This window comes from Lentibacillus sp., assembly GCF_035301675.1.
In the GTDB taxonomy this organism is placed as follows: domain Bacteria; phylum Bacillota; class Bacilli; order Bacillales; family Amphibacillaceae; genus Lentibacillus.
The window spans coordinates 1-57,671 of sequence record NZ_DATGTT010000031.1 but is presented as its reverse complement, the minus strand read 5'-3'; the positions used below and the strand labels follow the sequence as shown (position 1 = coordinate 57,671).

The 57,671-nt window shown below is 43.2% G+C and carries 65 protein-coding genes and 1 other annotated feature (1 of these 66 running past the window's edge); of the genes, 23 read left to right on the top strand and 42 right to left on the bottom strand.

What is annotated here, in order from left to right; translation table 11 throughout:
- Both VK097_RS04785 and mgtE read right to left on the bottom strand, forming a co-directional pair.
- Positions 1-439, bottom strand: partial view of a CotO family spore coat protein gene (locus VK097_RS04785; RefSeq protein ID WP_324210664.1) — the 5' portion only. It extends 44 nt beyond the left edge of the window; the window shows 439 of its 483 coding nt (coding positions 1-439); the start codon lies at positions 437-439; the stop codon falls past the left edge of the window.
- A 393-nt stretch (positions 440-832) separates the two neighbouring features.
- On the bottom strand, positions 833-2,191 hold the full coding sequence (gene mgtE, locus VK097_RS04780) for a magnesium transporter (RefSeq protein ID WP_324210688.1): 1,359 nt from the start codon (positions 2,189-2,191) through the stop codon (positions 833-835).
- A gap of 523 nt (positions 2,192-2,714) precedes the next feature.
- On the opposite strand from mgtE, the gene VK097_RS04775 reads away from it, so the two are divergent.
- Positions 2,715-3,893, top strand: coding sequence for an FtsW/RodA/SpoVE family cell cycle protein (locus tag VK097_RS04775; RefSeq protein ID WP_324210663.1), 1,179 nt, complete (start codon positions 2,715-2,717; stop codon positions 3,891-3,893).
- Between the two features lie 242 nt (positions 3,894-4,135).
- Here VK097_RS04775 and VK097_RS04770 read toward each other — a convergent pair whose 3' ends face one another.
- Genes VK097_RS04770 through yjbM form a run of 3 tightly spaced genes read right to left on the bottom strand, consistent with a single transcriptional unit; the run spans position 4,136 to position 6,500 of the window.
- Entirely contained in the window at positions 4,136-5,035 is a 900-nt protein-coding gene (locus VK097_RS04770; protein ID WP_324210662.1) for an RluA family pseudouridine synthase, read from the bottom strand.
- A 39-nt stretch (positions 5,036-5,074) separates the two neighbouring features.
- Positions 5,075-5,881 (bottom strand): NAD kinase, encoded by an 807-nt coding sequence (locus tag VK097_RS04765; protein ID WP_324210661.1) that lies wholly within the window; start codon positions 5,879-5,881, stop codon positions 5,075-5,077.
- Between the two features lie 13 nt (positions 5,882-5,894).
- Positions 5,895-6,500: a GTP diphosphokinase gene (gene yjbM, locus VK097_RS04760; RefSeq protein ID WP_324210660.1), complete on the bottom strand. Its 606-nt coding sequence runs from the start codon at positions 6,498-6,500 to the stop codon at positions 5,895-5,897.
- Between the two features lie 306 nt (positions 6,501-6,806).
- On the opposite strand from yjbM, the gene VK097_RS04755 reads away from it, so the two are divergent.
- From VK097_RS04755 to VK097_RS04740, 4 genes are all read left to right on the top strand, one after another.
- A complete protein-coding gene (locus tag VK097_RS04755) occupies positions 6,807-7,403 on the top strand; it encodes a CYTH domain-containing protein (RefSeq protein ID WP_324210659.1) in 597 nt (198 codons plus the stop codon).
- A gap of 58 nt (positions 7,404-7,461) precedes the next feature.
- Positions 7,462-7,845, top strand: a complete 384-nt coding sequence (locus VK097_RS04750) for a globin domain-containing protein (RefSeq protein ID WP_324210658.1) — start codon at positions 7,462-7,464, stop codon at positions 7,843-7,845.
- Between the two features lie 112 nt (positions 7,846-7,957).
- Positions 7,958-8,854: a ClpXP adapter SpxH family protein gene (locus VK097_RS04745; protein ID WP_324210657.1), complete on the top strand. Its 897-nt coding sequence runs from the start codon at positions 7,958-7,960 to the stop codon at positions 8,852-8,854.
- Between the two features lie 551 nt (positions 8,855-9,405).
- Positions 9,406-9,588 carry a hypothetical protein gene (locus VK097_RS04740; RefSeq protein ID WP_324210656.1) on the top strand — a complete coding sequence of 61 codons (183 nt, stop codon included), beginning with the start codon at positions 9,406-9,408 and terminating at the stop codon, positions 9,586-9,588.
- Positions 9,589-9,884: 296 nt separating this feature from the next.
- On the opposite strand, the gene VK097_RS04735 is transcribed toward VK097_RS04740, so the two are convergent.
- The 9 genes from VK097_RS04735 to VK097_RS04695 all read right to left on the bottom strand — a co-directional run bounded on the left by VK097_RS04735 (position 9,885) and on the right by VK097_RS04695 (position 19,179).
- On the bottom strand, positions 9,885-11,069 hold the full coding sequence (locus VK097_RS04735; protein ID WP_324210655.1) for an MFS transporter: 1,185 nt from the start codon (positions 11,067-11,069) through the stop codon (positions 9,885-9,887).
- 251 nt (positions 11,070-11,320) lie between these two features.
- Entirely contained in the window at positions 11,321-13,132 is a 1,812-nt protein-coding gene (pepF, locus tag VK097_RS04730; protein ID WP_324210654.1) for an oligoendopeptidase F, read from the bottom strand.
- A gap of 83 nt (positions 13,133-13,215) precedes the next feature.
- Positions 13,216-14,406 (bottom strand): competence protein CoiA, encoded by a 1,191-nt coding sequence (locus VK097_RS04725; RefSeq protein WP_324210653.1) that lies wholly within the window; start codon positions 14,404-14,406, stop codon positions 13,216-13,218.
- 181 nt (positions 14,407-14,587) lie between these two features.
- Positions 14,588-15,283, bottom strand: a complete 696-nt coding sequence (gene mecA / locus VK097_RS04720; protein ID WP_324210652.1) for an adaptor protein MecA — start codon at positions 15,281-15,283, stop codon at positions 14,588-14,590.
- A 464-nt stretch (positions 15,284-15,747) separates the two neighbouring features.
- A complete protein-coding gene (gene spxA / locus VK097_RS04715; RefSeq protein ID WP_324210651.1) occupies positions 15,748-16,143 on the bottom strand; it encodes a transcriptional regulator SpxA in 396 nt (131 codons plus the stop codon).
- A 273-nt stretch (positions 16,144-16,416) separates the two neighbouring features.
- Positions 16,417-17,004 (bottom strand): GNAT family N-acetyltransferase, encoded by a 588-nt coding sequence (locus VK097_RS04710; RefSeq protein ID WP_324210650.1) that lies wholly within the window; start codon positions 17,002-17,004, stop codon positions 16,417-16,419.
- Positions 17,005-17,187: 183 nt separating this feature from the next.
- The gene (locus VK097_RS04705) at positions 17,188-18,408 is read right to left on the bottom strand and encodes a putative glycoside hydrolase (protein ID WP_324210649.1); all 1,221 of its coding nucleotides are present in this window, start codon (positions 18,406-18,408) and stop codon (positions 17,188-17,190) included.
- Positions 18,409-18,674: 266 nt separating this feature from the next.
- A complete protein-coding gene (locus VK097_RS04700) occupies positions 18,675-19,037 on the bottom strand; it encodes a Uma2 family endonuclease (protein ID WP_324210648.1) in 363 nt (120 codons plus the stop codon).
- Entirely contained in the window at positions 19,009-19,179 is a 171-nt protein-coding gene (locus VK097_RS04695; RefSeq protein ID WP_324210647.1) for a hypothetical protein, read from the bottom strand. The genes VK097_RS04700 and VK097_RS04695 overlap by 29 nt, the downstream gene beginning before the upstream one ends.
- Before the next feature lie 206 nt (positions 19,180-19,385).
- Positions 19,386-19,563, top strand: a binding site (T-box leader).
- Between the two features lie 54 nt (positions 19,564-19,617).
- On the opposite strand from VK097_RS04695, the gene trpS reads away from it, so the two are divergent.
- A complete protein-coding gene (gene trpS / locus VK097_RS04690; protein ID WP_324210646.1) occupies positions 19,618-20,616 on the top strand; it encodes a tryptophan--tRNA ligase in 999 nt (332 codons plus the stop codon).
- Positions 20,617-20,728: 112 nt separating this feature from the next.
- On the opposite strand, the gene VK097_RS04685 is transcribed toward trpS, so the two are convergent.
- The 6 genes from VK097_RS04685 to VK097_RS04660 form a co-directional block, all read right to left on the bottom strand.
- On the bottom strand, positions 20,729-21,490 hold the full coding sequence (locus VK097_RS04685) for a YjbA family protein (RefSeq protein ID WP_324210645.1): 762 nt from the start codon (positions 21,488-21,490) through the stop codon (positions 20,729-20,731).
- 337 nt (positions 21,491-21,827) lie between these two features.
- Positions 21,828-22,034, bottom strand: coding sequence for a YuzI family membrane protein (locus VK097_RS04680; protein ID WP_324210644.1), 207 nt, complete (start codon positions 22,032-22,034; stop codon positions 21,828-21,830).
- A 105-nt stretch (positions 22,035-22,139) separates the two neighbouring features.
- A complete protein-coding gene (fabF, locus tag VK097_RS04675) occupies positions 22,140-23,378 on the bottom strand; it encodes a beta-ketoacyl-ACP synthase II (protein WP_324210643.1) in 1,239 nt (412 codons plus the stop codon).
- Positions 23,379-23,409: 31 nt separating this feature from the next.
- Positions 23,410-24,354 carry a beta-ketoacyl-ACP synthase III gene (locus tag VK097_RS04670; protein ID WP_324210642.1) on the bottom strand — a complete coding sequence of 315 codons (945 nt, stop codon included), beginning with the start codon at positions 24,352-24,354 and terminating at the stop codon, positions 23,410-23,412.
- 322 nt (positions 24,355-24,676) lie between these two features.
- Positions 24,677-25,642 carry a BMP family ABC transporter substrate-binding protein gene (locus VK097_RS04665; protein ID WP_324210641.1) on the bottom strand — a complete coding sequence of 322 codons (966 nt, stop codon included), beginning with the start codon at positions 25,640-25,642 and terminating at the stop codon, positions 24,677-24,679.
- Positions 25,643-25,899: 257 nt separating this feature from the next.
- Positions 25,900-26,481 (bottom strand): protein kinase family protein, encoded by a 582-nt coding sequence (locus VK097_RS04660; RefSeq protein WP_324210640.1) that lies wholly within the window; start codon positions 26,479-26,481, stop codon positions 25,900-25,902.
- A gap of 101 nt (positions 26,482-26,582) precedes the next feature.
- On the opposite strand from VK097_RS04660, the gene VK097_RS04655 reads away from it, so the two are divergent.
- On the top strand, positions 26,583-26,762 hold the full coding sequence (locus VK097_RS04655; protein WP_324210639.1) for a DUF2929 family protein: 180 nt from the start codon (positions 26,583-26,585) through the stop codon (positions 26,760-26,762).
- Between the two features lie 147 nt (positions 26,763-26,909).
- On the opposite strand, the gene VK097_RS04650 is transcribed toward VK097_RS04655, so the two are convergent.
- Entirely contained in the window at positions 26,910-27,281 is a 372-nt protein-coding gene (locus VK097_RS04650; RefSeq protein ID WP_324210638.1) for a hypothetical protein, read from the bottom strand.
- Between the two features lie 102 nt (positions 27,282-27,383).
- Here VK097_RS04650 and VK097_RS04645 point away from each other — a divergent pair, with 102 nt between their 5' ends.
- Positions 27,384-28,199, top strand: coding sequence for an undecaprenyl-diphosphate phosphatase (locus VK097_RS04645; protein WP_324210687.1), 816 nt, complete (start codon positions 27,384-27,386; stop codon positions 28,197-28,199).
- A gap of 151 nt (positions 28,200-28,350) precedes the next feature.
- Here VK097_RS04645 and VK097_RS04640 read toward each other — a convergent pair whose 3' ends face one another.
- Together VK097_RS04640 and VK097_RS04635 are read right to left on the bottom strand one after the other, a co-directional pair.
- Entirely contained in the window at positions 28,351-29,493 is a 1,143-nt protein-coding gene (locus VK097_RS04640) for a TIGR04053 family radical SAM/SPASM domain-containing protein (RefSeq protein WP_324210637.1), read from the bottom strand.
- A 144-nt stretch (positions 29,494-29,637) separates the two neighbouring features.
- The gene (locus tag VK097_RS04635; RefSeq protein ID WP_414672156.1) at positions 29,638-29,868 is read right to left on the bottom strand and encodes a DUF2249 domain-containing protein; all 231 of its coding nucleotides are present in this window, start codon (positions 29,866-29,868) and stop codon (positions 29,638-29,640) included.
- Positions 29,869-30,094: 226 nt separating this feature from the next.
- On the opposite strand from VK097_RS04635, the gene VK097_RS04630 reads away from it, so the two are divergent.
- From VK097_RS04630 to VK097_RS04610, 5 genes are all read left to right on the top strand, one after another.
- Positions 30,095-30,784 (top strand): Crp/Fnr family transcriptional regulator, encoded by a 690-nt coding sequence (locus tag VK097_RS04630; protein ID WP_324210635.1) that lies wholly within the window; start codon positions 30,095-30,097, stop codon positions 30,782-30,784.
- Positions 30,785-31,367: 583 nt separating this feature from the next.
- On the top strand, positions 31,368-31,619 hold the full coding sequence (locus VK097_RS04625) for a DUF2249 domain-containing protein (protein WP_324210634.1): 252 nt from the start codon (positions 31,368-31,370) through the stop codon (positions 31,617-31,619).
- On the top strand, positions 31,616-31,831 hold the full coding sequence (locus tag VK097_RS04620) for a DUF2249 domain-containing protein (RefSeq protein WP_324210633.1): 216 nt from the start codon (positions 31,616-31,618) through the stop codon (positions 31,829-31,831). Before VK097_RS04625 ends, VK097_RS04620 begins: the two co-directional genes overlap by 4 nt.
- Before the next feature lie 19 nt (positions 31,832-31,850).
- On the top strand, positions 31,851-33,080 hold the full coding sequence (locus VK097_RS04615; protein WP_324210632.1) for a hypothetical protein: 1,230 nt from the start codon (positions 31,851-31,853) through the stop codon (positions 33,078-33,080).
- Positions 33,081-33,101: 21 nt separating this feature from the next.
- A complete protein-coding gene (locus VK097_RS04610; protein ID WP_324210631.1) occupies positions 33,102-33,404 on the top strand; it encodes a metal-sulfur cluster assembly factor in 303 nt (100 codons plus the stop codon).
- Positions 33,405-33,511: 107 nt separating this feature from the next.
- Here VK097_RS04610 and moaD read toward each other — a convergent pair whose 3' ends face one another.
- From moaD to VK097_RS04585, 5 genes are all read right to left on the bottom strand, one after another.
- Positions 33,512-33,745, bottom strand: a complete 234-nt coding sequence (gene moaD, locus VK097_RS04605; protein ID WP_324210630.1) for a molybdopterin converting factor subunit 1 — start codon at positions 33,743-33,745, stop codon at positions 33,512-33,514.
- Complete coding sequence (locus tag VK097_RS04600; RefSeq protein WP_414672155.1) at positions 33,738-34,211, bottom strand: molybdenum cofactor biosynthesis protein MoaE; 474 nt, start codon at positions 34,209-34,211, stop codon at positions 33,738-33,740. Before VK097_RS04600 ends, moaD begins: the two co-directional genes overlap by 8 nt.
- Positions 34,204-34,710: a molybdopterin-guanine dinucleotide biosynthesis protein B gene (mobB, locus tag VK097_RS04595; RefSeq protein ID WP_324210628.1), complete on the bottom strand. Its 507-nt coding sequence runs from the start codon at positions 34,708-34,710 to the stop codon at positions 34,204-34,206. Before mobB ends, VK097_RS04600 begins: the two co-directional genes overlap by 8 nt.
- Before the next feature lie 191 nt (positions 34,711-34,901).
- Positions 34,902-35,213, bottom strand: a complete 312-nt coding sequence (locus VK097_RS04590; protein WP_324210627.1) for a metal-sulfur cluster assembly factor — start codon at positions 35,211-35,213, stop codon at positions 34,902-34,904.
- Between the two features lie 138 nt (positions 35,214-35,351).
- On the bottom strand, positions 35,352-36,113 hold the full coding sequence (locus tag VK097_RS04585; RefSeq protein ID WP_324210626.1) for an alpha/beta fold hydrolase: 762 nt from the start codon (positions 36,111-36,113) through the stop codon (positions 35,352-35,354).
- Positions 36,114-36,419: 306 nt separating this feature from the next.
- On the opposite strand from VK097_RS04585, the gene VK097_RS04580 reads away from it, so the two are divergent.
- The 4 genes from VK097_RS04580 to VK097_RS04565 all read left to right on the top strand — a co-directional run bounded on the left by VK097_RS04580 (position 36,420) and on the right by VK097_RS04565 (position 38,235).
- Complete coding sequence (locus VK097_RS04580) at positions 36,420-37,250, top strand: HAD family hydrolase (RefSeq protein WP_324210625.1); 831 nt, start codon at positions 36,420-36,422, stop codon at positions 37,248-37,250.
- Positions 37,251-37,439: 189 nt separating this feature from the next.
- Entirely contained in the window at positions 37,440-37,589 is a 150-nt protein-coding gene (locus tag VK097_RS04575) for a hypothetical protein (protein ID WP_324210624.1), read from the top strand.
- Between the two features lies 1 nt (position 37,590).
- Entirely contained in the window at positions 37,591-37,797 is a 207-nt protein-coding gene (locus VK097_RS04570) for a DUF3813 family protein (RefSeq protein ID WP_324210623.1), read from the top strand.
- Positions 37,798-37,971: 174 nt separating this feature from the next.
- Positions 37,972-38,235, top strand: a complete 264-nt coding sequence (locus tag VK097_RS04565) for a NifU N-terminal domain-containing protein (protein ID WP_324210622.1) — start codon at positions 37,972-37,974, stop codon at positions 38,233-38,235.
- Positions 38,236-38,392: 157 nt separating this feature from the next.
- Here the strand turns inward: VK097_RS04565 and VK097_RS04560 are convergent, their stop codons facing one another.
- The gene (locus tag VK097_RS04560) at positions 38,393-38,812 is read right to left on the bottom strand and encodes a hypothetical protein (RefSeq protein WP_324210621.1); all 420 of its coding nucleotides are present in this window, start codon (positions 38,810-38,812) and stop codon (positions 38,393-38,395) included.
- A gap of 25 nt (positions 38,813-38,837) precedes the next feature.
- Positions 38,838-39,680: a YitT family protein gene (locus VK097_RS04555; protein ID WP_324210620.1), complete on the bottom strand. Its 843-nt coding sequence runs from the start codon at positions 39,678-39,680 to the stop codon at positions 38,838-38,840.
- 113 nt (positions 39,681-39,793) lie between these two features.
- Here VK097_RS04555 and VK097_RS04550 point away from each other — a divergent pair, with 113 nt between their 5' ends.
- Positions 39,794-40,654 (top strand): DegV family protein, encoded by an 861-nt coding sequence (locus VK097_RS04550; RefSeq protein WP_324210619.1) that lies wholly within the window; start codon positions 39,794-39,796, stop codon positions 40,652-40,654.
- A gap of 82 nt (positions 40,655-40,736) precedes the next feature.
- On the opposite strand, the gene narI is transcribed toward VK097_RS04550, so the two are convergent.
- From narI to VK097_RS04515, 7 genes are all read right to left on the bottom strand, one after another.
- Positions 40,737-41,432: a respiratory nitrate reductase subunit gamma gene (gene narI, locus VK097_RS04545; RefSeq protein ID WP_324210618.1), complete on the bottom strand. Its 696-nt coding sequence runs from the start codon at positions 41,430-41,432 to the stop codon at positions 40,737-40,739.
- A 118-nt stretch (positions 41,433-41,550) separates the two neighbouring features.
- Positions 41,551-42,144, bottom strand: coding sequence for a nitrate reductase molybdenum cofactor assembly chaperone (locus VK097_RS04540; protein ID WP_324210617.1), 594 nt, complete (start codon positions 42,142-42,144; stop codon positions 41,551-41,553).
- The gene (gene narH / locus VK097_RS04535) at positions 42,145-43,641 is read right to left on the bottom strand and encodes a nitrate reductase subunit beta (RefSeq protein WP_324210616.1); all 1,497 of its coding nucleotides are present in this window, start codon (positions 43,639-43,641) and stop codon (positions 42,145-42,147) included.
- Positions 43,631-47,314, bottom strand: a complete 3,684-nt coding sequence (locus VK097_RS04530; RefSeq protein ID WP_324210615.1) for a nitrate reductase subunit alpha — start codon at positions 47,312-47,314, stop codon at positions 43,631-43,633. Before VK097_RS04530 ends, narH begins: the two co-directional genes overlap by 11 nt.
- A complete protein-coding gene (locus VK097_RS04525; protein ID WP_324210614.1) occupies positions 47,301-47,588 on the bottom strand; it encodes a hypothetical protein in 288 nt (95 codons plus the stop codon). Before VK097_RS04525 ends, VK097_RS04530 begins: the two co-directional genes overlap by 14 nt.
- Positions 47,589-47,712: 124 nt before the next feature.
- Positions 47,713-48,033: a hypothetical protein gene (locus VK097_RS04520; protein WP_324210613.1), complete on the bottom strand. Its 321-nt coding sequence runs from the start codon at positions 48,031-48,033 to the stop codon at positions 47,713-47,715.
- A gap of 20 nt (positions 48,034-48,053) precedes the next feature.
- Positions 48,054-48,470, bottom strand: a complete 417-nt coding sequence (locus VK097_RS04515; RefSeq protein WP_324210612.1) for a hemerythrin domain-containing protein — start codon at positions 48,468-48,470, stop codon at positions 48,054-48,056.
- Between the two features lie 248 nt (positions 48,471-48,718).
- Between VK097_RS04515 and yppF the strand changes: the two genes are divergently transcribed.
- A complete protein-coding gene (gene yppF, locus VK097_RS04510) occupies positions 48,719-48,904 on the top strand; it encodes a YppF family protein (RefSeq protein ID WP_324210611.1) in 186 nt (61 codons plus the stop codon).
- An 18-nt stretch (positions 48,905-48,922) separates the two neighbouring features.
- Here yppF and VK097_RS04505 read toward each other — a convergent pair whose 3' ends face one another.
- From VK097_RS04505 to VK097_RS04495, 3 genes are all read right to left on the bottom strand, one after another.
- Positions 48,923-50,422 carry an alpha-amylase family glycosyl hydrolase gene (locus VK097_RS04505; protein ID WP_324210610.1) on the bottom strand — a complete coding sequence of 500 codons (1,500 nt, stop codon included), beginning with the start codon at positions 50,420-50,422 and terminating at the stop codon, positions 48,923-48,925.
- A gap of 361 nt (positions 50,423-50,783) precedes the next feature.
- A complete protein-coding gene (locus tag VK097_RS04500) occupies positions 50,784-51,797 on the bottom strand; it encodes a FecCD family ABC transporter permease (RefSeq protein ID WP_324210609.1) in 1,014 nt (337 codons plus the stop codon).
- On the bottom strand, positions 51,794-52,807 hold the full coding sequence (locus VK097_RS04495) for a FecCD family ABC transporter permease (protein WP_324210608.1): 1,014 nt from the start codon (positions 52,805-52,807) through the stop codon (positions 51,794-51,796). The genes VK097_RS04500 and VK097_RS04495 overlap by 4 nt, the downstream gene beginning before the upstream one ends.
- A 143-nt stretch (positions 52,808-52,950) precedes the next feature.
- Between VK097_RS04495 and VK097_RS04490 the strand changes: the two genes are divergently transcribed.
- Positions 52,951-53,916: an iron-hydroxamate ABC transporter substrate-binding protein gene (locus tag VK097_RS04490; protein ID WP_324210607.1), complete on the top strand. Its 966-nt coding sequence runs from the start codon at positions 52,951-52,953 to the stop codon at positions 53,914-53,916.
- 267 nt (positions 53,917-54,183) lie between these two features.
- Here the strand turns inward: VK097_RS04490 and VK097_RS04485 are convergent, their stop codons facing one another.
- The gene (locus VK097_RS04485; protein WP_324210606.1) at positions 54,184-54,549 is read right to left on the bottom strand and encodes a YisL family protein; all 366 of its coding nucleotides are present in this window, start codon (positions 54,547-54,549) and stop codon (positions 54,184-54,186) included.
- Positions 54,550-54,731: 182 nt separating this feature from the next.
- Between VK097_RS04485 and VK097_RS04480 the strand changes: the two genes are divergently transcribed.
- Complete coding sequence (locus tag VK097_RS04480) at positions 54,732-55,928, top strand: ornithine--oxo-acid transaminase (protein ID WP_324210605.1); 1,197 nt, start codon at positions 54,732-54,734, stop codon at positions 55,926-55,928.
- Between the two features lie 65 nt (positions 55,929-55,993).
- On the opposite strand, the gene VK097_RS04475 is transcribed toward VK097_RS04480, so the two are convergent.
- Positions 55,994-57,172, bottom strand: coding sequence for a DUF418 domain-containing protein (locus VK097_RS04475; RefSeq protein ID WP_324210604.1), 1,179 nt, complete (start codon positions 57,170-57,172; stop codon positions 55,994-55,996).
- Positions 57,173-57,296: 124 nt separating this feature from the next.
- Here VK097_RS04475 and VK097_RS04470 point away from each other — a divergent pair, with 124 nt between their 5' ends.
- Complete coding sequence (locus VK097_RS04470) at positions 57,297-57,512, top strand: spore germination protein (RefSeq protein ID WP_324210603.1); 216 nt, start codon at positions 57,297-57,299, stop codon at positions 57,510-57,512.
- A gap of 13 nt (positions 57,513-57,525) precedes the next feature.
- Positions 57,526-57,671: spore germination protein GerPB (locus VK097_RS04465; RefSeq protein WP_324210686.1), on the top strand; the 146-nt coding region annotated here is incomplete at its 3' end.

The window sequence follows — 57,671 nt, the reverse complement described above, 5'->3', positions numbered from 1 at the left end:
TTGCCGTTGGTGTTGTCCGTTTGCCAACACGCATATACACATTGTTATCCTGATAATCGACAATTGTACCTCGGTAGTTCCGTCCCTCTGTCTTCACCTCACACCGCATGACAGGAGCATGCTTAGGTGCGTTCAGGAAGTAATCGATGCGCTCCTCTAATGTCATGTCTTTAAATCTTTTCCGTTCCTGACGGCCATCCTCCTGACTGGAACCCACTTCTGGGGATTCCATATCCTCCCCGTTTTCATCGGTGTCATCTTGTCTCTTAAAGTAATTCCGGCTCACCGGGCGTGTTCTGCTTTTATGATTGGCTTGTATTTTATCCGCACGTTTTTTTTTCGGTGTCATGTAATGGCTTTGCATCGATGCCCTTGGGGTCTTCATGCCAGGCTGTTGAATGTAAAGCAACGGACTATTAGCACTTTTATGGTCTCCCATTTAGCATACACTCCTTTATAAAGTGAAACTTCATTCAGTGGGGCGCCTTTTCCCCACTGAATGTTAGTTGAACAGAATCGGGCATTTAGGGTCAGTTAGCCGCCGTTTTCTGGCGGATTACTGACCGTTAAATGCGGGGAAAAGTGAAACTTCATTCAGTGGGGGGCGCTTTTTCCCTGCTGAATGGCAGTTAAAAGAATTATACCTTTACAGTCAGTTTTTTCAGCTGAAGCTTACTGCCTGTTAAAGCGGGATAATCCATTCGTCAACCTATTATATGAACCAGTTATAAAATGTGTGTATGCCTAATTAAATGCCAGAGGTCAGCTACCAGAAGTTAAAGTGGCAGAAACGCCGAGTCAGGTAATTTCCGGATTGAACATGAGTCAGAATCTATACCAGGTATTGCATAAAAGCTGTTGCCAGCCCGAAGTAAATCAGGATTGAAATAATATCATTGATGGTCGTAATAAATGGCCCTGAAGCAACAGCTGGATCAATTTTCAGTCTATCCATCAAAATCGGGACAAAAGCACCCGCCAAGGTCGCAATCACCAATGTTGCCATAATCGACAACCCAACCAGCAGTCCAAGGAAAAAGTCATCTTGCCAGAAATACACAATCGTTGTTAACAAGGTACCACAAACTAATCCGTTAATTAATCCGGTGGCAGCTTCCCGGACCATGAGCTTCATTTTCCCCTGTTTCCCATAGTCTCCTGTCGACAAACCGCGAACGGCAACTGCCAAGGCTTGTGTTCCCGTGTTACCAGCCATCCCGGCAAGCAACGGAATAAAAATGGCAAGAACAGCGACCTGTTCAAGAGCCTCTTCAAATTGTCCGATCAAACTCGCGGTAAGTATGCCCAAAAATAAAAGGATAATGAGCCAGGGCAGTCGTTTTTTTGTCGAGATGAGTGCACTGTCTTGCGGCCGTTCCATATCTGACACACCGGCCAGCTTGGAGTAATCGTCACTGGCTTCTTCATCCATAACATCCAGTATATCATCAACTGTTATAATACCGAGCAAATGACGTTGAAAATCGACGACTGGAAGTGCAAGAAAGTCGTAGTCCCGGATCATCTGGGCAACGTCTTCCTGATCTCTTGCCACTGATACGAACAATACGTTTTCATTCATCAGATCGGCAACTTGTATATCCGGTTCAGCCACAATCAAATCTCTTAGTGAAACCACACCAACAAGACGTTTGTCCTCATCGATCACATATAAATAATAAATCGTCTCAGCCTCAGGTGCCTCGGCCTTCAGATATTGCATCGTATCGTTTACTGTCTTTGACTGATAAATCGCCACAAATTCGGTAGTCATGATGCTTCCAGCTGTTTTTTCTTCGTAATGAAGCAGTTCCTTTATGTCTGCAGCGTTTTTATCGTCCATAATAGTCAGCAAACTGACGACGACATCTTTTCCCAGTTCGTTTAATATATCAACCGCATCATCTGTTGCCATCTCCGCGAGCACCATGGCTGCAAACCGCGGATCCATTTCGGTAAACAACGGCTTGATATCATCAAGTTCAACATGTTCCATGATATTTGCCGTTTCTTCTGGAGACAGGTACGTATAAATGTGTAATCGTATTTCTCGCACCTGCTCTATGAAAAACACTGCTTGGTCATATGGATGCATATCTAAAAATTTTTCACGAAAAGATTCGATTTGTTCATTGGTTGCAAGTGTCTGCAACTCGTCCCAGAATAATTGGTCTGAAACGTTATTTTCCATATGATCACGTCCTTCCACAATTGTATTATACATGATAGCAAACCTTTCCTGAACTATTAGCCTGACGTGATTTTTTTCACCGGAATACTTAATTTATCGATTGATTTCGTGTAAACTAAAGGTATAATGGGTACATATGCTTTAGCGAAGTTTTCGCTAAATCTATCATTCCCTTAAAAAGGTTGTTCAAAAAGTCCGGTAAAAATGACACATCGAATAGGGAACCTTCTGCTAAATACGCCCACGTCCTGTGGCGAGCGCAGAACTCACCACAAACAAGAGAAACCCGCTCCTTGGAAAAGAAAACCGCTTTTCCTGCGTGTGATGCGGATTCGGTGAAGCATTCCTTGTGCTCGAAACTGCGCCGCCTTGAACGTTGACGCGATTGACGTGCTAATATCAGCGTTGCGACAGGACGTTGCGAACTTAGCCGATGACGGTCCTTTTTTTCCTCCTTTTTGAACATGCATTTAAAAAACTATTCTAAACACAACACGAATGTCACGGAAAGTTAGGTTGAATCATGCAGAACCGAATTAATATAGATTATACAATATTATCCATACTTATACTGCTTGGCCTGGTCAGCATTTTTACCCTCTATACACTCGAACCGACTTTGTCAGCCAGTGATGGCTCAGGTTACTGGCTGAAGCAGGGCATGTGGTATATCGCCGGTGGACTTATTATCGCAGCAGTTATGCTGGTCGACTATGACCGGTTTCATCAGATTACCTGGATTCTATATGGCATTGGCCTATTGTCGCTGTTTATGCTTTTTGTCGGATTCCCGCCCGGTATTGTCACCGAAGTAAACGGTGCCGTGAGCTGGTTTCAATTTCCAGGTATGTCAATCCAGCCCGGAGAGTTTATAAAGGTCATCCTTGTCATGACGCTTGCACATGTAATCGTCCGGCACAATAACAAATACATTGAAAAAACCTTTAAAAGTGATGTGATACTGCTTGCGAAAATGATCGCTCTGTCACTTCCGCCCATGTTTTTCCTGATAAAGCAGCCGGATTTAGGCGGGTTTCTGGTACTTGTCGCGATTACTGGCAGCATGGTTCTCGTGTCGGGCATCCGATGGCGGATTCTATTTTTCCTTTTCTTCATCGGCTTTTGTGCTGTAGGACTGATCGGTGCCGTATGGTATTTTTTTCCAGATTATGTTGCTTCATTTCTTGATAAATCCGGGCTTGATCATGTGGCAGGCAGGTTCATTGGGTGGCTGAATCCCGGGGAATCTGATGGCGGTTATGGCTATCAATTGATTACGGCAATGATGGCAATTGGCTCAGGGCAATTATTTGGAAAAGGCATTAGCGACCTGCAGGTGTCTGTACCGGAGCAGCATACGGACATGATTTTCACGGCCATTGCCGAACAGTTTGGGTTTATCGGCTCGAGCATTGTCGTCACGCTGCTTTTTTTATTGATCTACAGGTTGATTCACATCGCCATCCAAAGCAATGATGCGTATGGCAGTTACCTTGTTACGGGCATGATAGGTATGTTTGCTTATCAAATTTTCCAGAATATCGGCATGTCCATTCAACTGCTGCCGATCACCGGGCTCCCACTCCCGTTCCTGAGCTATGGCGGCAGCTCAACGCTTACGTATATGCTGGCAATCGGTATTGTGCTCAATGTGCATTCCAGAACGAAAAAATATATGTTTGAAACAAGGTGGAAAAATTGATGGAATAAAGAAGGAAAAAAGAATGGATACGCAACGTCGTACCGCAACGCCTTTGTCGCCTGCATTGTAAACGCCCTAACAGAATCGGGCCTTTATGCGTTGATCCCTTATTGAATTTTATATATCCTCTATCATTCTGTTATAGGGATCTTACTGTATTTAAGGCGGGATTAATGAACGGCCCTTCCCCCGCCGGAAGGACCGTTACTGTCCCATCGGAGCAGTGATTCATAGACGTTCCATTATGTTGACTTGAACGCCTTAAATGTTTTCTTTAATTGCTTCATGTCATTTGCCATATCAACGGAAAAATCTTTCATTTCCCCTGTGATTGGATGATCGAATGACAGTTGATGACAGTGTAAGGCCTGCCGGTCAATATGAGCAGTCGTCCCGCCATATAAATCATCACCTGCCAAAGGATGACCAATATACGATAAATGAACACGGATCTGATGTGTCCGGCCGGTTTCCAGCTGGACATCAACAAGCGTATATCTGCTGAATTCTTTCAAAACGGTATAATGCGTCACGGCATATTTACCTGCATCAGTGACTGTTCGTTCAATAATGGAACCATCTTTGCGGCCAATTGGCGCGTTGATGGTTCCTGTTTTTTGCTCTGGATGCCCTTCTACTATCGCATAATAGGTACGTGAAATGGTTCCGCTTTTTTGTGCTTCCGCTAAAATCGAATGACTCCAGCGATGCTTGGCAATAAGCATTGCGCCGGATGTGTTCCGGTCAAGTCGGGTGACCGGATGAAATGTATATGGAAGACCCTGATTCTCGTAATGAGCCAACACGCCATTCGCAATTGTTCCGGTTGTATGGATATAGGAAGGGATGACCGCCCGTCCCGGTGATTTATTAATCACCAGAACGGCATCATCCTCATATAAGATATCCAGCGGCATTTTTTCCGGGATCATCATAGCGCCCTTTTTCTCTTCAGGAAACTTGACCGTAACGATGTCCCCGACTTTCAGCTCATACCTGACAGACTGAATGATGCCGTTTACACGGATTTCACCACCGCCGTGGATGATATGTTTGATCATACGCTTGGAAAACTTGTGATTTTCCTGTAAATATTTCCGTAGCATTAACCCTTCCTGTTGTTTAGTTATCGTCCATTTCATGCTGCAGCACCATCCTTGGGCAGAATTGAATCATCCATGTTAAACATCGTCATCGGCAACAAAGGAATCGCGGACACGATCCCAGAACGGAAATGGCCTGAACCGTGCAAATCGTATTTGCTCTTTGGCAACCCTGCATTGGATTGATTTAACATTGGCGTAGTTTTTCGTGAAATGATCGATCGCGATTAAAAAGGTCCGTTCATTGCCTAGCGGTTTCAACATACATGTATGGTGTTTCGGTAAAATAAGCGGAGAGCCGATTGTCCGGAAGACCCGGTTATTGATTGAAGCCATTTCTGTGAGCTGGATGGCCTCTAGTGACGGATGAATGATGCCACCGCCCAGTGCTTTATTGTAGGCTGTACTACCGGATGGCGTGGAAATACATAACCCATCACCGCGAAACGTTTCAAAATGGGACCCTTTAATTTCGACATCAAACACAACCGACCCTTCAGCTGTTTTGATGGTTGATTCATTCAATGCGAGGAAGCGGTTTTCCTCTCCGCCGTCTTTGTCGCGTATCGTCACTTCAAGAAGCGGGTATTCAACAACCTGAAAAGGTGTTTTGGCAATTTCGATAATCAGTTTTTCCACTTCGTCCGGGGTCCAGTCGGCATAAAAACCCAAATGGCCTGTATGTACTCCGATAAACGACGTCGAATCAAGACAATGGATATATTGGTGAAAAGCTTCCAGAAAAGTGCCATCCCCGCCAACGGAGATAACCAGATCCGGTCTTGTTTTATCATATTCCAAATTAAAATCAGTCAAATATTGTTTCATTGTTGCCTGTATCTTATTAGATCGTTCATCACCTTTTGACACAATTGCAAATTTCACAGCCAGATCCTCCTTATTTTCGATGGAATATCCGTTTTGCTTCCTGTACTTCATGCTTAATGATGGACATTTCCTCGTCCAGCTTAAAAGCTGCTTCAGCTGCACGCTGCAGTCTTGATTGAATATCTTCCGGAATTTTCCCTTTATATTTATAATTTAATGAATGTTCATTTGTCGCCCAGAAATTCATGGCCAGTGTACGGATTTGGATTTCGGCAATGACCATCTTGACACCATGAATCGTTTCAACAGGATATTCAATAATGATATGGTAGGATCGATAGCCGCTTTTTTTCTTATGCGACACATAATCCTTTTCCTCGACAATCGTCAAATCCTCGCGGGACCGGATCATTTTGACAATCGCATAGATATCATCGACAAACGGGCAAACCACCCGGACACCTGCTATATCCTGCAACTCTTCAATGCTATCCAGCGGAATACGTCTTGTTTCAGCTTTTTCCAAAATACTTGCCACCGGTTTAACTCGTCCGGTTATAAATTCAATCGGTGAATGTTTAGATTCGTATTCATATTGTTTTCGGATACCTTTTAATTTGACTTTCAATTCCTCTACTGCTTGGGCATATGGGGCAAGCAACGCTTCCCAATTCATGATTGACACCACCTGTCGAGTCATCTCTTTCCATCACTCATCATAACATATTCAACGGGTATTCTTTGCATAATTGTGCACCATCCGCCATAATAAAGTGAAACTTCATTCAGCGGAACGGTTTTATCCGCTGAAGAAGAGGAACAAAGGCTAAATTCGCAACGTCGTGTTGCAACGCCTTTGTGACCTGCCTCCTGCAGGCCCGAACAGAATCGGGCAGTTAAGGGCAGTTAGCCGCCATATTTGGGCGGGTTACTGATCATTAATCCAGGGAAAAGTGAAATTTCATGCAAAAGGAGGTCCCAGTTGACACAGGAAATTGAAATCGAATATAAAAATTTACTGACGGAAGCTGAATATAAACGTCTGCTAACGGGACTGCCTTTTCCTGAGGAGGCACAAGTGCAGGTGAACCATTACTTTGAAACAGGTGATTTCGCGTTAAAAAAGTTGGGATGTGCACTCAGGATCAGAGAGAAGAATGGAAGGTTCATATCGACACTGAAAGAACCGCACCCCCGGGGCCTGCTGGAAACGCATGATACGTTAACACATCAGGAAGCAGCGCATTGGATGAACGGAAAGGTAACACTTAAAGAGAATATTTCCAAACGCTTTACTTGCAAAACCATCTCTGAAGAAAACCTTGTATATTACGGCAGTCTTACTACTAATCGCCGGGAACTGACCTGCCGAGATGTATTAATGGTTCTGGACTATAGCACTTACCAAGGAAACGACGATTATGAATTAGAAATAGAGGCCCAATCTGAAACAGCCGGTCTCGAAGCCATGAAACAGCTCATGAAAAAATTTAGCATAAATAAGCGAAAAACACCTAATAAAATCCAGCGTTTTTTCAATGCAGCCCAGGCGAATAAGCGGCACCATAAGTCAGATTAGTTGCTCTTATATTTTGACGTTGCTAAAATATATACAAATATATGAGGAGCACTAACTTATGAAACAATCCGGAACAATATATGAAGCAATTGGCGGATTTGAAACGATTGACACATTAGTGACAGCATTCTATAAACGCGTGGGGAATCACCCGAAACTGATTCCGATTTTTCCACATGATCTAACCGAAACGGCCCGAAAACAGCGGTTATTTTTGACACAATTTTTCGGGGGACCAAGATGGTATATCGAAGACCGCGGTCAGCCCATGATGCGCCGGCGCCATTTGCCATTCGAAATCACACCGGAGCGGCGGGATGCATGGCTGGAATGTATGGATGCAGCCTTAAACGAAACAAAAATTGAGGAACCGTATCGTACAGCTATATTTGAGAAACTGACTATGACTGCACACCATATGATGAATACACCTGACAAATAAATAGGTATCATTTCAAAGAAGGGAATGTTATACAGCTGGTCATATCGGCGGTACGTCCATTCCTGCTGACTGCCTGTTGACTTTCTGACATCCTTTAGAAAGGAGAATCGATGTGAGTTGGAAACAGCCAGGGCTGTCAAGCTCAAATAACACAAACACATCGTCAAAATATAGCTATGTCGATTTTGTTCAAAAACCGGTCGAAATATATGTTTTTATTGATCCGTTATGCCCGGAATGTTGGTCACTCGAACCTTACCTGAAAAAACTGTCCATCGAGTATGGACGTTTTTTCACATTACAGCCGATTCTGAGCGGACAACTGAATACCCTAAATAAGGATATTTTTGATAAACCGAAACGCTTGAAACAAATATGGGAAAAAACCGCCTCCCGCACCGGTATGTCCTGTGACGGTGACTTATGGACGGAAAATGAAATCACCTCTCCATGGGTTGCCTCGTTAGCCATTAAAGCAGCGGAACTGCAGGGCAAGAAAGCGGGTAAGACGTTTTTACGGAAGATTCAGGAACGTGCATTTCTCAGCAAACAAGACATATCTGATGTCTCAATTTTGCTGGAGTGTGCCAGAGATGCTAAACTGGATATTGAAGAGTTTAAAAATGACTTATATTCCCAATCTGCCGAAAAGGCTTTCCAATCCGACCTGAAGTTAACGAGGGAAATGGATGTAGACTACATTCCAACCATTGTGTTTTTTAATCAAAGAACGGATGAACAAGGCATCAAAATATCCGGCCTTTATCCTTATGATATTTATGTACAGATATTAGTACAGATTCTGCAGAAAGACCCTGTCCCATCCAGCAAACCTCCACTTGAAAGCTTTGTTCAGTATTATCAGGTTGTGGGAAGTAAAGAGGTTTCGGTGGTATACGATTGGTCAGCGGCAAAAACAGATAGGGAAATGAAAAAAATGCAGCTGCGCCAGTCTGTGAGAAAGATCCCGGTAAAATATGGTGCATTCTGGGAATATATCGACACCTGAAACTCAAAGTTAAACAAATTAACTTTGAGTTTTTTTATTTGGGACGAAAGGTCGGAGAACAAAGAGACGGTGGTGCTCTCCCTGTTCTGGCGTCCTTGATTTGAATATTGGGATGAAGCGCCTGAGTATTTATCCTACAAAAAAACAGGATGTACGGGGCAGCGTACATCCTGTCATTCTCCGTCTCTGTATAAACAAAGGGGGATGGGAGAAAGTTTCATGATCAAAACAAAGGGGTTTTTGTTTGTGATTCATATCACATTATTAATAATATCAGTCGAAGGTTAATTTATCAATTAGTGTGTTTACTATTTCACAAAAATGTCACAGTTCTATTTCATAGGTTTGTCACATATCATTTAACAGACATCTGAAACGAGAAATCTGTTTCAGAGATTGTTCAAAAAGTCCGATAAAAATACCCCATCGTACAGGGGACCTTCTGCTAAAACGCCCACGTCTTGTGGCGGGCGCAGAACACGCACTTTAAGGAAGTCGATTGGGCCGATTCAGTCTTAAATGATTATACCTTCATTTGAGGAGCGGATCATATGAAAGAATTGCTTCCGTTTATTTTTCTCATGTTGACAATTGTAGCCGCATTCATGAACTTGCTCGGATTGATGCAGCTGATCCCATTATATATTACGCTGCCAATGCTCTTTATCTCAATTTATTTAACCATTTATACGTTTACACACCGGAATGTTTACCGCGGCAGAACGCGGGGGTAAAGCGAAACTTCATTCAGCGGAATGGTTTTTCCGCTGAATGTTAGTTGAGCAGAATCGGGGATTTAAGCTCAGTTGACCGCCGTTGTTTGGCGGACTACTGAGCTTTACATCCGGGGTAAAGCGAAACTTCATTCAGCGGAACGGTTTTTCCGCTGAAGAAGGGGAACAAAGGCTAAATTCGCAACGTCAATCGCAACTTCTTTGTGACCTGCATCGTGCAGGACCAAACAGAATCGGAAAATCAGGCCCAGTTAGCCGCCGTTTTCTGGCGGGTTACTGACCATTATGGCCACCAACTAGGTCAGTTCACCAGATGCCTGGTGTCTGTCTTTCAGGTTAGATTTTGCTGCATAAACCCGAAACATGATATAGGCCAGCAAGGATAAGAAAATGCCGGATATATATGGTAGACCAATGGTAATCGAATACAGAAAGCCTCCCAGTACAGGCCCAGCTATTCTCCCCAGTGAATCAAATGAAGATAAGTACCCTGTCGCCAGTCCATGTCCCATTTTGGATATTTTGGTTAATAATGAGGAAACACTGGGACGAATAACACCATTGCCGATCCCGAATATTGCCAGAAATACGGCGGCAGTGGCAAAATTTTGGGTGAAAAGGATGAGTCCAAATCCAATCGCAGAAATGAAAATACCCGCTTGAATAATCACCGCTTCCCCAAATTGTTTTGTCAATTTTCCCATTGATCCTTGAACGGCTGCACTGGCCAGTCCCATAATCATAAAAATATAACCTAGTGTAACGGCGTCCAATCCGGCCTTTTCTGCTGCGAAATAAGCGAAAGTTGCTTCCAATCCAGATAACGACAGTGAAATAAAAAATTGCAGAAAATATAACATCGCTATTGGATCACGAAAAAATTTTCTCCATGATAATTTATTTTTCGAGGTTGCTTTATTTGCTGAAAGATGTATAGATTCTTTTAATATAACGAATACCAGGAGCAATGTCATAAATGATAAACTCCCAGCAATATAAAAGGGTGCTTGTAAATTAATATTTGTGAAAATGCCACCAATAGCCGGCCCCAATATAAAGCCCAGCCCGGTAGCCGCCCCGACGACACCCATTCCCTTTCCACGATCTTCATCTGAAGTAATATCCGCTACATAAGCCATCACAGTTGGCATATTAGCAGCCGATAATACGCCGCCAATGATTCGGGCCGCAAAAAGCATCCATAAGTGTACAGACAATCCCAACATGACAAATGACAGTGAAAGCCCAAAAATACCAATCATAATAACCGGCTTGCGGCCAATTTTGTCAGAAATACGCCCCCACATTGGCGCAAATATAAACTGCATTAACGAATAAACAGCCATTAATAAACCAAGTTCAGTTGGCGAAGCTCCCAGTACCTCTGCGTAGAATGGAAGTACCGGAATAATAATCCCAAAACCAACCATGACAAGGAACATAATGATAAATAGAATTGGTAGTACTTTATTTAGCTTCAACACGATCCCATCCTTGGTGTCAGAGTCAGATACCAAACTGTAATGAATCTATTGTAAACCGTGCCCTCATGACAAGCAAAACTTATGATATCATCATTAAAGTCAGAATCGGTCTGCAGCAATTATCAAGTTATGCCCGCTGAACTGGATTGCCTTGGCGGAATGTTTTTCGAGCGTGATATATGGTACTTTTAAATTTAAAAATGAAAGGCTGCCACCGTACTTTTGAGTGACAGCCTTCTTTTTTGAACTTACTTCAATAGTAATTCTTCCATTTCATTCAGTTTTTCCTCAAACACATCAAGTGCAGACAAAATGGGCTCTTTCGATGTCATGTCAACGCCAGCTTTTTTCAGCACTTCAATCGGGTAATCACTGCTTCCTGCTTTCAGGAAATTAAGATAGCGGTCGACCGCACCCTCTTCCCCGTTCAGGATATTATTGGCCAGTGTAGTCGCAGCGGAATAGCCTGTTGCATACTGATAGACATAATAATTCATATAAAAATGTGGAATGCGTGCCCACTCCTTGCCGATTTCCTCATCTGAAACGACATCATCACCATAGTATTTCTGGTTGAGATCGTAATAAATCGCAGTCAGAGATTCCGCTGTCATGGCTTCACCATTTTGCATGCGTTTATGAATCTCATGTTCGAATTCAGCAAACATAGTCTGACGGAAAACAGTGCCCCGGAAGCCTTCCAGGTAGTTATTCAGCAAATACAGTTTCTGTTTCTCATCATCAACATGCTTTAACATATAGTCGTTCAAGAGTGCTTCATTGGTCGTCGATGCCACTTCGGCCACAAAAATCGAATAGTTGCCATAACGGAACGGCTGTGATTGATGGGTGTAATAGCTATGCAGGGAATGACCCAGCTCGTGTGCCAATGTGAACAGATCATTCAGTTTATCCTGCCAGTTCAGCAGAATATACGGGTGTGTCCCATATGCGCCGGATGAATAGGCACCGCTCCGTTTCCCTTTATTCTCATCAACATCAATCCATCTGCTTTCGAAGCCTTTCTTTAATATACTGACATAATCTTCACCAAGTGGTGCTAAAGCATCAACCACATACTGCTGGGCTTTTTCATACGGGATATGCATTTCTGCATTTTTGACAAGTGGTGTATAAATATCATACATGTGCAGCTCATCCAGTCCGAGCGCTTTTTTGCGCAGGCGCATGTAGCGATGCAAGAGCGGCAGCTTTTCATTCACTGCCTCTACCAGGTTATCGTACACTTGCTCCGGAATATTATTGCTGTCCAAGGCAGCCTGGCGCGCGGAATCATAGTTCCGGATTTTGGCATTGAAATTGTCCGCTTTCACGGTACCTGTCAAGGTTGATGCGAACGTATTGATAAATTCACCATATGTTTCATACATGGCTTTAAAAGCTGATTTACGAACATCACGGTCACTGGATTCCATAAATCCGATATACCGGCCGTGGGTCAGTTCAACATCTTCCCCGTCCTCATTTTTGATTGTTGGGAAACTCAGATCGGCATTGTTTAACATGCTGAATGTATTAGACGCACTTGACATTGGTTCGGACGCTTCAGCCAGCAGCGCCTCTTCGCTTTCGTTTAACACATGCGGCCGCTGTCGGTTAATTTCATCCAGGACATGTTCATACAATTTCAGATCCTCGTTTTCATTTAAAAACCCACGCAGTTTCTCCTCATCCATTGCCAAAATTTCCGGTACGATATAACTCATGGAACTTGAAGCGATGGTTAAAATGTTTTCCGCTTTGGAATCCATCGCCTGATATTTTGAATTGGTCGTATCCTGATCATAGCGCATATGGGCATATGTAAACAGTTTGCCAAGCCGTTCCGACAATTTATCCTGGAGCTGCAGGACATCATACAGATTTTGTGCCGAATCAGCAATCTTTCCCTGGAATTTTTCAATCGACGGGAGATCTTTTTTCAATGATTCCAGTTCTTTTTCCCAATCGTCGTCCGTCGCAAAAATATCTTCCAATTTCCATTTGCGTTCTTCCGGTATCTCACTTCTTTTCGGCAGTTCCTTCGTTGCATTTGCCATATTCGAATCCTCCTTATTATCCTGTTAACATAATTTATTCGATTTTTTGCCAAAAAATCCTTCCCATCATTTAGTATAACGAATCATTCACGAATCATGCCCATGTTTTGCTTCACAAGTCGTTCGATCAATTGGGCATCCCCATCCAATGCGGCCTCTATATGTTTGTAAAACTTAATCGGATTTTCCTTGGTAAAGTAATTGGGCGAGGTTTCTCTGATGATCCCCAGTTGTTGCAATAATTGCAGATACTGATGTATTGGATTTGCAGCGGACTTAATGAGAGGGAATGAAGTTGAATCGCGAAAATGATGGCGCAGTAAATGCATGCATTGCTGAAGACTGAACGTTTCACCGGCCGCCAGCGGATAAATGATTTCAAGGCATAGCCGGCTCTGCCAGTCCCATGGCTGTGTCTTCATCCTAAATTGCGCAGAAACGGGAAGATAAATTACTGACGGAAGGGATTCACGATGAACAGAATTGAGATACAACCATTGATTCCACGCCAATTCCCGGCCATACACACGTCTGGAGGGGCGTATACGAAACAACCGTTTTTCCTGCTTCCATAGCTGAAAAAGCTGCTGTTTGGGAAAAAGAGAAGCCTTAAATAAATCCGTAAATACCATCTCATTTAACTTACGAATGACCATTTTCCCTGTTGCACGCTGCAGTGCTGTGAAATATAAATCCTGAAATGAAATGAATCGAAGTGAATTTGGACAAAAGAAGTATAACGTGAGTGGAAAATCCGTAGAAAATTGATGCATGAAATGAAGCTGAAACTGATCCATCTTCAGTTCGTTGCGTTTACGGCGACTGAACCGGTTGGCACCCAGAATCCAAATAGGAACAATCCCCTCACGATAGTAGCCTTCATTGCGTGTGATAATTTCGGCAGATGCTATTCTGGCACATTGGTATTCAATGGCAACCGTCTTATGCTTCAGTTTAATGAGAATGTCGGGCCGCTGACTGATTGCCGGCAAATATTCTTCCAGTCGGACATCAAGGTGCTGGTGCTTGAGCCATTGATAAAGCAGCAATTTGCCTTTCTCATGATACGGTCCCTCACCGCCTTCCAGTGCCGGACACTCACTTTTCGAACGATGGGCAAAATGTGGTATTGTTTTGGACCCTGCCTTTACGATGACCGGTTTCTGACACGCTGGACAAAAAAACTGTGTCTGTTCTTTCAATACTGAAATCTCTTCTTTAGTAAAGGATGCCAGTGTTATGATGTTGCCATATTCAGTTTTTGCTTGCAGCATAAAAATCACCTCCAAAACTAATATTCGACAGAAATTAACAAAATCCTGCAAAAAAACAAAAATTGAACGAATCACGTGAAACGTTGAACACACTTGTCCGCTTCACCCCCCTCTTCCCGTTTAACAGTAATTTTTTGTAAAATAAACGTGCTGATTTTAACCAAAAAAAAAGACACTCTTTTTACTCAGAGCGTCCAATCGTTGCTGAGAAATGAGAGCGAATTTGTCCAAATGTGTCATTTTCAAATATCTGTTTACCATATTCCTCAAGGAAATGAATGGTTATGTCCGTGTCAACAGCGAACTCGAATATTTGACTGAGCAAGTCTTCCTGCCTGTCATCATCTTCTTGCGGGAATTCAATATACAAGTAATAATTATCATCATAATGGTAAAGCATATTGTCCAATTCATCTTCATTGCCTTTGAAATAATGACTCAATTGAATGACATCCTCAAAGTCGTTAAAACGGACAATCAATGAAAGATTTCCATCTTTTTCATCTTTTACATTGTTCTTGCCTGCTTTTTCCTTGCCGAATTTATCATCAAGGACATCTTCTATTTTCTCATCCACTGAGATATCGACTGTCTTGCCATTCTCATCTGGCAGTTCAAGATTCTCACCGTCTTTGGAAATTTGTGCTTTTGTCACGACTATTTCCAGACCTTTATCCATTGCCTGAACTTGAATCCAAAGTGGACCATCAATATTAAAGTCTTCTTTATAGTTAAGTTCTTCCATCATTTGCCAAAACAGTTGTTCTCCCCGTTCACGGTTATACCAGATTTCTTCACGCTGGAACCCGCGATCTTCAATATCAACATAGGTAATGTAAAACTTTACCGTATTCTCATTAATGCGTTCTATTTCCATCCTTCTTCTCTCCCTTCGTTTTAAAAATCATCTTTCAGAATCAAATTCAAATGGTGGAAGAGTCAAATTCGTATCCATTACGATCATATTCCCATTTCGGACACTATTATAACCAATCATTTATCCTCTACATTCATTGTATGATAATAGCATCCTGATTGAAAATTTATATGCCTATTTCGGATGATTAATTTCATATTTTAACCGATTTTTTTCACATTGTCACTAGCCGATCAAAAATTATTGATTATTTTTTCACATGGGAAGGCATGTTGTGCAGACTGGCCGCAACTGGTAAAGTAAACTTCAGCGTGCAGACCCGAACAAATCGGACCTTGACAGACAGTTGTTTCCTATTGCAATTGAGCTGTGAGAAGCATACTGTCCATTAAGGCGAGGTAAATTAAAAACGCAGACCTGATTTTGAAGGATCTGCGTTTTTAATTTTTCATGTATGCTGAAAATCAATTAACCATCCGTTGCGCTTCACGCAGTTGGAAAGTGCGTACCGTTCTCGGTAGGAACCGGCGAATTTCATCTTCGTTATATCCCACCTGGAGCCGCTTTTCATCGAGAATAATCGGACGACGCAGCAACCCGGGGTTTTGCTGAATTAGCTTGAATAAGTCTTTCATAGGCAATTGGTCGATATTAACGTCCAACTTTTGAAAAACCTTAGAGCGGGTTGATATAATCTCGTCAGTACCATTTTCCGTCATACGCAATATTTCCTTGATCTCATCAAGTGTCAATGGCTCAGAAAATATATTACGCTCATGAAATGGTATATCCTGTTCTTCCAGCCATGCTTTTGCCTTCCTGCAAGAAGTGCAGCTTGGTGAGGTATAAAGTGTTACCATGTAACGTCACTCCTCAATCTAGAATGGGTAAACATTTTATGAACATCAGCTAGCTTATTATTAAATTAAAATAAGTTTAAATAACTTATATGTATAATTATACTATAGTTGTCAATCAAAAGGTAGAGGATTTCCCAAAAAAGTTGGTAAAAATTATATCTGTTCACAAAATGTTCTTATTTAGTTGTAACGTACCCTAAATGGTGTTTAATTAAACCTGTTAATTGAAAAAATAGCCTCCTGTTTCCTGAAAAAACAAGAGGCCATTTAGATTCATGCTTTTTCTGTCAAGTTTTCAAATATGTCATTTGTATTGCGATCTTCATCATAATTCAGCACTTCATCAACCGGCTGATAGGATTTTCCATAAATCTCCTCATCTTTGTAGGTATGAATCGTTTCGTACATTTGCTTCATTTTTTCATATATCTTTTCTTCGGAATCATCACTTGGGGACCAATATAAAATTTCCATTGGCGTATCCTCATTTGTAGCCAGGGATCGGCGATTATAGTCAATATACTGTGCGTGGTTGAAGCCTTCACGCTTATAGAAATGAAGTCTCTTGCCAGTATCCGTATCATCATAGTCAACGGGTTCCACTTCAAGAATAATCGGTTTATTCCGTTCTTTAAGTTTTTCAATCAATTTATGCCCGATACCTTGTCCTCTTGATTTTGCGGAAACCCAGACATAGTCAATAAAGATGAATGTGTCGAATTCCGCGTACATCATGACATGGTAGGGGCCCTCATCCTTGTGGTATACATCCCCTTTTTCCTTCAGAAGCTTATCCATATGCTCCTTGGATTTCATTTCCTCAACAGGAAAATACTTATTTAACTTTTTATACCAATTCATAGACCTACTCCTTCGTTTAGTAGTCCTTTACATTATAACGACTTTTGTGAAATAAGCTCAAGAACCATTTGCGGCCAATTCTTTTGATTTGAATTATTGTAAACTTATTATAATGAGAAAAACCGGGTTTTATTCGTAAAAACCCGGTTTTCCTAAGAAAGAAATCATGATGACGCAAACGAATCAGTCCATTGGCGTATAATCAACATTTTCCGTATACATATTACCGGCATTCCAGATCAGGAATTCGTTTATTCCGTTTTCATTCAATGCCTTAATTTGTGCTTCGACTTCCGCTTTGCCATACTCGGTTGGTACTCCACTATAGAGCCATGGTGCTTCAAAATCCTGGATCCACGGACGTGATACGGGCTGATTGTCCAGCCGGCCAAGGATTTCATTTTCAACTTTCGAATATTCGCTCACCGTTTTGTATGGTTCTTTGTCCGGAAAATCAATATTAAAGTAGGATGTCCAATGGCTCGGATAAATCATCGAAGAAATAACATCCACATGGCTCGCGATTTCAGGGAAATTCTGCCCAATCCCAGGAGCCTCTTCAATTGTTGCTGTATAGCCGAAGATATCAACAGCTACGTCCACATCATAATAATCCAGTTCTTCGCGAGCATATTCAACAAATTCGGTTACAGCCTTGACTCGCCGCTTCACATTCTTCATATCCTCATTTTTGTAATCACCCTGACTATAGCTCAGCTCATCATCCTTATTTTCAAATCCTTCCGGGAACCGGACATAATCAAACTGGATTTCCTGAAAACCAAGCTCGGCTGCTTTCTTGGCTATCTCCAGGTTGTATTCCCATACTTCTTTCTGAAATGGGTTGACAAACGCTTCACCTTTATTATTCGTCCAGACCTTTCCATTTTTGGTAAACGACAAATCAGGCCGCTTTTCAGCCAGTACTGAATCTTTAAAAACAACAATCCTGGCAATCGGATAAATTCCTTTTTCTTCTAAGTATTCCAACATTTTCCGAGGTTCATCGATATAATTAACGGCTGCATCAGCATATGGTGAGTCTTCCGGTACATTGATTGTCAGGTTACCGTGGTCTTCCTTAATATCAATGACCATGGCATTCAAATCAGATGAATCAATCAGATTGACAAGGTTATTGAATTTCTCTCCCCCGGCTGACGGACCAGTCACATAAACCCCTCTGACGGCGTCCGGATATTCAAAATCCAAACCGGAATCATATGTGAATCGCTGCATTTTTTGTTCATCATTAATGGTGGACAGGGTTGTCTGCCTTTCTATATGCGGACTTGCTTTTAACGTCTCCTCACCACTCGTTTGCTGTGAAGTAATCGGTATTATGATCACGATAACAAGGAGAATCATGACAAAAGCTGAAATCTTGAGATGTTTTCCCTTCATTATCTATCAGTCTCCCATTTCTTTTAAATCTATTATAAGGGAAATCGACAAATAAGAGAACAATAAATTTCAAGATTTGACAGAAAGCGTCTGAAATACACACCTTTTGTCAGTCAGATTCCCTTACGATTACCTACATTCAGAAAGATGGTGATCATCATTGCAAAGATAAAAAAGTCAGTAGTGATACGCTGAGTGCTTGTGTTTACTGGAAATTTTCATCAACTGTAATGGACAAATAAATTATTTTACTTCACTTGGAGAGGTTAGACCTTATCTCGTCTATTTAGAAGTTCGTTCATGTTTTCATCATTCAGGGCATATACCGTGATCGCGTTCAGCATCGGATTGACAACCCAGTACTCCTTGACACCGTAATTCATATAAAGATTCAGATTCGTAACTAAATCATGCGACTTGTTGGAAGGGCTTAAGATTTCAACAAGCAGATCTGGAACGCCAACAAATCTGGCATCTGTAAATCCGCTCTTATCACAGATAATATCGATATCAGGAATAACAATTTTTGTTCCTTCCATATTTTTGTTTTTTAATTTAATATCTAGGGTGGGTGCAGGGAATACCTCACATGGCTTTCCTTCAAGTAAATTTCCAAATTTTATTTGCAACTTGCTTGATATTCGTTGATGCTTCGTCGATGTGACGGCAACATGCAAACGATTCCGTCGATATATTCAGTAATGCAGCTGAGTTTTCGCGAATTTGAAAGTACTCGTCTACTGATATCGACTCACTACGGTATTGATACATTTTATTACCTCCACCCGAATTTATTAGCTATATTTTACCGTATTTTGTACACGAAAGGGAGATATGAACCAGCTTGTTTTCATGTCAGAATTTATCCCGGCGTATTTTCCCAAATAGAAAGTTTTTCTATCATCCTTTGACACAAACATTTCACACTTTTCACTTGCATTTCATGATAAATCTTTATATAATTATAAAAAAACAATATCATAGCAATGAAAAAGGTGTAGTACAATGACCCTCTGGATCTCAGAGAGCTTGTGGCTGGTGAAAACAAGTACCAAGGTCAGTAGGAATTGGGCTCTGGAGCTATATAGTCAGGATAAAGTGATCCTTGCAAACGCAGGATAATAAGGGTGGCACCGCGGTTCATTCGTCCCTTTTTAAGTGGGATAAATGAGCTTTTTTTATGGACGGAATTAGATCGGAGTGAAATGAATGCAAACCATATTTTCAGGTATACAACCAAGCGGCACATTGACAATTGGGAATTATTTAGGAGCGATTCAGCATTTCGTTGAACTTCAGGAGGAAAATAACTGCTATTTCTGCATTGTTGACGAACATGCGATCACCGTACCCCAGGACCGGCTGAATTTGCGGAACAATATCCGCTCGCTGGCAGCTTTGTATCTCGCTTCTGGTATAGATCCGGAGAAATCGACATTGTTCATTCAATCGGAAGTCCCGGCACATACACAACTGGGCTGGATGCTGCAGTCGATCAGCTATATCGGTGAGCTGGAACGGATGACCCAGTTCAAGGATAAGTCTGCCGGAGGAAAAGAAGGTGTGTCATCCGCATTATTAACCTATCCGCCATTAATGGCTTCCGATATCCTGCTGTACAAGACAGATATCGTCCCTGTCGGTGAGGATCAGAAACAGCACCTGGAACTGACGCGCAATCTGGCGGAGCGGTTCAATAACCGATTCAACGATATTTTTACCATTCCGGAGGTCAGCATCCCGAAAGTCGGTGCGCGGATCATGTCACTGCAGGATCCAACGAAAAAAATGAGTAAATCAGATGAACATGAAAAAGCGTTTATTTCCATGCTTGATGAACCGAAAAAAATCGAAAAGAAAATTAAAAGTGCCGTGACTGACTCTGACGGCATTGTAAAATATGATAAAGAGAATAAGCCAGGCGTATCTAACTTGTTGACGATTTATTCCAGCTGTTCAGGCAAGTCGATTGAGGACTTGGAAACAACATATAAAGGAAAAGGATATGGCGAGTTCAAACAGGACGTTGCCAATGCGGTTATCGATGTCCTGAAACCAATCCAGGATCGTTATCATGAACTGATTGACTCCGAAGCACTCGACAACATATTAGACCGGGGTGCAGATAAAGCCGATTTTGAAGCCAATAAAATGCTGCGAAAAGCCAAAAAAGCAATGGGACTCGGACGAGTGAAGAAACAACGGTAATACCAAAAAAGTGGCCCGTATGAAAGAAACGAGCCACTTTTTGATACTTCATGATTACCCGGCATTCATTTTTTATAAGCGAATGCCCGGTTTCATATAGCGTTTTTCCTATTCACTGCTGCTTCGATGTATTCTGCTTAGGTGCCTGTTCTGCTTCCCACATTTTTTCGAGAAATGGCTGACCCTTAATCAGCTTAGCGCACAGATCCTCATGTAACTGGGTCCACCCATATTTAACACCGTCATATAACGCATTCCAGACAGTATCCTTATCCATGTAGCGTATATATGGATACTGTTTCGGATCCCACTCAGTCAGCCAATAGCGCAGTTCCTCGGGATTATTAACTGTCCGCAACTGATCCAGTGCGATCATCAATAGCTGTTTCAATTGACGCTCCCGCCTTGTCAACCCATGGACAAATCGCGGTTCCATTGACAGCATATGGTACTCTTTTTTCACTTTTCTTCCATCAAAATCAAACGACTCTGGCTTGGTTGTTTTAATCATATCAAATACAAGCTGCTCCTGCCTCGGAATCAGCCGGCTTTTCCGCACCGGTATCTGATAACCGATTGTGTCAAATGCTATAATGTCGTTCCCGTCAGTTACAACGGCTGCGAAATCGAGGCAGTGACGCTCCTGGCCTTTACGCATATAGGCACGTTTATAAATTTTATCCATCATGTCTTCAGGCAAATCGTGCATGTCATTTTCTATATAGTCGAAAAGATCTTCAGTTATGTATAATAATGGCACCTGATCAAGCAGTTCTATTCCATCATTCTTCCGCCATTCATGAAAATAGCAAACACTGTAGCCATTTTCCTCACCTTCAAACCAATTCACCCAGACATCATGTAAATACAGCATAATCAACCCTCACTTTGAATGAATCATTTAAAAAGTATTCAAAAGCCACCAAATTACCAACAGCGCTAACAAATAATTTGCCGGCTTTTGAATCCGTGCTTAAAGTGCGTGTTCAAAAAGAAAAAAGGACCGGCCGGCTAAGTTCGCAACGTCCTGTGCATCGAAGTTTCGCGTCAAGGGGTTCTCTTGTTTGTAGTGACTTTTGCGCCCGCCACAGGACGTGGGCGCCTTTAACAGAAGCTCCCTTGTTCGATGTGTCATTTTTACCGGACTTTTTGAACAAGCTCTTAAAATACATTATGACCATCATGGAAAAAATTATTCGATTCACCAAAAATTAAAGGTTGTTTGGGTAACGGAATAATGCCAGCGACATCAGAAGAATACCAATCGGGAGAAAATAGCATTCAGGCCGGCCTGCAATAAAAATAAAGTAATCCGTCCAGGAAATCCCGACAGGCAAAAAGTTCATATAAGCGATGATCGTGACCCCGCCGGAAACAGCCAGTCCAAACCCGATCAGAAAAAGAATTAATATGATCATTTCTCACACCCGCCCATGCTTGTCCAGTTCATTTATTTCATTTTATGCGTGAGAAAATCTTTCATGAATAAGCATACAAAAAAACTGACCGCCGGAGCAGTCAGTTCATTGATATTTCTTGAAAACCAGTGTGGCGTTGTGGCCACCAAAGCCAAGTGAGTTGCTCATGACAACGTTGACGTCCTGTTTTCTTGGCTCATTCGGTACATAATCAAGATCGCAATCCGGGTCCGGCGTATCATAATTCGCGGTTGCCGGAATAACACCATCATCAATTGCTTTGACCGAAATGACGGATTCAAGTCCGCCGGCAGCACCAAGCAAATGACCCGTCAAGCCTTTCGTTGAAGATACAGCTAATTTACTGGCGTGATCACCAAAAACATCTTTAATGGCTTGGGTTTCATATTTATCATTCAGTTCTGTACTTGTGCCGTGCGCATTGATATAATCCACCTCTTCAGGTGAAATACCGGCATCCTTGACCGCTTGCTGCATAGCACGAGCAGCACCTTCCCCGTTTTCCGCCGGCGCTGTGATATGGTAGGCATCACCAGTTGCAGCATAACCGATGATTTCGCCATAAATATGTGCACCACGTTCAAGAGCGGATTCCAGTGTCTCCAGGACTAAAATACCTGCACCTTCGCCCATGACAAAGCCATCGCGACCTTTATCAAATGGGCGGCTTGCTTTTTTCGGGTCTTCATTCGTCGATAATGCCTTCATGCTGGAGAATCCGGCAAATGCCAACATCGTAATCGGTGCTTCGGTTCCACCGGCAATCATATAATCGGCATCACCGCGTTCAATTGCTTTAAATGCATCACCAATTGAGTTGGCACCGGAAGCACAAGCGGTCGTTGTACACGAGTTTATCCCTTTGGCACCAAGGTGGATGGAAACTTGTCCTGCTGCCATATCCGGAATCATCATCGGTACAAAAAACGGGCTGATCCGGCGTGCACCTTTTTCAAGCAGTTTTGTATGCTGATTTTCCAACGTCGCCATACCGCCAATGCCGGAACCAACCCAGACACCGACACGGTCAGCATTGTTCTCATCAATCGTCAGACTGGCATCATCAACCGCCATACGTGCGGCAGCCACAGCGTATTGTGTAAAAAGATCCATCTTTCTAGCGTCTTTTTTTTCCATAAAATTTGTCGGATCAAAATCTTTTACTTCAGCAGCAGCAGATGCCGCCAGTTCACTGTGATCGACCCGGCTTATAAAGTCGATCCCGCTATTGCCTGAGATAATATTATCCCACATTGTTCCAACATCATTGCCGGTGGGGGACACGGTTCCGAGACCGGTAACGACTACTCTTCTTCTTTCCATACGTTGCTCCTCCTAAAGATTTTTGAAATCATTAAAGGCCCCAGCGCAAGGCAACAGCACCCCAGGTTAAACCTCCGCCAAAACCTACAAGAACAAGTAAATCATTATCGTTTATTTTACCATCTTTAACCCCCTCTGATAAAGCAATCGGAATAGAAGCCGAGGATGTATTGCCATACTTGTTCACAGCAATCGCCATTTTATCCTGTGGAATTCCCAGGCGTTCACGGGCAGCTTCCATAATACGGATATTCGCTTGATGAGGAACGAGATAATCCACATCTTCTTTTCGATATCCAGCCTTTTCCACGACATTGACCGATGATTCCGGCATTTGTCTGACCGCAAATTTAAATACTTCCCTGCCATTCATAAAAATATAATCCGTTTCCTTATTTTGATAGAGCTCTTTTCCACCCGAGCCATCGGCACCGAGTTCAAACGACAAAATCCCTTTCCCTTCTGAAACCGGACCGACGACAGCCGCCCCAGCACCATCACCGAACAGAACACACGTATTCCGATCGGTCCAGTCGGTAATTTTAGACAGTTTTTCGACACCAACGACCAAAATATTTTGATAGGCGTTTGTTTCGACAAATTGTTTAGCAGTAATGACGCCATACATAAACCCGGCACACGCAGCACTGACATCCATGGCAGCGATCCCCGCCGGTGCACCAAGGCGTTCCTGCAGCATACACGCAATCGATGGAAAAGGTGTATCAGGTGTAACCGTGGCCACTAGTATCATATCAAGATCCTCAGCACTGATGTTTGCCTCTTCCATGGCATTTTGTGCCGCATAAAAGGCCATGTCCGACGTATCCATCTCTTTATCGGCGATACGTCTCTCTTCAATCCCGGTTCGTGTTCTGATCCATTCATCACTTGTATCCACAATTTTTTCAAGATCTTTATTTGTCACAACGTTATTCGGAACATAATGCCCGGTTCCTAATAGTCCGACGCCCATATTTCCATCTCCTTAAAAAATTATTATAAATGTTGTTCAAAAAGTCCGGTAAAAATGACAGATCGAATAGAGGACCTTCTGCTAAAACCGTCCACGACAATCGCCAAAGCAGAACTCACCACATCCTGTGGAAGCGCCCGCCAAAAGTTGCGCCGCCTCGAAACTTTCGACGCTCATGACGTGCTAGTACAGACGCCCGCACAGGACGCCTGAGAACTTAGCCTGCCGGTCTTTTTCTCCTTCTTTTTGAACTCACATTAATAGCAATTATTATGACTTGGTCCTAATTTTAATGCATCCTTGGCAAATCTGCAAGGATGATTTACTCTGTCACGCGTTCATTTGGCAGCAACCCAGTGTCTTTATACGCCTCTACTTCCTCCTGGATCATTTTACGAACATCCTTTGGTACTTCCGGACTAAACTCACCCAACGAAATCACATCATCCTGAAAATCGAATGTTAAAACACCACCGCGCAGGTCACCTTCATGAAATTTTTCGGCTGCCAGTTTATAAAGTTCATCAACGTGCTGTACCGTACTTGTCAAAACGGTTTCACTAGCTATTTCCGATTGATCGGATATAAAACCGATCGCATAGATGCCGTCCTCATTTGCTTCTTTAATGACCGATGCACTGTATGCGTTGCCGGCCGGGTACACGACATCTACATCCTCATCCCGCATTGTCTCGTACATCTCTATAGCTTTTTCCTGACCATTCCAATCATTTACGTATTTGAAATTCACTTCTGCATCCGGATTTTGATACGTGACACCCTCAAAAAAGCCTTCTATCTCCGGCTGCCATTCAAACGCACCAATGATACCTGCATGATTTGTTTCTGTCATTTCGCCCGCCAGCATTCCAGCAAAAAAACCCATAGCATGTGAGTTGAAATTTAAGCTCGTCACATTTTCGCTGAATTGCCCGCCATTAAAATAAACAAAATGAACTTCAGGATAAACTGATGAAATCTTCTCAAAAAATTGACCATATGTTGTGCTGTTCCCAAATATCAGATTCACACCATTATTCACTAATTCATCAACAGCTTCTCTCACGTCCTGTTGTGTTTCAACACCTTCTTTATAATAAACGTCAATATCAAATTGTTCCTCGATGGCAAGCAGCCCTTCATATCCCTTTTTATCCCATGGCTGGTCATGGATGGATGTCTCTACCAGCATCCCGGCATTTTGCAAGTTTCCTGAATCAAAATAATTGCTGCATCCGGATAACACAAGAATGAAAGCTGTTATGACGGTGATCGATAACTTCTTCACATTTCCACTCCATTCCTGGAAATTAATTGGCTTTTACAAAATATTGTAACGAAATAAATGAAAAGCCGTAAATGAACACGGCCATTACATTTCCATGACAATAGAAGTTAAACGTCATTCAGAGGAGAGCGCCTTTTCTTCACTGAAGAAAAACAAAGGCTAAAAACGCGGGCATCTTATTGAACAGTTTGTAACCCGCGAATTGCAGGCCCAAATGGAATCGGGCTTTTATGGGCTGTCCCTTCTGTTTTTGAGGATTACTGTCTATTAAAGCGCGTGTAAAAATTTTCATACTTTTCATAGTGTTTTTTTACGATACTGATCCTTTCTTGTATAGGTCTATTGTTTCGTATATAAATGGAATTTTCAAGTTTTTTATGATTCATTGGCCGACTATAACACGACCTGACTTCCAAAACCCGGGGAAGATCAGATGAATCAATCAACTGCTGCAGACTTTCCAACACATCTTTCACATAGACAGCATTTGTTAAAAATTGCTTTGAATCAAATCGCATAAACTCGTTTTGAACGTATAAACCCTTTTGATTCATCGGCATCCATTCTCCAAAAATAAGAGGTAATTTAATCGTAATCGGATGTTCTTTCTCCAATACTAATTTACACTCGTCAACCTGAATTGATATGTCGTAATCTGTGTTCCGCTCCCGGCTCGTTATATGCCGGAATAACTCATTACGGCCGACAAACATGGACAGATGCTCCTTTTTGTCCGTGTCAAGATCGTCCATACCATCCACCTGATAGCCGTTATCCAGCAACCGATTGATGATGTGAAATCCCAGCCAATGAAAACAATTTTCGACAAGAAAGATCATATTGAATATCTCCCTCTAAAACAAATCCTTTTATTTTTTGAACTGTTTTGCTACACTATAAAAGTGAATGGAGTTTTTAAAAGAATGAGGTGTAGAATATCATGCGGTTCTTTTGGCCACTTTTTTGGGCAATTTTAATTAGTAGTGTTATTTCATATGTATTAGTCAGTATGGCAGGTAATGATTTTGAAATTGGAAGTACATTGGCTGCAGCCATCATAATTACACTTGCAGTATATGTACTGGGTGAAGGTGTATTGAAAGAAGAAAACGATTATTAATTCGATTTGGTGACATAACCGCCTTAGCTTTATCATAATTGTTTATGAGTCAACCCTTGCCTTCAAGGTAACGATGGCAAGGGTTTTGTGTTTACAGGTATTCTGGTGGCGGTTAATATTTCAAGGCCGCGTTCTATTATTGTCAGGTTAGTACCAAGGCAGAACACTTAATGCGGTCAGTGCGGCTAATGGAAGTATCAGACGTCTGAATCTTCTGGGACGGCCATAGCCCGGATAGCCTCCAACTCCATAGCCGTAACCCGGATAACCGTAGCCGGGATAGCCGTAGCCGAACCCGCCAAATCCGAATGGGCCCCTGGACCAGTCAGGGGACTCATAATGCGCCGGCATATGACTATCATGGTTATCGCTGCCCAACGGTACAGCCATGTAGACATATTCATCATCAAGGCCGGTGATGATACCGTCAACTTGTGTACCATCAGTCATTTCAGCAAGTACATACGAATGCATATGCTGTTTGCACAATTCATACATATGTTGATGGTTATAATTCATTTTTTCAACCTCCTCACCAATCAGCCTATTCAAATACTTATGGGTTGGTGACATGTCTTGAGTTGGAATTCAGCCAATTGAGGTGAGCATTTAATGGAAACAATTGAAGCATTTTGGATACTCGTAAAATATATTGTTCTCGGACTGCTGCAGGGATTCACAGAACCGATCCCGATCTCATCCAGTGGACATCTGGTCATCGTAAGAGAACTTTTTGATGTTGGAATTGATGGGCTTTCGTTTGAAATCATGGTTAATTTCGGGTCATTGATTGCTGTTCTCGTCATTTATCGAAAGGATATATACCGCCTGGTGGAAAATGGGATACGCTACATAACTACACGAGCGGATGATGCAAAAAGTGATTTTCAATTTATTGTTTTCCTCGTTATCGCAACGATTCCAACAGGGATCATCGGCCTGCTGTTTGAAGATTACATTGAAAGTCAGCTGAGCGGAGTTGCTGTTGTTGGTGTGACCCTTCTGATCACGGGTGCGGCTTTATGGATCATCCGTAATTTGCGGGGGCGCAAAAACGATGGTGGGATTACGGTCCGCGATGCTATTATCGTTGGACTGGCCCAATCGGTTGCACTTGTCCCCGGCATCAGCCGCTCAGGTGCTACCATTGTTGCAGCGATGCTTGTCGGTATGAAAACCGAAACAGCACTGCGTTTCTCATTTCTCTTATATATCCCGGTAAGCTTGGGCGTTACGATGTTATCTGCTGGTGACCTGATTGGCGGTGACAGTGATATAAGCGCTGTTGCCATCCCGGCTGTATTGGCGTTCGCAGCGTCCATCACCGCGACTTATTATTCATTGCGGTGGTTTATGAATGTAATGGCGCGGGGCAACCTGAAATATTTTGCGTACTATTGTTTCGCTGTCGGAATTCTCGTTATCCTGTTCTTGTAGAATTCAACAGGAACACGTCATGGAGGATCAGTCTCAGTCGTTGTACAAATCCCTCCACATGGGCAGAATAACGAAATCATAAAGTAGAAACATCCGTTACCGGGATGGCCGGTCTAATAGTTTCCAGAACAGCAAAAAACTTCCAACTTAATCAGCTGGAAGTTTTTTGTCTCTGTTCCCGCCTATGCTGCGCCCGCCAGGCTTTCGGAATGTAGACACAATATGGCTCGCTCTCCATGTAATCTCCTGTCACATTGTATGCACGGGATCTTGAGCCGCCGCACACATGCCGGAATTCACACACGCCGCATTTACCTTTATATTTGTCCGGATTGCGGAGATTTTTGAACACCTCAGATTCGCGGTAAATCGTTGCAAGTGGTGTCTGACGTACGTTGCCCGCTTTAATCGGCAACAAACCGCTCGGATAAACGTCACCAGTGTGGGAGATAAATACAAAGCCATTTCCGTCATTGACCCCTTTAGGTGCACGTCCCAGCCCGTCAATCTGTCCGGTTTTACCCTTCATAAGCGCATCTTCATACCGAATTTTGTCATCGGTATTCTCGTTTTCACGTATTTTACCCTGAATAACGACTCGGCGATAATGCTGTGCTGCTGTTGTTTTAATGTCGAATGGCACACGTTTGGAAAGCTTATACAGCCAGCGCAGCACTTTTTCATGTTCAGCCGGTGAAATCATGTCGCTTTCTTTGCCGCGTCCGGTCGGTACAAGGAAAAAGACACTCCAAAGCACACAATCCAGATCTTCAACCATCTGAGCCATTTCTTCCAGATAGTCCACATTGTATCTTGAAATAACTGTATTAATCTGAAGCGGCATTTCCAATTCATGCAAATACTTAATCGCATTCATCGTTAAATCAAATGAACCTGATGTACCGCGAAAATGGTCATGCACCTCTGCACAATGCCCGTCAATTGAAAATGCCCACCGTGACAGCCCGACATTTTTTGCCTTCCGCATCGCTTGTTTCGTCACATTAGGTGTTGCGGACGGCGTTATGGATACCCGTACACCTTTTTTCACGGCATAATCTGCAATATCAAACACATCCGGACGCATCAGTGGATCTCCGCCGGTAAATACGAGCATCGGGTTATCCATATCATAGATGTCATCAACCAATTTCTTTCCTTCTTCATATGTCAATTCCAATGGGTGCCGGTGGTATTGAGCTTCTGCTCGGCAGTGAAGGCATTTCAGTTCACAGGCACGTGTCAGCTCCCAGATAACGATAAATGGATTTTCATTATAGTCTCTTGAAAACACGATGACTCCTCCTCACATAGTAGTAGACCCAGTATAATTTGTTAGCGCATGAAGTGTTGTGACAAAGTTCACTTGTATCGTCTATGTTTTAAAATTGACATACAAAACGCCCCTGGACGGTACCTGTCCAGAGGCAGCAGCCGTTTACTTTTTGCCAATTGCTACACGATACATTGATGGCCCTTGTTCCAGGTATTCCCACGTAAACATTCCTTCACGTTCGATCATTAACTGATAATGAAGCGGTCTTGGATCATGATCATTGGATAGTTCCATGAATTCTCCCGACTCCAGGCCATCGAAAACTTCAAAAATTTTCGGATGTCTATGCCTCGGGTCGATGTCCGGTGCATGTATTTTAGCAGTGAATTGCATATCACTCATGATTGATCCCTCCAAATATTTTTCCTTTCTGAACACATCATATAACCCGGCAGATCAAAACGATGTGAGCAAGGGCATGGCTCACGTATGATATTTATCACTTAATCACAAAACGTTCATATTTAAAAAGAAGAAGATATGTGGATAATATGATAGGATGAAATTATCATTATAATTCTTTGGTTACCACCCTTGAATAAAAGGAGGGAAATCATCAATGAAAACATCTACCATCCAACAGCTGCTCCAAAATGTTCCACTATTCAAAGACCTGACTGACTATGAAATGGATCCGATTGTTGATCTGGCAAAGCACCGTTTGTATCGCCACGGCACACACATTTTCATGCAAGGAGATCCATTGACGAACGTTTATTTTATTCACCAGGGGAAAATAAAGATCTATAAAACCGACTTTCATGGCAAAGAACAGATTATCAATGTGCTGCAGCCGGGTGATATGTTCCCGCACCAGGGCTTTTTCAGGCAGGACAATTATCCGGCACATGCCGAAGTCCTGGATGACGCGATTTTAATATATATTCCAATTGAATCATTTGAAAACTTCCTGATTAACCATCCTGAAATCTGTGTAAAGCTGTTTCGTGTACTTGGAGACATCATTGTCGACCTGCAGGCACGCCTGGAAGAAAAAATCCTCCACAATACGTACGAACAAATTATTATGCTGTTATTGCGCCTTTCGAGAGGGTATGGAAAGGAAACAACTAACGGCATGGTCAAACTGACAACCCAGTTCACTAACCGGGAACTGGCCAATATGATCGGATCAAGCCGTGAAACCGTCAGCCGCACACTTACCCAGCTGAAGAAGCAAAATCTGGTTGCCGACAAATCCGGTTCAATTGTTTTGGATACCGACGCATTGGAAAACGAATTGTTTTGACCTTATAGGGGTCTGTCCCTCAGTGTGTTGAGGGACAGACCCCTATTCCCAAGGCGGTAAATGCTGTTTGCAGTCGTGCCTTCCATTTTCCTTTTCTAACAATTTTTTGCTGCCTTTTGTTGCTTATAGTAGATTCTGATTGTTCATCCGGTTTATCTTCCAACAATTTTTGATAGCTCTCCAGTTTTTCTAATTCCTTTTCAAATTCTTCTAATTCCTGATCAGTGAGAAAATTTATTTATGTTATCAACAAAAAGCACCGAATTTTGCGGTGCATTTTAATATATATTTTCACCTCCAATTTAGTATGTAAATTAGAGTTTTGCGATAGGCAACGGAACCCGTTACTTTTTTAGTGGGATTTTTTCACGTTCCCGGGATGTTGCTTTTATTCTTCTGAACATATTTTTCCCGTTCTGTTGATTTCAGCGCTGTTCTGCAGACGGTGCCATTCACGCACAGATTTCACCTCCCTCCCATGACAAAATTGTTACGCCATTCAAAATGTGATACACATCACTACTTTTTTAATTGAAAATCATTATCATAAGAGTAGATTCAAGCAAACAGATGAGGTGATGTTATGAGTGGACAGGAAAACATTGTGGAACTGGATGTACGCGAAGATCTGGCCATGAAAAAAGAGCCGTTCGATAAAATCATGGGGACGGTTAAGAGCTTAAAAGATGGTGAAGCTTTTATCCTGCATGCACCGTTCAACCCCCTCCCATTGCATAAAATATTGAAACGGCGCGGTTTTTCATATGAAACCGAAAAAATTGAAAAAAAGCATTGGAAAGTCACATATACCAAGAAAGCAGGTGCTGACGAATGACGATTGATAATCGCGGTCTGGAACCACCGCAGCCAATGATGCGCACATTAAAAGCACTGGATAAACTGAAAAGCGGTGAATCCTTATCCATCATTAATGACCGCCGTCCGCTGTTTTTATATGAAGAACTGGATGATCGTGGGTATGCACATGAAACAGAAGCACAGGAAGATGGCAGCTTCAAAATTACAATAACGAAATCTGGTGATTAATATGTTGCCCGGCGGAAACATGCAATCAAATACAAACATCAAGCTGCCACTGGCGTTTATTCTGTACGCCCTGGCAGCACTTGTCATTTCGCAATTTGTTCTGTTTGCCAATAACGATGTGCTGGCAATGGGACAGTTCCGGATCCCCGATATCTGGATGGGCGCACACTTCCTGCTTTTGGGGTATGCCATCATGATTGCCATGGGTGCCATGTACCAGCTTGTACCGGTTGCCTTGCTGGCGCCGATCTGGAATCAGACATTCGGCTTTATCCAATATATCATAACCGCGATTGGCGTCACAGCTTTTTCCATCATGCTGGGCGTAGCGCCTGACAAGGCTCTATATGGCGGGATCATAGCCATTATTGGGATTATAATGTTCATTGTTCAAATGATTATCACCATTTCCAGACAGGAAAAAAAGAACATGATGACCGGCTTTGTCCTCGGTGCTATTTCATGTTTCTTCCTGACAATCGCTGCCGGGTTTATGCTGGCATGGAATCTTTCAAACGGGGGTATCAGCAGTCATGGGACGATTCTTTCAACCCATATCACACTCGGTGTAGCCGGGTGGTTCACTCTCTTAATCTTCGGTTTTTCCTATAAACTTGTACCAATGTTCAGCCTGTCCCATGGATATTCCATGAAATGGGCAAAGCCGGCATTTATGACCTATATAGTGGGACTGGCCATTCTGATCAGTTCATTTTGGCTGGATGCTGCACTGATCGCAACAATCGGCTGGTTTGTGTTGATGACAGGATTCTTTTTCTTTGTTTTGGATATCAGGGAGATTCTCAATAAACGTATCAAGAAAAAACTTGACAAACCTTTTTCATTCTCACTTATTGCCATTTTTAACGGGCTTGGTGTTCATATACTTGCCTTTATATTCAGCATATCCGGTATTCAGACAACGTCTGTCTGGGGCTGGCTCATCTTTTTATACGTGATGGCCTGGATTATTTTCAGCATTCTCGGCTATTTGTATAAAATTGTTCCGTTTTTATGGTGGACCCATAAATATTCCAACAAAATCGGCAATGAAAAAGTCCCGACATTAAAAGAAATGATCGATGAAAAAAATAGTGTGATCCTGTTTACGCTGTTTATTATCAGTACAGCCGGACTGACCGTAAGCGGACTGCTTTACATCAATATACTGGTGTTCATTTTTCAGGGGCTGCTTGCTGTAACATCGCTATTATACGCATTATCCATTATTCGTGTTCTGACGAAATAACATTCAAAAGGAGCGGTTCTTATGTCACTTGAAAAAAAAGTCGGCGCTGCTTTATTTGAGGTCATTGACCCGGAGCTTGGTATCAATATCATGGATCTGGGTCTTGTTTACGGTATAGGCGTTGATACAGAAGATAACGTTAAAATTGTCATGACACTTACCACACCAGGGTGTCCAATGCACGATAGCATTAAAATCGGAGTAAAACGCCGTATCAGTCAAATTGAAGGTGTCGGCGATATTGATATCGATCTCGTATGGGAACCGGCATGGTCACCGGCTAAAATGAGTGACCGCGCCAAAGAGAGGCTCGGTTTTGCTTAAGCATACAGCAGTAAGAGAACAGGAATACCCTGTCCTCTTCCCCTGTTGGTTAAACCTGATATCGTTTCTGTTAACGGTAATAAATCGATATCATGTTACGCTGGCTTTCATCCGCCGCTTACTGGCGGGATAAACGCAACGACGTCTCCGCTTTTCAAGACTGTGTCTTCACGGGAATATTCTTCGTTGACTGCGATCATGGCGTGATCCAAGTTGTCCAGCTTGTATGATGACAACAGTTTTGTTTTCAGTTCATTGACCGATAAACCGTCTGCCTCAACACTGACCTGCTCACTGCCGGTGGCTTCCTGCAGTTCGGCAAAAAATAAAATATCAATCATCACGCATCTCCTCCTCTGAAGGAATTTTTTTGTCATAGGCTACTTGCTCTTTCTGATCCCCAATCCATTTTGTTCCGTCTTCCCAATGCTCTTTTTTCCAAATCGGGACAATTTCTTTAATTCGCTCAATGGCATAGCGGCTTGCTTCAAACGCGTCGGCACGGTGCGGGGTCGACACAGCAATGACAACGGCTATATCGGTAATTTCCAGTCGGCCAATCCGGTGTACGATGGCAGTCTCGGCATTTTCCCATTTCTCCTCTATTTCCTCACCAATTTGGGCCAGTTGTTTTTCCGCCATTGGTACATATGCCTGATATTCGAGAAAAAGTGTCCGCTTTCCTTTTGTAAATTCTCTTACAATACCGATAAACGTATTGACCGCACCTGCTTCATTGCGGACCACTTTTTCAATACAGTCATTTGGATTAATCGGCTCCTGTGTTATCCAAAATTTTTTATCCATCAAAATCCCTTCTTATATGATCAGCAAGTGCTGATATGTTATCCTGCAGATGATTCATATCGAATATCGGATAATTCCGATTTTCCACTAGCTTCACATCCCATGTTCCTACTGCTATTATATTCGAAAGTTCCTGTAATAGCGATAGGTCTGCCTCATTTTTAATCAGGACAATTTTACGGTAATCGGCTTGTTTATAACCTTCAATCAGCAGCAGATCAAGCGAAAACTTGCCGTACAATTGAATTAATGCTTCCAATCCAAAAGGCATCCGCAATGTTAATTGTGTCAGTTTCTCACCCTGAACACCGCTGACGACCGAACCGGACTCAAAGTGCTGATAACTGTCAGTCCTTTCTGCCATATCCGGTTCCCCACCGTGACCATGATGTTTCAGCGAGCCAACTTTAAATCCTTCTGCGGAAAAATACCGGATCAGTTGATTCGTGACAGCCGTTTTCCCTGAATTTTTATAACCCGCAATTTGATAAATTTCCATGAAACACCTCATCAATCACGACTTTCCTGACATTATGATAAAAAATGGCGTCCGCCCCAGCTTTTCGAAGTTCCTCGAAAGACATCATCAGCCGATTTCAATATTGAAATGCATCCTGAACTAACTTTTTACTTTCTGAACTTACAAAAAAAGGCCGATTCAATGAGATGAATCAACCTTTATCTTATAACTTAATCCGGAATACCAAGTGCGATTTTAGCATAGCGCGACATTTTATCTTTACCCCATGGCGGGTCCCAGACGATATTCACTTCTGCTTCTTCGACTTCAGGAATATCTGAAAGAGCACGCTTGACATCTTGTTCAATATGGCCTGCCAGCGGGCACCCCATTGCTGTCAGCGTCATGGTAACGGTACAGACACCTTCATCATTCAGGTCAGCGCCATATACCAGCCCAAGGTTGACAATGTCAATACCCAGCTCAGGGTCGATGACATTTTCAAGTGCCCCCATAATGTTTTCTTCGAGAGCTGCTTCCATGACCATCCCTCCTTCAATACTCATAGTCTTATTTAAACATATTCAAACCATTTTTTTAAATGATTTACATCACACATTTAATGATTGTACAAACAAACGATAGGCCTGTTTTCAGAAAGGCCTTTTTGTTTTTGACCTTTATAAAAAAGTTTTAAACCATTTCACTGTTTCCAATATAGCAAATCTACTCACTTTATGAGCCCGATTTGCCTCTTTGATAAACCGGATCCGTCCCTGGTCAGTGTAATACTTTTTGGCTTCATCATAAAATGTATATGAATGATCAAACGGTACCACGGCATCATCTTCACCATGCCAGAACAAAACCGGACGATCATTAAGCTTGTTGATTTGTTTGGATAAATCATAATGTTCAAGCTGAACGTACAGGTGCTCAATTGTTTCATCGGTTACAGGCAGATCACCCATTTTCCTGAAACTGTCCACCAATGTTTTGGCATATGTCGTAATTTTAGGTGACCCCATTAAGACACCTGCCGTTCTGATCCATGGATATTGTGTCAATGCTGCAGCGGTTGTAATGCCGCCCATACTTGTACCGGCGATGCCAAAGCGGCCGTCCGCTATAAGCCTTTTTGCGTTCAATTCGTTCCTGATATCCTTTAATTCCTTCACATTTTGCATGACGATATCCCAAAATGATATTTGCCTTTTGAGACTGGATATTTCTTTTTCGCGCTCACCGTGATACATGCTGTCCGGAAGAATGACCCGAAAACCTTCCTCAGCCATTAAATAAGCGAGCGGCAAATTATGTTCTTTGGCACTCGTAAAGCCATGGAAATAAGTAAGTGTTGGCAATGCATCATTTTCTTTTTGATGGTCGGTAACAACAAGACATGGTATGGATGCAAGCGTATGGTGCGATACTTTTATCATAGACGAGTTTCCCTTCTTGTCAATTAGTTTCTAATCATTATCATAATATGGTGTTTTTGTAAATTGCAAATGAATCCTTTACTCCAAATGCAACGGACACTCATCACCCAAAGTACGGAGATTAGTGTCCGTAAATGCCCGATTCTGCTCGGGCCTGCACGATGCAGGTCACAAAGGCGTTGCCACAGGAAGTGGCGCTTTTAGCCTTTGTTCCTTAATTGCGGGGAAAAGCGCCCGCAGAATGAAGTTTCGCTTTACATATTGTACCATCACTTATAAACTATAGAGAATACGAGGTGAAAAGATATGAACGAAAAACATCTAATCGCAGTGGACCTGGATGGAACATTATTGACCGATGACAAACAGATCAGCATGCGCAACAAACAGACACTAAAGAAGGCGATCGGTGAGGGCCATATTGTGGTCATTGCAACCGGCAGACCGCACCGTGCCAGTATCGATTATTACCAAGCACTTGGACTCGATACACCGATGGTTAATTTCAATGGCGCCTTAATTCATCATCCGACAGATGATAAATGGGATGTGCTGCATAACCCAATGCCGGTCAGAACTGCGCACCGGATTGTGGATGCATGTTATGACCTGGACGTTCATAACATTCTGGCCGAAGTGATGGACAGTGTTTACTTGGATCAATACGATGAACAGATCATGGACATTTTTCAGGCAACACGGCAGGATTCACCTTTTACAATCGGAAGTCTTAAAAACAAGCTGCAGACAGACCCAACCTCACTGCTGATCCACCCGAAAGAAGACAACATTGACACGTTAAGACGACACTTGGACGATTACCATGCTGAGCTGATTGAGCATCGTAAATGGGGTGCACCGTGGAATATGATTGAGATTGTCAAAAAAGGGCTGAACAAAGCTGTTGGCCTGAAAAAAATTGCACATTATTATCATATCCCGGATGAGCGAATTATTGCATTTGGAGATGAGGACAACGACCTGGAAATGATTGATTATGCTGGTGTCGGTGTTGCGATGGGCAATGCAATCGATGAGCTCAAATCAGTGGCTAAACATGTAACAGAAACAAACGAAAAAGACGGGATTAGCATATTCCTTGATAATTATTTAAAACTTCAGTCCGAAATCATTTAAAGTAAGTGTTTAAAACGATTGTATGGATGGCAACATGGCAGCCTGCAAAAATTTCCTTTCATATTCGGCACATCGCGGGCCAAACTAGGAGTGAACGCAAATAGCGTTCACTTCTTAGTTTGTTTCGATGACTGCCAGCATACGGGACGCTTGCCGTTTGAACAAGGTATTCCGAGGGAGGAATTGCCGATGGGAAAACAAAGCAAGTCAAGACGATTCAGCCAGCATAGTGCTGATGCCGTCAAAAAACATGACGAGGTGTTTCCGTACAGATCGCGTTTCTCAGAAGTGAAGCGCAATCAAGACGACACTGACAGCCACACATTAGGAGGGGTTTAACATGGCACAGCAACAGAACAATAACTTGATGCAACGCGCCAGAAATGCCGTCAACCAATTAACGAATGCTCAAGGTAATGCCAACCAGCAGGAACAGCAGGCTGCTCAGAATGCGATTCAAGCTGCCAAAAACCAGGCATCTGCTGAAGAACAGCAGCAACTTCAGCAGCTTGAGCAGCAGTTAAGACAACAAAATCAATTGCAATAACCTCCATGCAAAAATCATCGTATGTTAACGATCCACCATTCATTAACAAATGATGAAATGTGGATTCTAACATGCATGATCACCCTTATCCGGAAGGCCGGATAAGGGTGTTTCCCTTTTGTTCATTTTTTGGTAGAATAGGGACAAGTATGGATAATGATGGAGGGAAACATAATGGGAGTAAGAGCTGAGACGACACCGAATCCAAATGCATTGAAATTCACCACCGATAAACTGATTTTTGAAGGTGACAGCAGTATATCCGTCATGCCCGGCGACACAAGCGAATATGACATTTTAAATGACCTGATGGAAGTGAACGGCGTTGATAACGTGTTCGGTTATCAAAATTTCATTACCGTCAATAAAGCCTTTGACGTTGAATGGGATGAGTTGCAGCCCAAAGTCATTGATGTCATGGAAAAATACGGGTACTGATGCCATACATAGCTGAAAAGACAGCAATTCTCTGGTTGCTGTCTTTTTTATTGCCCCATTCTGTTGGGCCTGCACGATGCAGGTAATGGTATTGCAGCAGCACGCTTAGCCATTTTTATTTGTAAGGAGAAGATTCATCGCCACTGAAAATGAAGTGTCATTTATTGTCAAGCATCCCTAAATCAATTGGAACATGATTTTCATTGACGTTTTCGCCATTTTCATTTTTTCCATATAAAATCACAAGCGGTACTTCTTCAGATTCTTTTATCGCTTCAGTAATCTGCACGTCCAATTCAAAATCCGACCATTCCTGTGCATTTTTTCCCAGCTCAATGGGGGTTTCTTCAACCAGGGTATCATCCCCTTGTTCAAACCTGTAATACACCCGGTCAGCTTCGGTTTTGGCCTGGCCTGTTATGTGTATCGTACTGCCCTCACCCGTCACATCCAGCTGCTGAAATGATATAGCGGGACTGTCGGCTGTTTCCTCACTTTGCTCAGCAGTCTGATTTTCGTTATCGCCGCACGCGGCCAATATTGCCGCGGCAGCCAGCAGAACTATTATTTTCTTCATCTGAATGACCCCTATCCGTCTAAGTTTAATCTCGTCTGAACGAACCGAACACACCTGTTGTCTGTACAATATTGGTGAATGCATTCGGATCCACTTCAGCAATGATTCGCTCAAGATCATAAAGCTCATAGCGGGTAACCACAAGATACATCATACTTTTATCATCCCGTGTATACGCCCCTTTAGCAGGAAGAATGGTGATTCCGCGAACCATTGTATCATGAATTGCCTTTTGCAGTTCTTCCGGCTTATGAGTAATGATCATGGCCGTCACTTTTGCATGACGTGTATGAAGGGTGTCAATCACACGGGTCGTGACATACAATGTCAATAACGTATATAATGCGTTTTCCGGTTCATATAGAAGACCGGCCATAGCAATAATGATTGCATTCAACGTCAAAAAATAGACACCAATCGGCCTGTCTTTCATGCGGGATAATACCATTGCCACAATATCCATCCCACCGGTGGATGCACCATGACGCAATGTGAGTCCGACACCTGCACCACCCAGTACGCCCCCGAATACCGCATTTAAAATAATATCTTCAGAAAGCTCTACAATCGGGATAACTTCAAGAAAAAATGTCGTGAATATGACTGAAACAACGCTGTAAATGGTAAATCCTTTGCCAACCTTATACCAACCTAATATGATGACCGGAATATTCAGTACAAATAAAATAATACCGGTTGTCAGACCAATTCCCAGAAAGTCTTTAAAAATACTGGAAATGAGCTGTGCCGCGCCCGTAAATCCGCTCGCATAGACATTTGCTGAAATCAGGAAAAAGTTAAGCGACAAAGCATTCAATACAGCACCAAAGATGACAATAACAATTCTTTTTGCTTCGACTAAAAACACAAGACCCCTCCATTTCCGGCACTCACGGTTATTTTTTATCATTACGTTTTGACTATTCTTCCATATCGTTTTAAACTTAAGTAAATAAGATTCAAGTGAATGAAGGTGAAATGATGACGATTAAAATTCTGGCCGATTCTGCATGTGATTTGTCCGAAACTCATTATAAATCATACGACATTGAAATGGTACCATTAACCGTCCATCTTGATGATCAGGAATATAAAGATGGGATTGATATTACACCAAAAGCTGTCTATGATGCCATGCGGGAGGGAAAAAGTCCAAAGACATCCCAAATATCACCACAAACCTTTAAAACGATTTTTACATCGTATGCCGAAGCAAATCAACCATTAGTATATCTTGCCTTCTCATCAGAGCTATCAGGTACATACCAAACCGCTAAAATGATGGAACAGGAAGTCAAGGAAACCTATCCGGAAGCTGAACTCCATGTGGTTGATACAAAATGCGCATCGATCGGGTACGGCCTTGTCATTCTTCGTGCCGCCCAACTTGCCAAAGACGGCGCAAGCAGTGAAGAAATTATTGAAACAGCTGCATACCATGCCAGGCATATGGAGCATATTTTTACGGTTGACGACTTGGAATACTTATACCGCGGCGGACGCGTCAGCAAAACAGCTGCATTTGTCGGATCATTTCTTAAAATCAAGCCGCTTCTGCATGTAGACGATGGCAAACTGGTCCCGCTTGAAAAAATCCGCGGCTCCAAAAAACTGCTCAATCGTATGCTTGCCATTATGGAAGAGCGCGGAACCAACTTTACCAACCAAACGATCGGCATCAGCCATGGAGATAATCTGGACGCAGCACAAAAAGCAGCCGACCTGATTAAAGAAAAATTTAACCCGAATGACATACTGATTGACATGATCGGCGCCACAATCGGGGCACATGCAGGCCCGGGCACACTTGCGATTTTCTTTTTGAACCAAGCATATAAGTAACCACAGGGCAGCCAGTATAAAGGTAACAGTGAACATATGAAAAGGGTATCCTCTCCCATTCGGATACCCTTTTCTGTAAACATTAAATCCCTTTTCGTTTGTATGCTGATCGTGACCGGTACTGCTGGTACGGCCGATTTAAGTAATGAACCGGTGCACTATAAAGATGAACAAGCCGTGTGAACGGAATGGACGCGAATAGTGCAAACGCCGTAATCACATGCAGCTGGAACACAAACGGCACACCGCCCATCAGCTCATATTGCGGCCGGAAAACAAATAAACTCCTTATCCAGGGCCCAATCGTTTCACGGTACTCATAGGCAACAACCGTTGTATTGTAGATCAGTGTCATATAAACCCCAAGCCCGGCAACGATGATCAAACTGATGACGCTGAAAAAATCTGCAAACGTCGCATGCACCCGCACACGATCAATCACCATTTTACGGATCAGCAACACCACCGCTCCAGCTACAACCATCAATCCGGCAAGGCCCCCCGCGTAAATTGCAAACTGATGATACAGATGGTCTGTCACGCCAATCGCACGATAAAATTCAATTGGGATCAGCATCATCAGATGACCAAAAAATGCAAACAAAAGCCCGTAATGGAACAATGGCGACCCGATCCGCAGCCATTTCTTTTTCTCAAAAAACTCAGTTGACGGCGCGACCCAGGTCATCTGACGGTATGCAAAGCGGTAAATACTTCCAAAAATCATGATAGCCAAAGTAATATACGGAAAAATAACCCACCAAAATATGGCTCCCATCTGTTCAACTCCTTGTTGCTTCTTAAGGTCAATTAAGTCTAAACGAAATCGGCTAATTCGTCGATTTCTACCAATCCGACCTTTACCTCTGTACTCTGGAAAAACGCGTTAGTGCTTTTTAATTATACATGATCGGATATGGCAGTTCTTCAAGGTCTGCTTTTTCCCGTTGTGCTTCCAACTTTTCCAGTTCTTCTTTTGTTGGACGTTCGAAAATATATTTCATGAGAACCGAAAAAATGGGGTAGTATGGATTCTTTTCTGGTAAATGGTTTAAAATACGCTGGGTGACAGCCGCCAGCCGCTTCACTAAACGCGTGTGGTCCACCTTATCACCTGTAAGTGCAAGCAGCTCATACAGCATCGGGATATAGTCGGCCAATTCATCATCAACACGTTCATAGCCTGCCTGATTCACGGCTTTTTGCAGTTTAATCAATGCTGCCCCCCTTTTTGGACTGTCACCAAATTCATGTGCTGAAAGATAAAGTCCCAACTTTTCTTTCAAATCAAACGTCGACACATAGTCTTCCTGCAAATCATGCAATGGGATACGGTAGACTGAATCTGCCACATGCCGTATTTCTTTTTTGACGGTCTCCCGCACGTCCATTTCTTCCACACAATCCATAACATCTTTTTCATCACGGCCGGTCGGATAACCGAGCAGCCGTGATGCAACCATCAATATCTCACATTGCCAGGATTTCATTTAATCCCCCTTCCCGAACGGATACGTTACCATGCCTTCAGGCGGTGCAAGATCTTCAAGACTGCATGCGCCTTGTCTGTAATGCAGATCATCGTCCATTTCCCTGCGACCGGTTGGGATGACATACCGTTCATCATACTTTGCCACACCCAACAGCCGAACCATTTCTTCAATCGTCTCAATGTCGACACCGGCTTCTTCCAACAGTTTGCTCTTTTTCAGATCATCAACGCCGCCGACATTAACGGAACGCATATGGACACGCATGGCCGTCAATTTCAGCAGCACTTTCCGGATAACACCTACATCACCTGCCGATAGCAAGGAAGCCAGATATTCAACCGGAATCCGCATTTGATCGACGGCAGGAATATAGCCGTCTGTATTCAGCTCCTCTTCATTTGTTATATGGTTCATAATCGGGCTGAGCGGCGGAACGTACCAAACCATCGGCAAAGTGCGGTATTCCGGATGAAGCGGAAGTGCAATTTTCCATTTCATCGCCATTTTATAAATCGGCGATTCCTGTGCACTCTTAATCCACTCATCATTGATGCCGGATGCCTTCGCCTCTTTCATGACCTCTGGATCAAAAGGGTCAAGAAAGCAATCAAGCTGTGCTTCGTATAAATCCTGCGGGTCTTCAACAGACGCTGCTTCTTTCACTTTGTCGGCATCGTACAACACGACACCAATGTAACGGATCTTGCCGACACACGTTTCCGAGCAAATCGTTGGCAGGCCGGCTTCCGTTCTTGGATAGCAAAAATTACATTTCTCGGCCTTATGTGTATTCCAGTTATAGTAAACTTTGTTATATGGGCAGCCATTCATACAGAAACGCCAGCCGCGGCATTCTTCCTGGTCAACCAGGACAATCCCGTCTTCATCCCGTTTGTATAATGCACCGGATGGACAAGATGCCACACAAGATGGGTTCAAGCAGTGTTCACAAATCCGCGGCAAATACATCATGAATGTTTTTTCATATTCGGTCGCAATGTGATCCTGCAGTTTTTTGACAGTCGGATCACGCTCGACAACTTCACTTCCGCCAGCGAGATCATCATCCCAGTTGGAACCCCATTCCGGTTTATCCATATAATTACCGGTAATCAGTGATTTTGGCCGTGCTACCGGCAGATTCTCAGATTTCGGGCTTTTAATCAGATTTTCGTAATCATAGGTCCACGGTTCGTAATAATCATCCATTGTCCCCATATTGGGATTATAAAAAATGTTCATCAGCTTGGTTACCGGACCACCTGCCCGTAACCGGAGCTTCCCATTTTTTAATTCCCATCCGCCTTTGTAATAATCCTGATTTTCCCATTCCTGCGGATAACCGACACCTGGTCTTGTTTCGACATTATTAAACCACATGTATTCCGTTCCCGGACGATTGGTCCATGTTGTTTTGCATGTAACCGAACATGTGTGACAGCCAATACATTTGTCCAAGTGCATAACCATCGCTACCTGTGCTTTAACTCTCAAGCCAATTGACCTCCTTCATTGGTTTGATAATCGCGATTGTGTCGCGCTGGCTTCCGGTTGGACCGTAATAGTTAAACCCATAGCTGAGCTGTGAATAACCACCGATCATGTGGGTTGGTTTTGTCGTAATCCGGGTCACACTGTTATGGGTTCCGCCACGTTTTTTCGTAACAGTCGTTCCCGGAACCCCCATTGTCCGGTCCTGGGCATGATACATATACGCCGTTCCTCTTGGCATCCGGTATGTCAGCACGACTCTTGCGGAGATCGCACCATTCCGGTTATAAACTTCAATCCAGTCGTTATCCTTAAGCCCGATTGATGCCCCGTCTTTTTCATGCATCCAGACAACCTGCCAGCCTCGGAACAGCTGTACCATTGGTGAGCTTTCAGTAAACATCGTGTGAATTCCCCATTTTTGATGCGGGGTCAGGTAGCGGACAGTAATTGATTTTTCCTGATGGTTCGGCTCTTTTTCACCTTTCACATATGGTCCTTTGTTGACCGGCGGAAGATATGTCGGCAGTCCTTCCCCGAAATCGAGCATCATTTCATGGTCAAGGTAAAAGCTTTGCCTGCCGGTCAATGTCCGCCATGGGATGTTGTATTCCGTATTGACGGTAAACGGCGAATACCTGCGCCCATCCTTTTCCAGTCCGCTCCAAACCGGTGTTGAAATCGTCTGCCGCGGCTGGGCTGTGATATCAGCCATCGTATAAGCATTTTCCTCGTGTCCTTTGGCAATTTCGGATAAGTTTTGACCTGTCTTTTTCTCGAGTGATTCCCATCCTTCCACCGCACGTCTTCCATTTGTCGCACCGGACATGAGCAGAATAGCTTCTGCGGCCTTAATGTCCGAATAAAGATCCGGATTACCTTTACCGATTCCTTCCCGTTTTGAGACGCCCAACCGGTGTTTTAACTCGTCATACACTTTATCACCGGGCAACGTAACCCCTTTCATGCCGTAGCCCTTTTTCAAGTCAGGGCCGATCGTTATCATTTTTTGATAGACATTCGGGTAATCCCGCTTAACGACAAAGAAATTAGGCATCGTTTTACCCGGAATGGCTTCAACTTCACCTTTACGCCAATCCAAAATTTTACCGCTTGGCTGGGCAATCTCATCAGTCGTGTCATGACCCAATGGTGACGTCTGTATTTCTTCCGTTTCACCCGGCAGATATTCTTCGGCCAGTTCCGAAAAAACTTTACTGATTTCACGAAAAGTATCCCAATCACTTTTGGATTCCCATGGTGGTGAGATTGCTGCATTAAACGGATGGATGAACGGATGCAGATCTGTTGTACTAATATCATATTTTTCATACCAGGTTGCAGCCGGCAGCACAATATCCGAAAAGAGGCCGGAACTGGTCATCCGGAAATCAATGCTGACAAATAAATCAGTCTTGCCTTCTGCCGCATCATCATTGACATTAACTGTTTCTGGCCGCCATGACGATTCGGACGCAGCCATGACCTGGTCATCCCCACCGATCAAATGCTTCACAAAATATTCGTGTCCTTTTCCACTGTCACCGAGCAAATTCGAACGCCAATTGAAAAACACTCTCGGGAAGTTGCGTGGATCATCCGGATTTTCCATCGACCAATCTGCTTCACCGTTTTTCAGCTTTTTGACGATGTTATCAATGATGTCCTGCTCGGTTTCAGCTCCTTTTTCTCGTGCTTCTTTGACAAGGTCAATCGAATTCTGGGAGAACTGGGGATAGGACGGCAGCCAGCCCAGCCGTGCTGCCAACGCATTGATATCAGCCGGATGCATGTCATTATATTTACCGCCCCACGCTGTATCTTTCATGACATCCCGTTCCTCATACCGATATTGATCGGTGGCAAAATAAAAGAAAGAGGTACCATTTTGCTGCCGTGGCGGGATGCCCCAGTCTTTGGCAAATGCAACCGTCTGCCAGCCTTCAACTGGACGGACTTTTTCCTGTCCGACATAATGCGCCCAGCCGCCGCCATTCACCCCTTGCGAACCAGTAAGCATTACCAGGTTCAAAATCGAACGGTAAATTTGATCACTGTGATACCAGTGATTCGTACCGCCACCCATCGCAATCATGGATTTTCCCTTTGTCCGATTGGCATTATCGGCAAATTCCCGTGCCACCTGGATCACATGCTGCTTATTCACACCGGTAATACTTTCCTGCCATGCCGGTGTGTATGGCTTCGGATCATGGTAGTCAGTCGGATAATCCCCCGGCAGACCGCGGCTGATGCCGGTATGGGCCATCATTAAATCGTAAACCGTTGTAACACGGAGCATATTGCCGTCTTTGTCCTGTATATGTTTGACAGGCACGCCGCGGCGGACAATATCACCATGTTCTTTGGCAAAATAAGGGAATTCAACTTGAATCGTTTCATCAGCCATCTGCAGGAAACTAAGTTCAGGGTTAATGACAGAACCATCATCGTTTTCCAAGTCCAGATTCCATTTGCTGCTGCCATCCCAACGGTGTCCCTGTGTCCCGTTTGGAACCGCTGTGTTATTTGTATTGAGATCCCAGACGACGGTTTTCCATTCACCGAGCTTTTCATGGGATTTGAAGTCGTCTGCATGCAAAAACCTTCCTGACCGATATTCATTGTCTTTTTGATCAATCGTAATCAGAAACGGCAGGTCGGTAAATTTCTTGGCATAATTCATAAAATATGGTGTCGGATCATCAACATAAAACTCTTTTAAAATCACATGTGTCATCGCCATCGCCAGCGCGGCATCTGTTCCCGCTCTGGCCGGCAGCCAAATATCGGCAAATTTCTCATAATCGGCGTAATCCGGGCTGACACCGACAACTTTTGTCCCGTTATAACGGGATTCGACCATAAAATGGGCATCAGGTGTTCGTGTTTGCGGCAAATTGGTGCCCCAGATGATAAAGTATTTTGTATTGTACCAGTCCGCGCTTTCCGGAACGTCAGTCTGCTCTCCCCACACTTGCGGCGATGCCGGCGGAAGATCAGCATACCAGTCGTAAAAACTGAGAATGTTGCCTCCGAGTAACGAAAGGAGTCTTGTCCCGCCTGAATAGCTGACCATTGACATGGCCGGAATTGGGCTGAATCCCGTGATACGATCCGGGCCATATTTTTTAATCGTATGTATCAATGAACTGGCAATCATGACACAGACGTCCCGCCAGTCTGCCCGGACAAATCCGCCTTTCCCGCGCGCCTTTACATACTGCTTTCGTTTTTCAGAATCAGTCGTAATATTTTTCCAGGACGTAACAGGATCATGACCGGCATCACGTTCTTCTTTCCAAAGGCGGTAAAGATCACTGCGAACATACGGATATTTCACACGAACAGGGCTGTATGTGTACCAGGAAAAACTGGCACCTCTTGGACAGCCCCTTGGTTCATATTCCGGAAAATCGGCACCGTTTGTCGGATAATCCGTCTGCTGTGTTTCCGAGGTGATAATCCCGTCTTTGACATATATTTTCCAGCTGCATGAGCCGGTACAGTTCACACCATGTGTCGACCGGACAACTTTATCATGCGCCCATCTATTCCTGTACACTTGCTCCCAGTGCCGCTGTCTTGGACTTTCTTCCGTCCAGCCATCATTGATACGTTTTCCAGGTTTCAGAAATTTTAAATGCTGAAATAATTTATTTTTACTGTCTTCCATCTGCATCACCATTTTCCGGCATATTCTCGAGCGGATTAAAACGTTCGCCGACGATTTTGAACGTGCCTTTCCCTTCTTCCAGTTCTTCCAGAAATGTCTTGAAATCCGGTGCATTTGCCCCGACTAAAATTAATCGTTCAATCGTTTCAAAATCATCTAATTGATAAATCGCTTCAATGACTTCAGGCTCAAGCGATTCGAACCGCATTTTTAAAAGTCCGATTAAATCTTCACGGTCCTCTTCAATCGCGGCTTCCCGTTGGTACTGAAACATTCAATTCCCTCGCTTTCTAAAAGCAGTTCAAAAAGTCCGGTAAATGACATGTTGAATTGCCTGCCCCACAAGAGGCTGCGAACTTTGCCAACCGAGCCTTTTTATCCTTTTGGAACATGTACTTCTATGGTTTGACCATTTTAAAATAATCTGCTACAAGTGTTTCTTTACATTTTTCCTTGATTTCTTCGCAAAATTCTTTAAATGTATTATCGGGTTCACTTAGCGATTTTTCTGAAACTGTACGCGTCACTTCCCATGTAAATCGCTCACCAAAACAGACGTATATTTCCACAGAGGAATCAATTTTTCTGGCGGTCATTTGCACATCAAACGAATGGATATTGTTCTCCTTCAACTTATCGATCAAATAATTGTAAACATTAGGATACATGATCCTTAATAATCGTCTTCTCTTCTGTGCTGTTGTCGTATTTATTTCCACCCGATCACCTCCAGTCTTTGCTAGTGTTCCGGTAAAATCTTTTCTTCTTCCAGATTGTGCAGCTCATCCACCAGTATCAAAGCCTGAAATCGTTGTAATACATCGTATCCGACACCATGACGCTCCAACATTTCTTTAATGTCGTTTACAATGTTTCGCATCAAATTATGATCCCTTGTTAATGCAACAACGTTATCCTTTAATTCCGGAGATGTTTCAGCGATTTCTTTATATAGGCTTCGTTCCTCTGCATCGGCGTGGGCAAGTGTACGCGTTTCCCAATGTTCCACAATAATGTAAGCGGTTTCTAAAGCGTTATCTGTTTCCCTCCCTTTTAACAGATTCCCTAATATATTTGTCAGCTCCCTGGCCTCCTGTAATGCTGCTTCATGGATGGATGCATGACTTTCGGTCTTTCTGAGTGCAGGTCCTGCCATTTGATCACTCTCCTTGTTACCTAATATTACCTGTAATGATTCATACTATACTGGAAAACCAGTATATTTTTTCCATTGATAATAAGTACTGGATTTACAGGAAGGAACTGTGATGATTGGATTTTTATGTTATGGCCTTCATCGGGGGAAAAATCATAATCAGCTATCATGATTCGATTACCTCCAACATATATTTCCGGTAAGTGCTCTTAGACAACCTTAAGCCGGAAATAAGAAGGAGGGTTCAGGTGAGTATTTTTGAGCTGATCACGATTTTTGAAATGGAGCGGAACCAGCCACCGGAATCGATTAATGCCCTGTTGGATTTTTATCAGCAAAAATACATCACTGGTGAAATAGACATAAACGACTATCGGAAAATTTATCATTACTTGTATCGGCAAGGCGCTATTTCAGCCCATGAATACGTATAAAAAACGGAAAGCTGTGCATTACGCATCAGCTTCCCGCTTTTTTTGCTTTCTGGATAAATAAATAACACCTGCGACAAAAAGGATAAAAACAATTACAATCGGAATAATCATTGCCCAATTCAGACCGGTATCTTCTTCAATAACATAAACTTCAGCCGTCTCGCGCGGCAGACCAATCTGGAATTTTCCATTTTCATTTTCTTTTACCAGATTATCACCGAGTAAGCCATTCAGCCGTTTCCCGGATTCAATGCCATCGATTGAGACAGCTTGTGATTCCGTATCATTATTAATGGCAATGTACACAGATTCGCCTTCATAGGACCGCTTAAATAAACTCATCGCACCACTGGAATCAACCAATTTATAATCGCCATACTGCAATGCCGGGAATTGGGATCGGAGTGCTGCAATCCGGTTAATGAATTTCTGTAAATCTTCATCCGAAATATTCCACTCTACTAATTTCTGATTAGCAGGAAAACCGGCACCGCTCATCGGAATTTCTGACCCCTGATAAATCATCGGTGTGCCGGGAGCCGTATATAAATAGGTTAATGCCAATTTCCATGCTGTTAATTTATCCCGCCCATTCTCCAGAAATTTTTGAGTGAATCGTTTCGTATATGGATTATCCAGATAGTTCATCCCTTCCTGTTCACCACTGCTCTTCCACGCTTCATGAATGTGTGTCAGCGGTGTGCCGGCATTCGCAAACACATCAGTCATTGACTCATACAATGCATGATTTTCAACTGCTTGTATAGCTGTATTGTCAGTCAGATCGCCGGTATATGATTCATTATCCAAAATATTGCCCAGCAAATAAAAATCCGGGTTTTGATTGCGGATATGTGCTGTCAATTCATCTAAAAATTTCTTGTTGGCCTGATCGGCTGCGTGAAATTGATAGCCGTCTATACCGGCTTCATCGATCCAGTAATCAGCCACGTCTTGTATAAATCGCTGTACTTCTGTATTTGTCTGATCCAGCATGACTGTTTCTTCCTGCCACTCATACGTCTGTTCAGCATCATGTTCGCTTATCCAGCCACGTTTATCCGGATCGTCTGTCATGGGGTGGGTCGTGGAAACATAGTTCGTCACAAATTCCAATACAATTTTCATATCACGCTGGTGGGCTTCTTCCACAAGTTCCTTCAGATCATCCATCGTGCCAAATTGCTCGTCCACCTGATAGAAATCTTCAATCCAGTAGCCGTGATAACCGCTCGGCGCATTTTCCATAATCGGTGATAAAACCAGGGTCGTATATCCCAATTCCTTTAAATGATCAAGCTGGTCGATGATCCCCTGCAAGTCGCCCCCGTGGTAAGCATACGGATCATCGAGGTTTATCTGTTCATCTTGTGAGGTATCACCATTATTGAAGCGGTCAACCAATATATCGTAAACAATCTCACCAGTCAGTGCCGCTTCCTGTTCAGCTGCCGAAACCGATTGTGACAAACCGGAAAAAAGCGACAGAATAAGTATGATCAATAATAAGCGTTTCATATGTGCGCTCCTTCATCCAAAATATCATTCTCCTCTATTATTAACGACATACATCTGCAGTCAATGGTAAAGGCCTATTTGTCGAAAATCCTTCATAATCTCCCGGAATCCTTTTATAACCAAGTTTAATCAAATTTGGTCTTAACTTACAATAATCTTCTTATCTGTTACCCCTTCTCACTCCTATAATCGAAGGCAGCAGGCAAAAAGGGGGCATGAATTTTTTAAAAAATCACGCCCCCTTTTTGTGATTTCTTTCGATTATAGATATGAAAGAAGGTTCGTACGTCACGAACCACCAGTGCAGGTTGTGCTTCCCGTGACAGGAAAACACTGAAGTCCTGGGAAACCCACTTTCAGCTTAATTGGCTTTGATCAGCAGATAGATAAAATACGGCGCACTGAGAATGGAAACAACGACCCCAACCGGTATTTCCATTGGTGCCAATACATTTTTTCCGATCATATCAGCTACCATCAAAAGCAGCGCACCAATCAGCGCTGATATTGGAATGGTATATTGGTGCATCGGGCCGATAATCTTTCGTGCCAAATGCGGTACAACAAGTCCTAGAAACGCGATGGCACCACCAGCCGCAACACTCGCCCCGGCCAGCGCAACAGCGATCAGTAATAGCAGAAGACGGTTACCTTCAACTTTTGAACCAAGTCCTGCTGCTATATCGTCACCGAGATTTAATACGTTAAGTGCATTTGCTTTTACAAGCGCAATGGGAATGAGTATCAGTATCCATGGCAATAGCGATAGGACAAAGGGCCAGCTGGCACTCCAAATATCACCGGACAGCCAAACTGTTGCCTGCCGGAAATCCTGTGGGTTCATTTTCAGCTGGAGGGTAATCAATGCCGCACTAAAGCCAGCATTGACACCAATTCCCACAAGAACGAGCCGTATTGGATTGACCCCGTTTTTCCATGCCAGGGTATAGACAAGAAATGCTGCCAATAAGGCTCCGAGTAACGCAAATAAAGGCATCACAAAAACGGAAAAATTGCCCAGTGAATCCTGGATAAAGAATATAAACAATACAACAGCAAATCCGGCTCCGGTATTAATGCCTAAAATACCCGGCTCTGCCAGCTCATTTTGGGTCACGCCCTGCAGGATAGCGCCGGAAACCGCAAGTCCGGCACCTACAAGCAATGCCAGCGCGATACGCGGCAGCCGAAAATCCAACAATACAAGTTCCTGTCTGCCGGTCCCCTGTCCAATGAGTGTCTGGATCACCTCCAAAGGCGATATGGACACAACACCTGAAGCCAATGTTATGAAAAACATGACCACAATCAGCACGATCAGCAATACGGTGACAGATACAAATCTTCCTGTCCGATGTTTTTGCATCTGATTCATGATTGACCACCCCCGCCACGTGCAAGATAAAAAAAGAACGGGACGCCAATCAGCGATGTAATAGCGCCTACCGGGGTTTCAAACGGTGCGTTGACCAGCCTTGAAACGATATCGGACAATACGAGCAACAGTGCACCGAACAATGCGGATACAGGAATAATCCAGCGGTAATCCGTCCCCATTATAAATCGTGTAATATGCGGAATAATAAGGCCAAGGAAACCAATGGCACCCCCTACTGATACAGCCGCTCCGGTCAATATGAGGACTGCCAGAATACTAAAAGCTTTTAATAGGGCGTTATTTTGCCCAAGCCCTGCTGCCACATCCTCACCTAAATTAAGGACGGTAATGGATTTGGAAATCATGAATGCGATGACCATCCCGGCAGCACCGGAAATGAGGAGAACTTTATTTGACGTCCAGTCGACACCTGCTAGTCCGCCGGCCTGCCAGAAACCCAGCTGCTTTTCCAGCTGAAAATAGAGTGCAATAACCGATGAAACCGACGTCAATAAGGTACCAATTGCAACACCGGCGAGCGCAAGTTTAACCGGTGTCAGGCCGCTTTTCGAAAATGAACCAACCATAAAAACCAGTACAACAGCCATACCGGCACCGGCAAATGAAGCGAACGTCATAGTAAGACTGGATGCCGCCGGGAAAAAAGCCATTGTGATAACAAGGGCAAATGCTGCACCTTGTGTAACCCCCATAATGGACGGCGATGCCAGCGGGTTGCGCGTCATCCCCTGCATAATCGCACCAGATACGGCCAAAAAGCCGCCAACCATCGCCGCAGCCGTTGCCCTGGGCAGCCGCAACTCCTGAATGACTTGATGGGATGTAAGATTTTCATTGAAATGAACAACTGCCTGCCAAACCGTTGACAGATTAATATCAACTGCCCCAAAGGCAACCGAAACACCTATTGAAACAGCCAATGCACATATCACTAATATAATGATGGCTATTTTCAATAGTTTGGATTGCTGAATAATCGATAGCATAATATACTCCTGTCAAAACCAATTGATCCATATTAAATTATAATTGTTTTATAGCGTAGACTGCAATCATAAATTGACAGCATAATTGAAAATGATTATCATTACCGTCAGGAACGTCATTTTAACATAAAGGAGTTTTACATATGCGTAAGCTGAACAGATCTTACAGCCTGGTCATTGCTCTCTTAATCGCTTTAATACTTTTAATAACCTCATGCGGCGGCAATGATTCGGATGAAGAATCGTCTTCCGGTGAACAGATCAATAGTCAGTCATCCGACGTGACACTGGACAGTGAAATGGGTGAAGTTACCATCCCCGCTGATGTCGAGCGTATCATTGCACCCTACCATGAAGATGCACTGCTTGCTTTAGACGTTACACCAGCAGCGAAATGGGCAATCGGTGAAACGGTACAGGATTACCTTACTGATGAGCTGCAGGATGTCCCAAAAATTGAATGGAACCTTCCACTGGAACAGGTCCTGAACCATGAGCCGGATTTAATCATTCTGGAAAATGCGATGGACAGTTATGAAGGCTCGTACGAAGACTATCAAAAAATCGCCACAACCTATGTCATGACTGAGGAAACGACAAATAGCTGGCGCGAGCAGATCGAAACATTTGGTGAAATGCTTGGCAAGGAAGCCAAAGCTGAAGAAGTACTGAATCAATATGACGAAAAAGTTGCAGATGCAAAAGAAATACTGAGCAATACAATCGGAGAAGAAACTGTTGCACTGATCTGGGCACAAGGTGATCAATTCTATCTGTTTGAACATAATCGGCACAGTGCAGAAGTGCTCTATTCCCAACTTGGTGTTAATCAGCCTGAATTAGTTAACGAACTCGGTGAAGCCCAGCCGCAGTGGAATCCGATTTCCCTTGAAAAGCTTTCCGAATTAAAAGCAGACCATGTATTCCTGTTGGCCGAGGAGAATGAACAGGGGCTAGAGACACTTGATAACAGTTCTGTCTGGCAAAACACACCCGCTGCTCAAAACGGCAATGTCTATACCATGAATGATCCAAGTCACTGGACAAACAAGGGCCTGATTGCATTTGAACAAATAATTGATGACATCCTTGAAACGCTGACTGAATAGTAGTGGTGTCATAACCATAATCGAATTAAATCGGAGGCGTTCTAAAACGTCCTCCTCGCATGCTCAGCGTATCGGCTGCCACCCCGCAAAAAAGTGTCATGAAATTATATGAGGATTTATGGCACTTTTTGTATTATCAGCATTTGTGACAATTTGAGCGAAGTAATTGTGAACTTGAGCCGAATTGCTGTGAATTTGAGCCGATTACGTGACAATTTGAGCTAAAAAAGACTTCCCCCTCGGAGAAGTCTCTGCTCGCTGTATAGCCTATGGCAAGAATCCTAAACCTAACCTGCCAAAACCTAAAATCAGTGTCAGCAAAACCGCAATGACAAGCTGAATCCACCAGCTTTTTGTTGGCTCTTCCCGCCCTGATTTCAGGCTGATCATTTCCATAGCAAAAATTGCCCATATGCCCGCAAGTCCTTTAAAAATTGCCTCTCCCATTTGCGGGCCATTAAAATAGGCTGCAAGCAATTCACCGCCGGAATATAAAATCAATAAGTAGTCCAGCCGCAGAATCATTTGGACAATTTTAGCACCCTTTGCCTTACCTGATTTATGTAATGCAATCACGACAACAAAAAGGATAAATGCCAGAACCCATGCCGTCACATGCAAATGTGTATTCATTTTTGTATCGTTCCTCCTTAAAACATATTATTTCCTATTGACAGGTTATCTATATTCATAATACCTATCTTAACATGTCCTATCAGGAAAAGCATTTGAAAATTAATTGAACAGTTCTGGAAGTAAAATAACTCAAAAACTGTTATACTAAGCACAATAAGCTTTTTACTTGGAGGGATAATATGGCGAAAACAAGTCAGGAAATTATCGATCAGACGCAGGAATATGGTGCCAAAAACTATCACCCGCTGCCTATTGTCATAAACAAAGCTGAAGGCGTATGGGTTGAGGATCCGGAGGGCAACCGCTATATGGATATGCTGAGTTCATACTCCGCATTAAACCAGGGCCACCGTCACCCAAAAATCATCGATGCACTGAAAAAACAAGCAGATGCTGTCACCTTAACCTCCCGTGCATTTCACAACGATCAACTTGGTCCTTGGTATGAAAAAATCTGCAAACTGACGAACAAAGACATGACACTTCCGATGAATACCGGAGCAGAAGCTGTTGAAACGGCCATAAAGGCCGCACGCCGCTGGGCATATGATGTTAAGAGTGTACCAGAAGGCAAGGCCGAAATCATCGCGGCTGAAGGCAACTTCCACGGCCGTACTATGACAGCCGTATCACTGTCTTCAGAAGCAGCGTACCAACGCGGATTTGGCCCGCTGCTTCCCGGGATAAAAACAATCCCATATGGTGATATCGATGCATTAAAAGAAGCCATCAACGAAAACACAGCCGCCTTTTTATTTGAGCCGATCCAAGGTGAAGCCGGCATCAACATCCCCCCTGAAGGATTTTTGAAAGAGGCTTATGATGTCTGTGCTGAAAATAATGTTTTATACATGGCCGATGAAATTCAGGCAGGACTTGGACGATCCGGCAAAATGTTCGCCTGTGACTGGGAAGGTGTCACACCGGATGTCCTGATTTTGGGTAAAGCATTGGGCGGTGGCGTATTCCCAATTTCCTGTGTTGTCGCCAATAAAGATATTCTTGGTGTTTTCAATCCAGGATCACACGGCTCAACTTTCGGCGGAAATCCACTGGCATGTGCTGTCTCAACAGCAGCACTGGAAGTCCTTGAGGAAGAGAACTTGGCGGACCGTTCACTGGAACTTGGAAATTATATGATGGAAGAACTTCGGAAAATCAGCAACCCGAAAATTAAAGAAATACGCGGCAAAGGTTTGTTCATCGGCGTTGAAATGACCGAAGCTGCACGGCCTTATTGTGAAGAACTGAAAGAAAAAGGACTTTTGTGCAAGGAAACACATGAGAATGTTATCCGTTTTGCACCACCGCTTGTCATCGAAAAAGCAGATCTTGAATGGGCAATTGACCGGATTAAAGAAGTATTAGAAGCGTAATGGAAGGCTGCTCCATCGGTGGGCAGCCTTTTATAAACTTAACGTTTATGGCGCTTCTGCATAAACTACTCGTTCTCTGTTTCACGCAATGGCTGTTTCTGTTTATATGTGAGGCTCCGCCAAAGCCATTCAAGCGGGCCGTACCGGTATTTGGCGAGCCACCATTTGCTGACAAAAACCTGCAAGGTATAAACCAGTGCAACAATCCCCATCGCTTCAATCGGTCTAACCGATCCATACAATCCAAAACCAACACCATAAAACAGTATAAAACAGATTAACGATTGTAAGATATAGTTACTCAGTGACATTCGCCCAACAAAGCTGAACGGCTTCAGTAATTTTTTACCGAAAATGGATTGAGCTGACAGTGTGATTGAAAATAAGTAAAACAATGCCGAGGCAGCGCCGCCAACATTATCCTGTGTATACGAAAACCATTCCGGATTCCCGTTTAAATATGGCCCCATTTTCAAAGCAATAAATACAATCAGACTGACTACCCAGGCAGCCCAAAGCCTTTTCCGGTGTTGCGAAGGATTGTGAAGCCATCGCTTCCTGGCCAAATACATCCCGATTAAAAACAACGGCAGTAACGTCGTTCCGAGAAGCACATAAGAGAAGATACTGTTAGCATACAACCAGTCATTCAAATTCTGGTCCAAAATGACAAACCAGTCATTGCTTGCATAATACGTTTCGGCACGATGAATGCCAGACGTATTAGCACCACCAAGAAAAGCTCTCACATTATATAACATGACCGTATACAGAAAGACGCTCGAGCCAAGTATCAACGTACCCCACAGCAGAATTGCACGGTCACTCCGATAAATGAATGCCATGAAAAATAACCCGATAATCCCGTATGACAGTAATATATCACCATGCCAGATCAAAAATGCATGGATCATGCCAAACATCATTAATATGATAAGCCGGCGGAATAAAAACGGGCTGACTGCAATTCCTTTTGTTATCAGACGTTCTTTTAAAATCTGGAGGCCAAAGCCAAAAAGAAGCGAAAACAGCGTATAGAAACTCGCCTGAAAGAAAATATCAATCATCACATGTGTGAATTGGTCAATAGCCTGAGACCATGCATCCTTTTCCCCACCATATAAAAAATACGGTGCTGAGAATGCACCAATATTGACAACAAAAATTCCCAAAATCGCAAATCCTCTGGCCGCATCAATCCACATCATGCGTTCAGATTTTTGTAATGGCTCAGCAGTATTCATCGGTATTCCGATCCTTTCATCAAATCAGGTATCCCCCCACATGTTCGACACATACGATTATATCTCCTGCCCAGTTACACAAATCCGAATGCATACATAAAATACAGGGAAGGAGGACGTTGTGATGCCGGCAAAAGTAGGTGCCGTAAAAGTCAATAACATAGGCAACTCAAGCATCTTTAACATCGGGGATGTCTATACCATGAATCCGGAAAGCACTGCAAAAACCTATGCTGGCGGCGGTTCTTTCATCACCGGTGACGGAACACGCATCAGACTTGGGCAATCGGCGACATATGTGACCGACAGCGACAAAATGGATCAAAATATAACGTCATAACGGGGTGTGTCGTATGAATTTAATCATTCATCAATCGATTTCTATCCATTTTATCAAAATTGAAGCCATAACAAATTCATCTGTTTTTCAGATAGGCAGCACCGGAAGTATCCAGGCCCAATCGGATATTCATAACACAGGCGGTTTCACTGAAGCAGC

Coding starts and splice junctions, on each gene's coding strand:
- VK097_RS04740 (WP_324210656.1), top strand. CDS start 9,406: ATGAAAGAATTGCTTCCGTTTATTTTTCTCATGTTGACAATTGTAGCC.
- VK097_RS04705 (WP_324210649.1), bottom strand. CDS start 18,408: ATGAAGGGAAAACATCTCAAGATTTCAGCTTTTGTCATGATTCTCCTT.
- VK097_RS04630 (WP_324210635.1), top strand. CDS start 30,095: ATGAAAACATCTACCATCCAACAGCTGCTCCAAAATGTTCCACTATTC.
- mgtE (WP_324210688.1), bottom strand. CDS start 2,191: ATGGAAAATAACGTTTCAGACCAATTATTCTGGGACGAGTTGCAGACA.
- VK097_RS04600 (WP_414672155.1), bottom strand. CDS start 34,211: ATGGATAAAAAATTTTGGATAACACAGGAGCCGATTAATCCAAATGAC.
- narI (WP_324210618.1), bottom strand. CDS start 41,432: ATGGGAGCCATATTTTGGTGGGTTATTTTTCCGTATATTACTTTGGCT.
- VK097_RS04490 (WP_324210607.1), top strand. CDS start 52,951: ATGCGTAAGCTGAACAGATCTTACAGCCTGGTCATTGCTCTCTTAATC.
- VK097_RS04565 (WP_324210622.1), top strand. CDS start 37,972: ATGGGAGTAAGAGCTGAGACGACACCGAATCCAAATGCATTGAAATTC.
- VK097_RS04635 (WP_414672156.1), bottom strand. CDS start 29,868: ATGCAATTCACTGCTAAAATACATGCACCGGACATCGACCCGAGGCAT.
- VK097_RS04550 (WP_324210619.1), top strand. CDS start 39,794: ATGACGATTAAAATTCTGGCCGATTCTGCATGTGATTTGTCCGAAACT.
- VK097_RS04650 (WP_324210638.1), bottom strand. CDS start 27,281: ATGAATTATAACCATCAACATATGTATGAATTGTGCAAACAGCATATG.
- VK097_RS04475 (WP_324210604.1), bottom strand. CDS start 57,172: ATGAATACTGCTGAGCCATTACAAAAATCTGAACGCATGATGTGGATT.
- mobB (WP_324210628.1), bottom strand. CDS start 34,710: ATGGAAATTTATCAAATTGCGGGTTATAAAAATTCAGGGAAAACGGCT.
- fabF (WP_324210643.1), bottom strand. CDS start 23,378: ATGGAAAGAAGAAGAGTAGTCGTTACCGGTCTCGGAACCGTGTCCCCC.
- VK097_RS04575 (WP_324210624.1), top strand. CDS start 37,440: ATGGGAAAACAAAGCAAGTCAAGACGATTCAGCCAGCATAGTGCTGAT.
- VK097_RS04530 (WP_324210615.1), bottom strand. CDS start 47,314: ATGGAAGACAGTAAAAATAAATTATTTCAGCATTTAAAATTTCTGAAA.
- VK097_RS04695 (WP_324210647.1), bottom strand. CDS start 19,179: ATGTATCAATACCGTAGTGAGTCGATATCAGTAGACGAGTACTTTCAA.
- VK097_RS04525 (WP_324210614.1), bottom strand. CDS start 47,588: ATGTTTCAGTACCAACGGGAAGCCGCGATTGAAGAGGACCGTGAAGAT.
- VK097_RS04770 (WP_324210662.1), bottom strand. CDS start 5,035: ATGAAATGGACGATAACTAAACAACAGGAAGGGTTAATGCTACGGAAA.
- VK097_RS04610 (WP_324210631.1), top strand. CDS start 33,102: ATGTCACTTGAAAAAAAAGTCGGCGCTGCTTTATTTGAGGTCATTGAC.
- VK097_RS04560 (WP_324210621.1), bottom strand. CDS start 38,812: ATGAAGAAAATAATAGTTCTGCTGGCTGCCGCGGCAATATTGGCCGCG.
- VK097_RS04655 (WP_324210639.1), top strand. CDS start 26,583: ATGCGGTTCTTTTGGCCACTTTTTTGGGCAATTTTAATTAGTAGTGTT.
- moaD (WP_324210630.1), bottom strand. CDS start 33,745: ATGATTGATATTTTATTTTTTGCCGAACTGCAGGAAGCCACCGGCAGT.
- mecA (WP_324210652.1), bottom strand. CDS start 15,283: ATGGAAATAGAACGCATTAATGAGAATACGGTAAAGTTTTACATTACC.
- VK097_RS04775 (WP_324210663.1), top strand. CDS start 2,715: ATGCAGAACCGAATTAATATAGATTATACAATATTATCCATACTTATA.
- yjbM (WP_324210660.1), bottom strand. CDS start 6,500: ATGAATTGGGAAGCGTTGCTTGCCCCATATGCCCAAGCAGTAGAGGAA.
- VK097_RS04585 (WP_324210626.1), bottom strand. CDS start 36,113: ATGATAAAAGTATCGCACCATACGCTTGCATCCATACCATGTCTTGTT.
- VK097_RS04660 (WP_324210640.1), bottom strand. CDS start 26,481: ATGATCTTTCTTGTCGAAAATTGTTTTCATTGGCTGGGATTTCACATC.
- spxA (WP_324210651.1), bottom strand. CDS start 16,143: ATGGTAACACTTTATACCTCACCAAGCTGCACTTCTTGCAGGAAGGCA.
- VK097_RS04540 (WP_324210617.1), bottom strand. CDS start 42,144: ATGAAATCCTGGCAATGTGAGATATTGATGGTTGCATCACGGCTGCTC.
- pepF (WP_324210654.1), bottom strand. CDS start 13,132: ATGGCAAATGCAACGAAGGAACTGCCGAAAAGAAGTGAGATACCGGAA.
- VK097_RS04580 (WP_324210625.1), top strand. CDS start 36,420: ATGAACGAAAAACATCTAATCGCAGTGGACCTGGATGGAACATTATTG.
- VK097_RS04670 (WP_324210642.1), bottom strand. CDS start 24,354: ATGGGCGTCGGACTATTAGGAACCGGGCATTATGTTCCGAATAACGTT.
- VK097_RS04750 (WP_324210658.1), top strand. CDS start 7,462: ATGAAACAATCCGGAACAATATATGAAGCAATTGGCGGATTTGAAACG.
- VK097_RS04680 (WP_324210644.1), bottom strand. CDS start 22,034: ATGATCATATTAATTCTTTTTCTGATCGGGTTTGGACTGGCTGTTTCC.
- VK097_RS04480 (WP_324210605.1), top strand. CDS start 54,732: ATGGCGAAAACAAGTCAGGAAATTATCGATCAGACGCAGGAATATGGT.
- VK097_RS04500 (WP_324210609.1), bottom strand. CDS start 51,797: ATGAATCAGATGCAAAAACATCGGACAGGAAGATTTGTATCTGTCACC.
- VK097_RS04620 (WP_324210633.1), top strand. CDS start 31,616: ATGACGATTGATAATCGCGGTCTGGAACCACCGCAGCCAATGATGCGC.
- VK097_RS04485 (WP_324210606.1), bottom strand. CDS start 54,549: ATGAATACACATTTGCATGTGACGGCATGGGTTCTGGCATTTATCCTT.
- VK097_RS04725 (WP_324210653.1), bottom strand. CDS start 14,406: ATGCTGCAAGCAAAAACTGAATATGGCAACATCATAACACTGGCATCC.
- VK097_RS04590 (WP_324210627.1), bottom strand. CDS start 35,213: ATGGAAGCAGCTCTCGAAGAAAACATTATGGGGGCACTTGAAAATGTC.
- VK097_RS04515 (WP_324210612.1), bottom strand. CDS start 48,470: ATGGCAGGACCTGCACTCAGAAAGACCGAAAGTCATGCATCCATCCAT.
- VK097_RS04685 (WP_324210645.1), bottom strand. CDS start 21,490: ATGCTGTATTTACATGATGTCTGGGTGAATTGGTTTGAAGGTGAGGAA.
- VK097_RS04625 (WP_324210634.1), top strand. CDS start 31,368: ATGAGTGGACAGGAAAACATTGTGGAACTGGATGTACGCGAAGATCTG.
- VK097_RS04710 (WP_324210650.1), bottom strand. CDS start 17,004: ATGAATTGGTATAAAAAGTTAAATAAGTATTTTCCTGTTGAGGAAATG.
- VK097_RS04615 (WP_324210632.1), top strand. CDS start 31,851: ATGCAATCAAATACAAACATCAAGCTGCCACTGGCGTTTATTCTGTAC.
- VK097_RS04505 (WP_324210610.1), bottom strand. CDS start 50,422: ATGAAACGCTTATTATTGATCATACTTATTCTGTCGCTTTTTTCCGGT.
- trpS (WP_324210646.1), top strand. CDS start 19,618: ATGCAAACCATATTTTCAGGTATACAACCAAGCGGCACATTGACAATT.
- VK097_RS04495 (WP_324210608.1), bottom strand. CDS start 52,807: ATGCTATCGATTATTCAGCAATCCAAACTATTGAAAATAGCCATCATT.
- VK097_RS04470 (WP_324210603.1), top strand. CDS start 57,297: ATGCCGGCAAAAGTAGGTGCCGTAAAAGTCAATAACATAGGCAACTCA.
- VK097_RS04570 (WP_324210623.1), top strand. CDS start 37,591: ATGGCACAGCAACAGAACAATAACTTGATGCAACGCGCCAGAAATGCC.